63 protein-coding genes and 1 other annotated feature (2 of these 64 only partly in view) are annotated in these 56,761 nt (G+C 46.1%); of the genes, 40 read left to right on the forward strand and 23 right to left on the reverse strand.

The features are described from left to right. Window positions 1-73 carry the start of a ferrous iron transport protein B gene (gene feoB, locus LP667_RS06040; RefSeq protein WP_021731770.1) on the reverse strand. The gene continues 1,916 nt to the left of window position 1, outside the view, so the window shows 73 of its 1,989 coding nt (coding positions 1-73); it begins with the start codon at window positions 71-73; its stop codon lies off the left edge, out of view. Window position 74: 1 nt separating this feature from the next. After that, window positions 75-299: a FeoA family protein gene (locus LP667_RS06045; protein WP_056988314.1), complete on the reverse strand. Its 225-nt coding sequence runs from the start codon at window positions 297-299 to the stop codon at window positions 75-77. Between the two features lie 255 nt (window positions 300-554). On the opposite strand from LP667_RS06045, the gene sufC reads away from it, so the two are divergent. Genes sufC through LP667_RS06075 form a run of 6 tightly spaced genes read left to right on the forward strand, consistent with a single transcriptional unit; the run spans window position 555 to window position 6,831 of the window. Continuing rightward, on the forward strand, window positions 555-1,352 hold the full coding sequence (gene sufC, locus LP667_RS06050; protein WP_021731768.1) for a Fe-S cluster assembly ATPase SufC: 798 nt from the start codon (window positions 555-557) through the stop codon (window positions 1,350-1,352). Window positions 1,353-1,363: 11 nt separating this feature from the next. Next, entirely contained in the window at window positions 1,364-2,665 is a 1,302-nt protein-coding gene (gene sufD / locus LP667_RS06055) for a Fe-S cluster assembly protein SufD (RefSeq protein WP_021731767.1), read from the forward strand. Beyond that, window positions 2,649-3,887 (forward strand): cysteine desulfurase, encoded by a 1,239-nt coding sequence (locus LP667_RS06060; protein ID WP_021731766.1) that lies wholly within the window; start codon window positions 2,649-2,651, stop codon window positions 3,885-3,887. Before sufD ends, LP667_RS06060 begins: the two co-directional genes overlap by 17 nt. Further along, a complete protein-coding gene (gene sufU / locus LP667_RS06065) occupies window positions 3,874-4,341 on the forward strand; it encodes a Fe-S cluster assembly sulfur transfer protein SufU (protein WP_021731765.1) in 468 nt (155 codons plus the stop codon). Before LP667_RS06060 ends, sufU begins: the two co-directional genes overlap by 14 nt. After that, entirely contained in the window at window positions 4,338-5,744 is a 1,407-nt protein-coding gene (gene sufB, locus LP667_RS06070) for a Fe-S cluster assembly protein SufB (RefSeq protein ID WP_021731764.1), read from the forward strand. The genes sufU and sufB overlap by 4 nt, the downstream gene beginning before the upstream one ends. 16 nt (window positions 5,745-5,760) lie before the next feature. Beyond that, a complete protein-coding gene (locus LP667_RS06075; protein ID WP_021731763.1) occupies window positions 5,761-6,831 on the forward strand; it encodes an ABC transporter substrate-binding protein in 1,071 nt (356 codons plus the stop codon). Window positions 6,832-6,946: 115 nt separating this feature from the next. Here LP667_RS06075 and LP667_RS06080 read toward each other — a convergent pair whose 3' ends face one another. From LP667_RS06080 to LP667_RS06090, 3 genes are read right to left on the reverse strand one after another with little or no spacing between them, the layout of a single operon-like run. Next, window positions 6,947-7,717 (reverse strand): ABC transporter ATP-binding protein, encoded by a 771-nt coding sequence (locus LP667_RS06080; protein WP_021731762.1) that lies wholly within the window; start codon window positions 7,715-7,717, stop codon window positions 6,947-6,949. After that, window positions 7,714-8,715 carry a FecCD family ABC transporter permease gene (locus LP667_RS06085; RefSeq protein WP_021731761.1) on the reverse strand — a complete coding sequence of 334 codons (1,002 nt, stop codon included), beginning with the start codon at window positions 8,713-8,715 and terminating at the stop codon, window positions 7,714-7,716. The genes LP667_RS06080 and LP667_RS06085 overlap by 4 nt, the downstream gene beginning before the upstream one ends. A 3-nt stretch (window positions 8,716-8,718) precedes the next feature. Continuing rightward, window positions 8,719-9,174: a flavodoxin gene (locus LP667_RS06090; RefSeq protein WP_021731760.1), complete on the reverse strand. Its 456-nt coding sequence runs from the start codon at window positions 9,172-9,174 to the stop codon at window positions 8,719-8,721. A 402-nt stretch (window positions 9,175-9,576) separates the two neighbouring features. Between LP667_RS06090 and LP667_RS06095 the strand changes: the two genes are divergently transcribed. The 6 genes from LP667_RS06095 to LP667_RS06120 all read left to right on the forward strand — a co-directional run bounded on the left by LP667_RS06095 (window position 9,577) and on the right by LP667_RS06120 (window position 13,813). Then, a complete protein-coding gene (locus LP667_RS06095) occupies window positions 9,577-9,978 on the forward strand; it encodes a molybdenum cofactor biosynthesis protein MoaE (protein WP_021731759.1) in 402 nt (133 codons plus the stop codon). Window positions 9,979-9,980: 2 nt separating this feature from the next. Beyond that, window positions 9,981-10,226 (forward strand): MoaD/ThiS family protein, encoded by a 246-nt coding sequence (locus LP667_RS06100; RefSeq protein ID WP_021731758.1) that lies wholly within the window; start codon window positions 9,981-9,983, stop codon window positions 10,224-10,226. Window positions 10,227-10,268: 42 nt separating this feature from the next. Then, window positions 10,269-11,267: a GTP 3',8-cyclase MoaA gene (gene moaA / locus LP667_RS06105; RefSeq protein WP_056988313.1), complete on the forward strand. Its 999-nt coding sequence runs from the start codon at window positions 10,269-10,271 to the stop codon at window positions 11,265-11,267. A 4-nt stretch (window positions 11,268-11,271) separates the two neighbouring features. Continuing rightward, window positions 11,272-12,462: a nitrate/nitrite transporter gene (locus tag LP667_RS06110; RefSeq protein ID WP_021355909.1), complete on the forward strand. Its 1,191-nt coding sequence runs from the start codon at window positions 11,272-11,274 to the stop codon at window positions 12,460-12,462. A gap of 104 nt (window positions 12,463-12,566) precedes the next feature. Beyond that, window positions 12,567-12,905 (forward strand): metal-sulfur cluster assembly factor, encoded by a 339-nt coding sequence (locus LP667_RS06115; RefSeq protein WP_011101428.1) that lies wholly within the window; start codon window positions 12,567-12,569, stop codon window positions 12,903-12,905. A gap of 29 nt (window positions 12,906-12,934) precedes the next feature. Continuing rightward, a complete protein-coding gene (locus LP667_RS06120) occupies window positions 12,935-13,813 on the forward strand; it encodes a helix-turn-helix domain-containing protein (protein ID WP_021731756.1) in 879 nt (292 codons plus the stop codon). A gap of 201 nt (window positions 13,814-14,014) precedes the next feature. Here the strand turns inward: LP667_RS06120 and LP667_RS06125 are convergent, their stop codons facing one another. The 13 genes from LP667_RS06125 to LP667_RS06185 all read right to left on the reverse strand — a co-directional run bounded on the left by LP667_RS06125 (window position 14,015) and on the right by LP667_RS06185 (window position 23,346). Further along, on the reverse strand, window positions 14,015-14,914 hold the full coding sequence (locus LP667_RS06125; RefSeq protein ID WP_021731755.1) for a hypothetical protein: 900 nt from the start codon (window positions 14,912-14,914) through the stop codon (window positions 14,015-14,017). Between the two features lie 14 nt (window positions 14,915-14,928). Beyond that, window positions 14,929-15,909: a hypothetical protein gene (locus LP667_RS06130; protein WP_021731754.1), complete on the reverse strand. Its 981-nt coding sequence runs from the start codon at window positions 15,907-15,909 to the stop codon at window positions 14,929-14,931. A gap of 9 nt (window positions 15,910-15,918) precedes the next feature. Next, window positions 15,919-16,227, reverse strand: coding sequence for a hypothetical protein (locus LP667_RS06135; RefSeq protein WP_021731753.1), 309 nt, complete (start codon window positions 16,225-16,227; stop codon window positions 15,919-15,921). 317 nt (window positions 16,228-16,544) lie between these two features. After that, window positions 16,545-17,198 carry a response regulator gene (locus LP667_RS06140; RefSeq protein WP_056988312.1) on the reverse strand — a complete coding sequence of 218 codons (654 nt, stop codon included), beginning with the start codon at window positions 17,196-17,198 and terminating at the stop codon, window positions 16,545-16,547. Window positions 17,199-17,231: 33 nt separating this feature from the next. Then, the gene (locus LP667_RS06145) at window positions 17,232-18,263 is read right to left on the reverse strand and encodes a sensor histidine kinase (RefSeq protein WP_021731751.1); all 1,032 of its coding nucleotides are present in this window, start codon (window positions 18,261-18,263) and stop codon (window positions 17,232-17,234) included. 23 nt (window positions 18,264-18,286) lie between these two features. Beyond that, window positions 18,287-18,724, reverse strand: a complete 438-nt coding sequence (locus tag LP667_RS06150) for a GAF domain-containing protein (RefSeq protein WP_021731750.1) — start codon at window positions 18,722-18,724, stop codon at window positions 18,287-18,289. 92 nt (window positions 18,725-18,816) lie between these two features. Further along, the gene (locus tag LP667_RS06155; protein ID WP_011101436.1) at window positions 18,817-19,077 is read right to left on the reverse strand and encodes a hypothetical protein; all 261 of its coding nucleotides are present in this window, start codon (window positions 19,075-19,077) and stop codon (window positions 18,817-18,819) included. Further along, on the reverse strand, window positions 19,067-19,636 hold the full coding sequence (locus LP667_RS06160; protein WP_021731749.1) for a molybdenum cofactor guanylyltransferase: 570 nt from the start codon (window positions 19,634-19,636) through the stop codon (window positions 19,067-19,069). The genes LP667_RS06155 and LP667_RS06160 overlap by 11 nt, the downstream gene beginning before the upstream one ends. A gap of 16 nt (window positions 19,637-19,652) precedes the next feature. Next, window positions 19,653-20,144 (reverse strand): cyclic pyranopterin monophosphate synthase MoaC, encoded by a 492-nt coding sequence (gene moaC, locus LP667_RS06165; protein WP_021731748.1) that lies wholly within the window; start codon window positions 20,142-20,144, stop codon window positions 19,653-19,655. Continuing rightward, the gene (gene mobB, locus LP667_RS06170; RefSeq protein WP_021731747.1) at window positions 20,137-20,634 is read right to left on the reverse strand and encodes a molybdopterin-guanine dinucleotide biosynthesis protein B; all 498 of its coding nucleotides are present in this window, start codon (window positions 20,632-20,634) and stop codon (window positions 20,137-20,139) included. The genes moaC and mobB overlap by 8 nt, the downstream gene beginning before the upstream one ends. Further along, on the reverse strand, window positions 20,613-21,827 hold the full coding sequence (locus LP667_RS06175) for a molybdopterin molybdotransferase MoeA (RefSeq protein WP_021731746.1): 1,215 nt from the start codon (window positions 21,825-21,827) through the stop codon (window positions 20,613-20,615). The genes mobB and LP667_RS06175 overlap by 22 nt, the downstream gene beginning before the upstream one ends. Window positions 21,828-21,847: 20 nt before the next feature. Continuing rightward, window positions 21,848-22,315 carry a MogA/MoaB family molybdenum cofactor biosynthesis protein gene (locus tag LP667_RS06180; RefSeq protein ID WP_021731745.1) on the reverse strand — a complete coding sequence of 156 codons (468 nt, stop codon included), beginning with the start codon at window positions 22,313-22,315 and terminating at the stop codon, window positions 21,848-21,850. Next, window positions 22,312-23,346, reverse strand: coding sequence for a HesA/MoeB/ThiF family protein (locus LP667_RS06185; RefSeq protein ID WP_033609481.1), 1,035 nt, complete (start codon window positions 23,344-23,346; stop codon window positions 22,312-22,314). Before LP667_RS06185 ends, LP667_RS06180 begins: the two co-directional genes overlap by 4 nt. 237 nt (window positions 23,347-23,583) lie before the next feature. On the opposite strand from LP667_RS06185, the gene LP667_RS06190 reads away from it, so the two are divergent. The 19 genes from LP667_RS06190 (at window position 23,584) to LP667_RS06280 (ending at window position 44,515) form a co-directional block, all read left to right on the forward strand. Then, window positions 23,584-27,255: a nitrate reductase subunit alpha gene (locus LP667_RS06190; protein ID WP_021731743.1), complete on the forward strand. Its 3,672-nt coding sequence runs from the start codon at window positions 23,584-23,586 to the stop codon at window positions 27,253-27,255. Beyond that, a complete protein-coding gene (narH, locus tag LP667_RS06195) occupies window positions 27,245-28,804 on the forward strand; it encodes a nitrate reductase subunit beta (RefSeq protein ID WP_011101444.1) in 1,560 nt (519 codons plus the stop codon). The genes LP667_RS06190 and narH overlap by 11 nt, the downstream gene beginning before the upstream one ends. After that, the gene (gene narJ / locus LP667_RS06200; protein ID WP_021731741.1) at window positions 28,797-29,369 is read left to right on the forward strand and encodes a nitrate reductase molybdenum cofactor assembly chaperone; all 573 of its coding nucleotides are present in this window, start codon (window positions 28,797-28,799) and stop codon (window positions 29,367-29,369) included. Before narH ends, narJ begins: the two co-directional genes overlap by 8 nt. Then, window positions 29,366-30,055: a respiratory nitrate reductase subunit gamma gene (narI, locus tag LP667_RS06205; RefSeq protein WP_021731740.1), complete on the forward strand. Its 690-nt coding sequence runs from the start codon at window positions 29,366-29,368 to the stop codon at window positions 30,053-30,055. Before narJ ends, narI begins: the two co-directional genes overlap by 4 nt. A 269-nt stretch (window positions 30,056-30,324) precedes the next feature. Next, the gene (locus tag LP667_RS06210) at window positions 30,325-31,290 is read left to right on the forward strand and encodes a hypothetical protein (RefSeq protein WP_021731739.1); all 966 of its coding nucleotides are present in this window, start codon (window positions 30,325-30,327) and stop codon (window positions 31,288-31,290) included. Between the two features lie 14 nt (window positions 31,291-31,304). Beyond that, window positions 31,305-31,715, forward strand: a complete 411-nt coding sequence (locus LP667_RS06215) for a hypothetical protein (RefSeq protein ID WP_021731738.1) — start codon at window positions 31,305-31,307, stop codon at window positions 31,713-31,715. 286 nt (window positions 31,716-32,001) lie between these two features. Further along, entirely contained in the window at window positions 32,002-32,073 is a 72-nt protein-coding gene (locus tag LP667_RS17010; RefSeq protein WP_225351109.1) for a hypothetical protein, read from the forward strand. A gap of 238 nt (window positions 32,074-32,311) precedes the next feature. Continuing rightward, window positions 32,312-33,028 carry a Bax inhibitor-1/YccA family protein gene (locus LP667_RS06225; RefSeq protein WP_021731736.1) on the forward strand — a complete coding sequence of 239 codons (717 nt, stop codon included), beginning with the start codon at window positions 32,312-32,314 and terminating at the stop codon, window positions 33,026-33,028. 262 nt (window positions 33,029-33,290) lie between these two features. After that, entirely contained in the window at window positions 33,291-35,939 is a 2,649-nt protein-coding gene (gene polA, locus LP667_RS06230) for a DNA polymerase I (protein ID WP_056988311.1), read from the forward strand. Between the two features lie 11 nt (window positions 35,940-35,950). Next, on the forward strand, window positions 35,951-36,775 hold the full coding sequence (mutM, locus tag LP667_RS06235) for a bifunctional DNA-formamidopyrimidine glycosylase/DNA-(apurinic or apyrimidinic site) lyase (RefSeq protein WP_021731734.1): 825 nt from the start codon (window positions 35,951-35,953) through the stop codon (window positions 36,773-36,775). 9 nt (window positions 36,776-36,784) lie between these two features. Beyond that, window positions 36,785-37,378 carry a dephospho-CoA kinase gene (gene coaE / locus LP667_RS06240; RefSeq protein WP_021731733.1) on the forward strand — a complete coding sequence of 198 codons (594 nt, stop codon included), beginning with the start codon at window positions 36,785-36,787 and terminating at the stop codon, window positions 37,376-37,378. A gap of 41 nt (window positions 37,379-37,419) precedes the next feature. Beyond that, window positions 37,420-37,935 (forward strand): transcriptional regulator NrdR, encoded by a 516-nt coding sequence (gene nrdR / locus LP667_RS06245; RefSeq protein WP_003640274.1) that lies wholly within the window; start codon window positions 37,420-37,422, stop codon window positions 37,933-37,935. A 21-nt stretch (window positions 37,936-37,956) separates the two neighbouring features. Continuing rightward, the gene (locus LP667_RS06250) at window positions 37,957-39,360 is read left to right on the forward strand and encodes a replication initiation and membrane attachment family protein (protein ID WP_021731732.1); all 1,404 of its coding nucleotides are present in this window, start codon (window positions 37,957-37,959) and stop codon (window positions 39,358-39,360) included. Window positions 39,361-39,363: 3 nt separating this feature from the next. Further along, the gene (dnaI, locus tag LP667_RS06255) at window positions 39,364-40,299 is read left to right on the forward strand and encodes a primosomal protein DnaI (protein ID WP_021731731.1); all 936 of its coding nucleotides are present in this window, start codon (window positions 39,364-39,366) and stop codon (window positions 40,297-40,299) included. Window positions 40,300-40,630: 331 nt separating this feature from the next. Then, window positions 40,631-42,595, forward strand: a complete 1,965-nt coding sequence (gene thrS / locus LP667_RS06260) for a threonine--tRNA ligase (RefSeq protein WP_056988310.1) — start codon at window positions 40,631-40,633, stop codon at window positions 42,593-42,595. A gap of 75 nt (window positions 42,596-42,670) precedes the next feature. Further along, window positions 42,671-42,794, forward strand: a sequence feature (ribosomal protein L20 leader region). Window positions 42,795-42,838: 44 nt separating this feature from the next. Further along, window positions 42,839-43,339: a translation initiation factor IF-3 gene (gene infC, locus LP667_RS06265; protein ID WP_003640278.1), complete on the forward strand. Its 501-nt coding sequence runs from the start codon at window positions 42,839-42,841 to the stop codon at window positions 43,337-43,339. A 21-nt stretch (window positions 43,340-43,360) separates the two neighbouring features. Then, entirely contained in the window at window positions 43,361-43,555 is a 195-nt protein-coding gene (gene rpmI, locus LP667_RS06270; RefSeq protein WP_003638526.1) for a 50S ribosomal protein L35, read from the forward strand. Window positions 43,556-43,591: 36 nt separating this feature from the next. Further along, entirely contained in the window at window positions 43,592-43,948 is a 357-nt protein-coding gene (gene rplT, locus LP667_RS06275; RefSeq protein ID WP_021731729.1) for a 50S ribosomal protein L20, read from the forward strand. Window positions 43,949-44,203: 255 nt separating this feature from the next. Next, window positions 44,204-44,515 carry a hypothetical protein gene (locus tag LP667_RS06280; protein WP_021731728.1) on the forward strand — a complete coding sequence of 104 codons (312 nt, stop codon included), beginning with the start codon at window positions 44,204-44,206 and terminating at the stop codon, window positions 44,513-44,515. A 170-nt stretch (window positions 44,516-44,685) separates the two neighbouring features. Here LP667_RS06280 and LP667_RS06285 read toward each other — a convergent pair whose 3' ends face one another. Continuing rightward, entirely contained in the window at window positions 44,686-45,948 is a 1,263-nt protein-coding gene (locus tag LP667_RS06285) for a replication-associated recombination protein A (RefSeq protein WP_021731727.1), read from the reverse strand. A 540-nt stretch (window positions 45,949-46,488) separates the two neighbouring features. Then, complete coding sequence (locus LP667_RS06290; protein ID WP_021731726.1) at window positions 46,489-47,556, reverse strand: zinc-binding alcohol dehydrogenase family protein; 1,068 nt, start codon at window positions 47,554-47,556, stop codon at window positions 46,489-46,491. Between the two features lie 161 nt (window positions 47,557-47,717). Between LP667_RS06290 and LP667_RS06295 the strand changes: the two genes are divergently transcribed. Further along, the gene (locus LP667_RS06295) at window positions 47,718-48,065 is read left to right on the forward strand and encodes a winged helix-turn-helix transcriptional regulator (protein ID WP_033609480.1); all 348 of its coding nucleotides are present in this window, start codon (window positions 47,718-47,720) and stop codon (window positions 48,063-48,065) included. Window positions 48,066-48,460: 395 nt separating this feature from the next. Beyond that, the gene (gene cuyB / locus LP667_RS06300; protein ID WP_021731724.1) at window positions 48,461-49,210 is read left to right on the forward strand and encodes a cysteate racemase; all 750 of its coding nucleotides are present in this window, start codon (window positions 48,461-48,463) and stop codon (window positions 49,208-49,210) included. 286 nt (window positions 49,211-49,496) lie between these two features. Here the strand turns inward: cuyB and LP667_RS06305 are convergent, their stop codons facing one another. The 3 genes from LP667_RS06305 to LP667_RS06320 form a co-directional block, all read right to left on the reverse strand. Then, on the reverse strand, window positions 49,497-49,820 hold the full coding sequence (locus LP667_RS06305; protein ID WP_033609479.1) for a hypothetical protein: 324 nt from the start codon (window positions 49,818-49,820) through the stop codon (window positions 49,497-49,499). Between the two features lie 273 nt (window positions 49,821-50,093). Further along, window positions 50,094-51,407 carry a glycosyltransferase family 2 protein gene (locus LP667_RS06315; RefSeq protein WP_021731723.1) on the reverse strand — a complete coding sequence of 438 codons (1,314 nt, stop codon included), beginning with the start codon at window positions 51,405-51,407 and terminating at the stop codon, window positions 50,094-50,096. A 3-nt stretch (window positions 51,408-51,410) separates the two neighbouring features. Continuing rightward, window positions 51,411-51,902 (reverse strand): hypothetical protein, encoded by a 492-nt coding sequence (locus LP667_RS06320; protein WP_021731722.1) that lies wholly within the window; start codon window positions 51,900-51,902, stop codon window positions 51,411-51,413. A gap of 570 nt (window positions 51,903-52,472) precedes the next feature. Between LP667_RS06320 and LP667_RS06325 the strand changes: the two genes are divergently transcribed. The 7 genes from LP667_RS06325 to LP667_RS06355 form a co-directional block, all read left to right on the forward strand. Then, the gene (locus LP667_RS06325) at window positions 52,473-53,003 is read left to right on the forward strand and encodes a YqeG family HAD IIIA-type phosphatase (protein ID WP_021731721.1); all 531 of its coding nucleotides are present in this window, start codon (window positions 52,473-52,475) and stop codon (window positions 53,001-53,003) included. Then, entirely contained in the window at window positions 53,000-54,136 is a 1,137-nt protein-coding gene (yqeH, locus tag LP667_RS06330) for a ribosome biogenesis GTPase YqeH (RefSeq protein WP_021731720.1), read from the forward strand. The genes LP667_RS06325 and yqeH overlap by 4 nt, the downstream gene beginning before the upstream one ends. Before the next feature lie 79 nt (window positions 54,137-54,215). Next, on the forward strand, window positions 54,216-54,530 hold the full coding sequence (gene yhbY / locus LP667_RS06335) for a ribosome assembly RNA-binding protein YhbY (protein ID WP_021731719.1): 315 nt from the start codon (window positions 54,216-54,218) through the stop codon (window positions 54,528-54,530). Window positions 54,531-54,542: 12 nt separating this feature from the next. Continuing rightward, window positions 54,543-55,178, forward strand: coding sequence for a nicotinate-nucleotide adenylyltransferase (locus LP667_RS06340; RefSeq protein WP_021731718.1), 636 nt, complete (start codon window positions 54,543-54,545; stop codon window positions 55,176-55,178). Continuing rightward, window positions 55,162-55,779, forward strand: a complete 618-nt coding sequence (gene yqeK, locus LP667_RS06345) for a bis(5'-nucleosyl)-tetraphosphatase (symmetrical) YqeK (protein ID WP_021731717.1) — start codon at window positions 55,162-55,164, stop codon at window positions 55,777-55,779. Before LP667_RS06340 ends, yqeK begins: the two co-directional genes overlap by 17 nt. 17 nt (window positions 55,780-55,796) lie before the next feature. Beyond that, window positions 55,797-56,153, forward strand: coding sequence for a ribosome silencing factor (gene rsfS, locus LP667_RS06350; protein WP_021731716.1), 357 nt, complete (start codon window positions 55,797-55,799; stop codon window positions 56,151-56,153). Beyond that, window positions 56,150-56,761, forward strand: partial view of a class I SAM-dependent DNA methyltransferase gene (locus LP667_RS06355; RefSeq protein WP_021731715.1) — the 5' portion only. 123 nt of this gene lie beyond the right edge of the window; only the first 612 of its 735 coding nucleotides appear in the window; the start codon lies at window positions 56,150-56,152; the stop codon falls past the right edge of the window. Before rsfS ends, LP667_RS06355 begins: the two co-directional genes overlap by 4 nt.

Raw genomic sequence — 56,761 nt, forward strand, 5'->3', positions numbered from 1 at the left:
ATTTATCCGTCAGTTCATTGAATAGCGTGGTCTTACCAGTATTGGGATTTCCGAGCAATGCAACCGTCGTCATCTTAATGGCCTCCAATCAGTGTTTGGAATACGGTGTATCGAATCCCAATTCGCTGTTGATCAATCTGAACAATTACGGGTCCGTGAAACGGATAATAGCGAATAACGGCCAGCGGGCTGCCCACGTGTAACCCTAAGCTGTGCAATCGTTGAACGGTCTGAGTATCTAAACCTGTGAATTGTTGAATATGTAATTGTGATGTATTAGTAACGGATTGACTTAGCATAAGGCTCAGTCCTTTCTGAATATTCCAATAGTGAATAATTCATCGAAAATATTATACCTACATCATAGCATGAAAGGGCTTTTATTAATATGGGGAAAAGCCTTATTTTCTTTTGAAATGAAAACGGTTATACTCTAAGTATAGAATACAAAAAGGCTGATGTTACGCTATTTTTGTTGAAGCCGTTGACTAATCATTATATACGGAAGGAATAACGGCTTGGGTAATAAATTTAATTGTTGGAGGATGATTCAAATGGCAACCTTGGAAGTTAAAGATTTACACGTTGAAGTGACGGATGATGAGCAACAAAAGTCTCGCGAGATTTTAAAAGGCGTCAATTTATCTATGAAAACTGGTGAAATTCACGCCATTATGGGACCAAATGGGACTGGTAAGTCCACTTTATCACAAACTATTATGGGTCAACCGGCGTACCACATCACTCAAGGCGATATCTTATTGAATGGCGAAAGCATCGTCAACATGCCAGTTGATGAACGTGCACGTAAGGGACTCTTCCTCGGCATGCAGTATCCAGCTGAAATTCAAGGGGTCACTAATGCTGAATTTTTACGGGCAGCAATGAACGCACGCCGACCTGCCGATGATCAGATCTCAGTGATGGCCTTTCTTAAAGAGCTCGACAAGAACTTGGCACTACTTAATATGAGCGAATCCATGACGGAACGTTACTTAAACGAAGGTTTCTCCGGTGGTGAAAAGAAGCGTAACGAGATTTTGCAATTATTGATGATCAAGCCATCATTCGCTTTACTGGACGAAATTGATTCGGGATTGGATATCGATGCATTACAAGTGGTTTCCAAGGGTGTTAATTCAATGCGCGGCGATAACTTTGGTTCATTAATCATCACGCATTATCAACGGCTGTTGAACTACATTGTGCCCGATGTCGTTCATGTGATGATGGGTGGCCGGATCGTCAAGACTGGCAATGCCGACTTAGCAAAGACCCTTGAAAAAGAAGGTTATGCTGGGTTGCGTGATGATTTGAATATCGACGTCAAACTTGTTGACGACGAAGACTAGGGGGTGCAGTGATGGAAGCAACTGCTGATTATGAAACTATCAAGACAACGCTAGCCGCGGCTGCTAACGAACATGGTGAACCGCACTGGCTCGTTGAACGCCGTTTAGCGGCTTTAGATGCGATGCAAGGTCTGACGGTTCCCAAAGCTGATCGCTTTAGTATTCGCGACTGGCCGCTGACGCCCACTGACCAACCACTAAAGTTCAGTCGTTCGGATCGGACTTTAGCAACTGATGTAACGGCTGAAACTGGTCATATTCAAATCGTACAAGTTGGGCAGACGACGGTGACCGTCAACTTGTCTGATGAATTGGATGAACAAGGCGTCATTTTGACCGACATGTTCACGGCTTTTCGCGAACATCCGCAACTAACTGAAAAACATTTTATGGGCAAAGTCGTCAAAACTGACGAGGACCGGTTGACTAGCTATCACACCGCGTTTTTGAACGCCGGGGTCTTCCTCTATGTTCCTAAAGGGGTTACTGTCAAAGAACCAATCGAGATCACCACGATCCAGGATAGTACCCGAGCGCAACCGTTAATTAGTCACGTTTTGATTGTGGCTGAACAAGACAGTCATTTCGCAGTAACTCAGCACCTGACAACGAAGGGTGACGTCGATAATATCGCCAACTGTGTTGTGGAAATTTTGGCACGGGCTGACAGTGAAGTGCATTTTTCAGCGTTCGATGAACTCGGAGCCAACACGACTGCTTATTTGAATCGGCGGGCCGCGATCAGTCGGGGAGCCAAAGTCGATTGGGCGATTGGCATGATGAATAACGGTAACACTTTCGGGGACTTTGACTCGGAACTGATCGGTGAAGGCGCCAAATCCGATGCCAAGGTCATCACAGTGACGACCAAGGCCCAGGATGTCTGTGTTAATACGCGGGTCACCAACCGTGGTAAGAAGACTGACGGCAATATCGTACAACGTGGGGTCATTATGGAAAAGTCTAACCTGATCTTTAACGGAATCGGTCACATTATTCATGGAGCCTCCGGTGCACATGCTGAACAGGAAAATCGGGTTTTGATGATGTCTGATGATGCCCATGGCGACGCGAATCCGATCCTATTGATCGATGAAAATGACGTGTTAGCTGGACATGCAGCAAGTGTTGGTCAAATTGATCAAAATCAAATGTACTATTTGATGAGTCGTGGGATTGATAAACCACAGGCCCAACGGTTGGTTATTCGGGGCTTCTTAAGTACCGTGATTGGTGCGATCCCATCGAAGACTGTCCGGACTCGCTTAACGAACACGATTGAAAGGAAGCTTGAAGATGGCATCCAATTTTGAGACGTTACGGTCAGATTTTCCCATTCTAGACCAACAAGTGAATGATGAACGACTTGTCTACCTGGATAATGCGGCGACTGCTCAGCGCCCCAACCAAGTCGTGGATGCGCTCGTTCACTTTTATCAACACGATAATGCCAATGTTCATCGCGGTGTGCACACCTTAGCAGAGCGGGCCACTAGTCAATACGAAGCTGCGCGCGCTAAGGTGCAACGGTTCATCAATGCTGCAAAAACGGATGAAATTGTCTTCACGAAAGGAACGACGGACAGTCTCAACCTGATTGCCAGTACTTATGGTGAAGCTAATATTCAAGCGGGTGATGAGATCGTCATTTCGATTATGGAACATCATAGTAATTTAATTCCGTGGCAACAGTTAGCGTTGCGTAAGCACGCCACCTTGAAATATATTGAGTTAACGGCGACTGGTGAATTGGACATGGCCGATGCGGCCAACAAGATTTCGGATCGAACAAAAATCGTTTCAGTGACCCATGCTAGTAATGTATTGGGAACGGTCAATCCAATCAAGGCGTTAGCACGATTGGCGCATCAACACGGTGCCGTGATGATCGCGGATGGGGCGCAAGCAGCCCCTCATATGCCGGTCGATGTTCAGGCACTCGATGTTGACTTTTACGCATTTTCGGGGCATAAGATGCTGGGACCAACCGGTATTGGCGTTCTATATGGTCGCGAGAACTTATTAGCTACGATGCCACCGTATCAATTTGGTGGTGAGATGATTGGCTTTGTTCACCGCGATGACAGTACCTGGGCGGAACTACCGTGGAAGTTTGAAGCGGGCACTCAGAATATTGCCGGTGCGATCGGCTTGGGCGCAGCGGTTGATTATTTGACACAACTCGGTATGGATCAGGTTCAGCAACACGAACAGCAATTAGTCAATTACTTATTGCCTAAGTTGATTGCAATGCCTGGTGTCACGGTCTACGGTCCCCAAGATCCACAACATCATACGGGTGTCATCGCCTTTAATATCGACGGTTTGCACCCGCACGACGCGGCTACCGCGTTGGATATGGAAGGTGTCGCCGTTCGCGCGGGTCATCACTGTGCCCAGCCTCTAATGGCAGCGCTCGGCTTAGTGGCGACTGCACGGGCTAGCTTTTACATTTACAATACGCAAGCGGACGCTGATCAATTATTAACGTCACTCCAAGCAACAAAGGAGTTTTTCGAACATGGGACTGTCTAAGTTAAGTGGCTTGTATCGCGAAGTAATTTTAGATCACGGTGATCATCCGCATCACAAAAATACGTTGCCAAACGCGACACATGCCATTACGTTGAAAAATCCAACTTGTGGCGACGTCATCAATTTGGCGATTCAATTGGATGCGCATGATCAAATCGAAGATATTGGATTTACGGGTGAGGGCTGTACCATCAGTCAAGCTTCAGCCAGCATGATGACGGATGCGGTGATGGGTAAGTCGAAAGAACAGGCGTTAGCGATGGCCAAGACGTTTTCAGATATGGCAATCGGTAAGCAACACTCGCAGGCCGATATGGATGCCTTAGAAGATGCTGCAATTTTATCGAATATTATGCAATTTCCGGCACGAATCAAATGTGCCACGCTAGCTTGGTGGGCTTTGCAACGGGCATTGCTTGCTGAAAATGGCAATGAGGAGGAATCAGAAGTATGAGTGAAGTACCTGACGTGGTCAAAAATGACCGTGATTATGAATATGGATTTCATGATGATGTCAAACCAGCGTATTCAACTGGGCGGGGATTAACGGAAGCCACGGTGCGCGAAATTTCCGCGGCCAAACATGAGCCACAATGGATGCTGGATTACCGGTTAAACGCCTATCATGAATATTTAAAGATGCCGCTGCCAAAATTTGGCCCGGATCTTACGAAACTCGATTTGAAGAATATGTTGTATTATCAAAAGATGACCGATAAGAAGTTCCGGGACTGGAAAGAAGTCCCAGCTGACTTGAAGCGGACGTTTGACCGGTTAGGTGTGCCTGAAGCTGAACGGAAATACTTGGCTGGTTCATCGGCGCAGTATGAATCTGAAGTCGTTTATCACAATATGCGTAAAGATTTTGAAAAGTTAGGGATTATTTTTACCGATACCGATACGGCACTCCACGATTATCCGGAATTGTTCAAGAAGTGGTTTGGTAAACTCGTCAAGCCAACCGACAATAAGTTTGCGGCTTTAAACGCAGCCGTCTGGTCGGGTGGCTCCTTCATCTACGTGCCGAAAGGTGTTCAGACGAAGACACCGATTCAGTCGTATTTCCGGTTAAACGCTGAAAATTCGGGTCAGTTTGAGCGGACCTTGATTATCGTGGAAGATGGGGCCAGTGTCGACTATGTTGAGGGTTGTACGGCCCCTAATTATTCTTCGGATAGTTTGCACGCGGCCGTCGTTGAGGTTAATGTTGAACCGAACGCTTACTGCCGTTATACGACGATCCAAAACTGGTCCGATAACGTTTATAGTCTAGAAACTAAGCGGGCTGCGGCGGCCGAAAACGCCACGATGGAATGGGTCGATGGGAATTTAGGGTCCAAGGTCACGATGAAGTACCCGAGTGTTTACTTAAATGGTGAGGGCGCCCGTGGGACCATGTTATCAATCGCGGTTGCCAGCAATGGCATTCACCAAGATTCTGGTGCCCGGATGATTCATAATGCCAAGAATACCTCCAGTTCGATTGTTTCGAAGTCGATTGCTAAGACTGGTGGTGCGACTGATTACCGTGGGACCGTGCGTTTTGCCAAGCATTCGGACGGTTCCAAAGCGCATGTTGAGTGCGACACAATCATCATGGATGATCAGTCGTCTTCCAATACGATTCCGTATAACGAAATTGACAGTGCTAACGTGGCGATGGAACATGAAGCCAAAGTTTCTAAAATTTCAGAGGAACAACTTTACTACTTGATGAGCCGGGGAATTTCAGAAGCTAAGGCCACTGAAATGATTATTATGGGCTTTGTGGAACCATTTACAAAGCAATTGCCGATGGAATATGCGGTTGAACTGAACCGGTTGATTAGTTTTGAGATGGAAGGATCAATCGGGTAGCAAGGGGTTAAGTGAGATGAAAAAGACACGACGCATCTTATTAGGATTAGCGCTCATCATCGGGTTGAGCGTTGGGGCTGGCTGCCGTTCGACTGCAAGTCAGTCGAAGACGACTAATGCGTCTCAGTCGGCGACGACTAGGACGGTAACAGACATGGCTGGCACCAAGGTCAAAGTACCAACAAAAGTGACGCGGGTCGCTGATTTGTGGCACGCCAATAATCAGGTCGTCTTGTTGTTAGGCGGTCAGAAAAAGTTGGTGGCCACGACCCAGATGATCAAGCAGTCACCGTGGTTCAAGACGATTGATCCCGGAATCAGCAAAGTCACCGCGCCATTTGCGGGTGATGATCTTCAGACAGAAGAATTGTTGAAAGTTAAGCCGGACGTTGTGATTACAGCGGATGCAGCCCAGGTCAAGCAGGCACGGAAAGCGAAGATTCCAACCATTAATGCGATGTATCAGACGTTTGCAGGCTTACGGCAATCTGTGAATCTAACCGCACAAGTCTTGGGTGGTACAGCGCCAAAGATTGCAAAAGCGTATCAAAAAACACTGACGACCAATCTTAATGACGTTAAGACCCAGCTCAAAGGTGTGACGTCCAAGCCTAAAGTTCTGCATTTCGTGAACGCTACGAATTTAAATCAAGTGGACGGTACTGGGACAATCGTGAACGAGTGGATCAAAGCAGCAGGTGGTCAAAACGCCTTAACACAAAAGGGTAACATGATTTCAGTTACGACTGAAACGTTGGCTAAGTCTAATCCTGACGTCATTATCGTTGGGAGTGCAACGACAGCTGAAGCCAGGGCAGCGTTGAAGAAAAACGCCGTCTTGAGCAAACTGACCGCTGTCAAAAAGAATCGGGTGTACGGTAACCCTCAGGGAACGTTCCCCTGGGATCGCTACAGTGCTGAGGAAGCTTTACAAGTGTTGTGGGCAGCTAAAAAATTACACCCGGATCAGTTCCAAGATTTGGATATGGTCGTGAAAACCAAAGCTTTCTATCAGCAGTTTTATCATTATCAGTTAAGTACGGCGCAAGCTAACCGGTTATTGAATGGTGCCTCGACGCCCAAATAACCGCTGGTTAAACTGGCCGTCGTGCACGTTTAAAAAGCTAGTCGAGAAAGTATTATAATTTCTCGGCTAGCTTTTTTGGTGTGGACGCTGATGCTGTCATGGCTTGTGCTGACGGTTAAAACTCGCAAATCGTGCGGCCCAGTTCTGGGACGTATAGTAGTCGGAGCTTCGTTTGGTAAGTGGCTTGTAGGCGTGGTTCGGTTAGTAGCTCGATGCCACCGTAATCGAAGTGTCCGCTAGCACCGAATAATCCGACTCGCTGTTTTAAAATTAGCGCGTGGTTCGGGTTATGCGTGGTTAAAATGACTGCAATGTTCTGATCAGCTAGTTGCTGGACGAGGTTCAAAAGCTGCTGTTGACGGCCGAAATCAAGAGCTGCAGTCGGTTCATCTAAGATAATCAACTGAGGTTCTTGCATCAAGGCGCGCGCAATTGTAACCAGTTGGGCCTGGCCGCCACTTAACGTGTTGATGGTGCGCGCCGTTAATTCACTGAGCTGCAACGTTTTTAGGACGCGGTCTGCCAGGGCAATATCGGTCGTACCTGGGGACTGAGCGAAGTTTAAGTAGGGGGTGCGTCCGGTCAATAAGTAGTCACGGACGCTCAAACTAGTCGTTGTTGGAATCGTCTGGGGCACGTAAGCGATAATCCGTGCCCGCTGTTTGGGCGTTAGTGTAGCTAATGGTTGGCCGTTCAAAGTGAGTGTTCCGGCTGTTGGTGTGAGTAATCCTAACAGACATTTTAACAGTGTCGATTTGCCGATACCGTTGGGGCCAAGCAAAGTCAATATTTCACCATGGTCCAGTTGTAACTGTAAATCGGTAAAGAGGTCGGCCTGTTGTGGATAGTGAAAAGCCAAATGTTCAGCTGATAAAAGTGCGGTCATAGTGCCACCTTCTTTGATAACAGAATTGCAATAAAAATCGGTGTACCGATGAAGCCTGTCAGAATGCTTAATGGAATTTCACCAGCTGATAAGGTACGCGCGAGAGTGTCCACAACTAGTAGAAAGATTGCGCCGATTAGACCGGACAGGGGTAACGACCACTTGGTATTTTCGCCAATAATAATCCGCGCCATGTGGGGGACAATCAAACCAATCCAACCGATAGTGCCACTCAAGCACACAGCACTAGCAGTCAACATCGTGGCGCTAAGAATTACTAGACCGCGTTCCAAGCGGACGTTAATTCCTTGGGCAAAAGCCACTTGGTTGCCCAGGGCTAAGACGGTTAAGCGCCAGCGCATAATTAGTAAGATTACCATGCCAACGATGAGTAACGGCAAAACGGCTCCGAGACTATTGAGGTTTACTTTTGCTAAGCTACCAAGCTGCCAGTAAACGATGTCTTGTAATTGTGACTCCGGGTCAGCTAAGTATTTCAGTAGGCCTAGAATTGCCTGCATCAACCCACTAATGACGATCCCGGCTAAGACTAAGGCTAGTGTGCTCGATTGATGGATCAGACGGGGAATCCCCACACTAAATAAGACGGCGATTAGTCCGAGAGCGAACGCTAAAATCTGTGTGCCAACGGTGTGCCAACCTAACAGAATTGCTAAGGCTGCGCCGACCGCCGCACCATTTGAAACACCCAGCAGATCAGGCGAAACTAAGGGATTTTGAAAAATACTCTGATAGGCAGTCCCCGAGATGGCGAGAGCGGCACCAATTGCGGCCGCGGCCAAGATTCGTGGTAAACGCAGACTGAAAACGATATTATGAATGACCGGACTAACGGATGTCTGACCGGTGAGCGTGGCGATAAGCTCACTGAGGCTTAATTGGTAACGGCCTAGAGAAAGTGCCACTAGCATTAACCCAATCAACACAAGGGTCGTCAGTAATAAAATGCCATAACCGCGCCGACGTGTTTTGACCATTGGCTAGACCTCCAGTTGCGTAGCCGTTTTAATCAGGCTAGTCGTGAAGTCGTTGAGCCGTTGTTCGTCGGCGTCCTCGGGATGGAGATCGATAAACAGGGGTTGGACGCCCCGCGTAGCACCAGTCGTTTCAAGCTGGTGGTCAAATTCGACCACGGCCTTGCAATAATCCTCAGCGTACCAACGATCGCCTGATCCCGTGACACCAAAAACAGTTCCACTGAGGTCGACATCTTGGAGATCATCAAAGAAGTCGAGGCCTTCTTCCGGTAAGTCGCCCTCGCCATATGTATAAGGCACGATCACGATTAAATCGGCTACGGGCAGGTCAAAGGCGTCGGCCTGACCAATCTCAGTGAAATTAGTATCAACGTGCTGCTCACGAAGCTGATTTTGAGTAATTTCTGCAATCTCTTCATTATTACCAGTTAACGAAGCATAAATAATTTCAGCTTTCATGTAAATAACACTCCTTTATTTTTATGATGTTATGAGTGACTGGTGGGCCGCAGTGGACACAGACTTAAGCCGAAACCCACGCCTTAATGCCATATTGGTAAAATATGTCTGGGTCAGACTGAGAACTTCCGGTTAGTTACACTACGACGTTAAACTAATCCTCAGTCTCGACCCGCCTAAACCTCACACGCTTGCCACGCAACACAGAATTCTTCTCATCACGACAAAACTAACGAATGTTCAGACCAACTTAGCGCGTATAATCGACAATCCAATATCTGTTAACTATATGATAACATTCTCACGAACTGACCATTATTAGGGATTTGACTAATTAAATTTAAAAGCAGGCTCTGACATAATAGAAGGGTAGGACGAATAGGTCAAAAGGAGGGGTGTGCCATGGCGATGATCAAATTGTCGGCGACGCCATTGGATGTGAATGCGTTGTATCAAGCATTGAAGGCACCAGAATATGGCGGCATTGTCACGTTTGTTGGCACCGTTCGTCAGTGGACGGGCTCAATTGAGACACAGTCGATCGATTATTCGGCGTATGCGGAGATGGCCATCAGTCAACTTAACAAATTAGCAGCGCCCATTGAAGCTAAAGGCGCCCGCGTGGTGATCGTGCATCGGGTCGGACATCTGGATTTGATGGATGAAGCGGTTTTTGTTGGCGTCGCGGCCGCGCACCGTGCTGAGGCCTTCGAGTGGTGCCAATACTTAATTGATACACTGAAAAAGGAAGTCCCAATTTGGAAGAAAGAATTTGATGCCGACAAGGTTCGTTGGGGGGATTAAAGATGGAACTAACGATTAAGTTGTTTGCGATGCTAGCGGAACAAGTCGGGCCAACGGTCACGGTGACCGTATCAACGCCGGCGACCGCGGCCATGGTCAAGCCAGCTTTGAGCCAACGAACGCCGGCGCTTAAAGCTGTAATCAATAATGCGCGGATCGCGGTTAATCAAGAATTCATCGCTGATGACCAGCAAGTTTTACAATCGACTGATGAGATTGCACTAATTCCGCCGGTCAGCGGGGGTTAATAGCGGCGTTAGATCTAATGATGAAGGAGGAGCGTGAATGGTATGGAAAAATTATATGACAGTTATGATCGTTTGCATGATTACGTGCGGTTATCGATTACGGACCGTTGTAATTTGCGGTGTGTATATTGTATGCCGAAAGAGGGGCTACCGTTTTTCCCAACGGATCGAGTCTTGTCGCAGGATGAAATTGTCCAATTGATCGAGAATTTTGCGGCCATGGGAGTGTCTAAGGTCCGAATCACTGGTGGCGAACCACTGTTACGGACGGATGTGGTCGAAATTGTTCGGCGTATCAAGGCGGTCGACGGGATTAACGATATTTCAATCACAACTAATGGGCTATTTTTAGCGAAATTAGCTAAGCCACTGAAAGAAGCCGGATTGGATCGATTGAATATTAGTCTGGATACGTTTAAAGCGGATCGGTACAAAAAAATTACGCGGGGCGGTAATATTCAACAGGTTTTAGATGGAATCGCCGTGGCTAGTAAGTTACATTTCAAAAAGATCAAGTTGAACATTGTTTTGATCAAGGGGCAAAATGATGACGAAGTCCTAGATTTCTTACATTACACCAAGGACCACGATGTTAATGCGCGGTTCATTGAGTTCATGCCGATTGGGAATTCATTGAAGACCTGGCAAAAGGAATACGTGGGTTTAAAAAACGTCTTTGATACTTGTAAAGACAACGGCTTAGCTTATCATCCAATCGTTTTGCGTGGTAACGGACCGTCTGATAATTATCAAATTGAAGGTTATGAGGGAAGTTTCGGTCTTATTCATCCAATCAGTTCTAAGTTTTGTGAAAACTGTAATCGATTACGAATTACTGCTGACGGGTACGTCAAAGCATGCTTGTATTGGAACGAAGAAATCGATATCCGGTCAGCCATTGGTGATCCGGTGGTGTTTCGCAAACTTATTCAAAAGGCGTTAGATAATAAGCCGCTCAATCATGAAATGGCCATGTCCGAAACTGACCGCATCATTGATAAAGCCCCAACGTGGCGGCATATGAGTCAGATTGGAGGATAAGAAAATGACAGTTGAAGATGCTCAGACAAGTACGCGTTGGCGGGCCTATTTAGCGTTAGGCCTGGCAACGGTGGCGATGATTGTTTGCTTTATGTCATGGTCAAACTTTGCACCATTAGCGGGAGAGCTCGCAATCAAGTTTCATTTGAGTGTGTCGCAACGGACGCTGCTACTAGCAACGCCAGTACTACTCGGGTCAATCATGCGAATTCCAGTCGGGATTTTGAGTGATCGGTATGGTGGTAAAAAGGTTTATCTGATCTTGATGGCCTTCATCTTGATCCCGCTGTTGATGATCACGAAGGTACACACGTACGGCATGTTGTTGGTCGCGGCGTTACTCGTTGGGATGGCCGGAACGTCTTTTGCCGTCGGAGTTTCGTATGCCTCAGTCTGGTTTCCGCCCGAAAAACAAGGATTAGCATTAGGAATCGTTAGCATGGGGAATATGGGGAATGCGGTCGCCGCATTGACGCTGCCATCAATTTCGACCTCGTATGGATTTAACATGGTTTACTATTTCTTGATGGTATTAACGGTCATCTTGGCTGTTCTGTTCGCCATCTTTTGCCGCGAAATGCCGGTCGATAAGACGAAGACTGTGACGGGCGCATTGGCTGTCGCAAAGGAAAGTAGTACTTGGTACTTGTCATTATTTTATTTTCTAACGTTTGGTCTGTTTGTCTCATTCACTAATTTGACACCACTGTTCTTGGAAGATATTTTCCGTGTACCACAAGTAACAGCAGGCTTATACGCTGCATTATTCGCCGGTCTTTGTACCGTTGTTCGACCAATTGGTGGGGCGGCGGCCGATAAGTGGCGACCGATGCAGATGTTACAGTGGATTTTTATCGGCATCACCGTCTTTGCCGTGATTATTACGTTGACTTTTAGCAACCAGTCATTGTTTATCTTTGGTATTGTTGGCGCCGGATTGATTGCCGGCTTCGGTAACGGGGTCATTTTTAAGATGGTGCCGTATGTATCACAGGGGAATACTGGTGCTGTCACCGGTTTTGTCGGCGCTTTAGGTGGTCTGGGCGGTTTCTTTCCACCACTATTAGTGGGGTGGATTCATACTTGGACGGGTAGTTATCGGCTCGGTATCGTGCTCTTAGCCCTCACTGGCTTAGTTTGTTGGTATGCCCTTTGGCGCCGATTTATTCATGGTGACGTCCACATTGTTAAATAATTGTAATCGATTACAATTTAACGTTAATTATTAGTGATTGGCATAAAACGCCTTATAAAAATGGTATAATTAAACGAGTAATAGTTTAGAAGGAGTGTGGCAGAATGGCAGATGGAATTGGTGAAGGCGCCGAATTTTCACCCATTGAAGATGCAGTGATGAAGTCGTTGGAGGATGTCATTGACCCCGAGTTGGGCATTGATATGGTTAATCTTGGGTTAATCTATGATATCCATGTTGATGACGATGGCAACTGTGTTGTCACCATGACGTTGACAACCATGGGCTGCCCACTGGGTAACTTGTTAGCTGATCAGATTAATCGGGCAGTGACTAGCGTCGACGGGGTCACTGGATGCGAGATTGATTTAGTTTGGGAGCCAGCTTGGGACATGAGTAAAATGAGCCGCTTTGCTAAGGTGGCGCTCGGCATTCATGGTTAACCAGTAATTCAGTAAGGGGTTGCGCGCGAATGGATATTAAAAAGTTTGTGGCTCGTCGTAAAGCCCTACAAATTTCACAAATTAAATTATCGGCCGGTATTTGTACCCAGGCCACGCTCAGCAAGTTCGAACGGCGCGGTCGCGTGCCATCGCTGGCCATCTTAGAACAGCTATGCGCGCGCCTGGGGTTGACTGTTGATGAGCTAAACGAGGACCAAGCGAGTTCGGTGACCCAAATACGGCAACAATTGGACCATATTGAACGTCAGCTGATGATGGAGGATTATCAAGTGGTGCTGCAAGCTTTGGATCAGATTGCAGTTAGCGAAATTGCGGCGGTTCCGCTACGGATGCAATATTATTATTTGAGCGGGTTGCTGAAATCATTGATCAATGGTGCCGTGAGTGATGTTTGTTTTGACTTCGATCAAATCTTAGATGATTTGGACCAGACGCATGAAACGGTATTTACCCCGCTGGCATATGTCGGCTTGGGGGTCATGTATAGTCGGTTGTCAGAATTGACGAAGGCCCAATTTTACTTTGAAAAGGTCCATCAAGCAGTCAGGCAGGCTTTGGTCAATGGTGATAACCAGGACTATTTACGGCTACTGACGATGATTTTTTATACGGCTGAATACGAAGCGACTCGCGAAGATTTTGCCACTAGCGATGGGCTAATCAATGATGGTGTGTCCCTTTGTTCGGAGCAACATGTCACCTACTATTTACCACGACTGAAATATTTGGCGACGGCTAATGCTATTCAACAGTGCCAACCTGACGAGCAGATTCAACAACTTTTAAGTGAAACAGTTGCCTTTGCACGGATCAACCACAATCAAGTTGTAGAGGTCAAGGCCGCGGCCCTGCGGCGACGTTATCTGCACGCACGCAAGCATGCCTAGGGCCGATGCAGTTGAACCACCATTATTTCGTTAATATGAATTTGAATATTTTTAAACGACCATTTCTCGGTAGACTGAGGAATGGTCGTTTTGGTGTCATAATTAACCTATGCGCGGCAGCCATAATGACAGTGGCGTCAAAAAAGTGTCGCTGCACTGAGCGACACTTTGGAATAGCACAATCCAATTGTGATGACGGAATTACTGCGGTTGTGTCGTAGCGGCGGCCAGACGGGTAAGGGCTTGTTCGACGCGCTTTTGTAAGTCAGTTGGTAGCTGTTGACTATCTAAGCGCGCTTGGTCGACTAATTCACTAGCCATCGTTAATGCGGGCGCAATTCCAATCGTTAGGACCCGTTGCTGAGTCGCGACAAATTGGTCGGCCGTTGGTTTATGGGCTTGGTGGAAGAAATCATAAAAATAGCCCGGGTCGTTTTCGAAGCCAAACAGGAGTGGCAATGGATAGTTTCCCATCAAGAGGCGCTCACGAAAATCCGCAATCTGTTGGGTCACCTGGACGTCAGTCAGAATAGTGAGTACGACGCCGACTGATTCCCCAATTGCGCGTGCAAGGCCACAGATAGCCGGGTCAAGGCCAGCCAAGCTAGTAGCTAAGTAGCCACTCAGACTGGTCAATTTGGCTGGCCGATCCTTCGTATCCTTCAGAAAATCCGCAATCCGCTCTCGTTGATTAAAGTTCAACCGGAGTCGATTGAGGTTCGCTAACGGTAATGATAGTGCCGCCGTTAAGAGTTCGTGCCGATTGGCAGACGGTAGCATGGTCGTGTGACTGACCGCCCAAATAAATTGTTGGAGTAAGTACTGACTAGCGTATGCGTGCGCCTTACTCAGAGCCAAATCATTAATCGTGGGTGTGGGCGCAAAACTCGGCGTATCTAAAGTTGAGACCATTGCTAGTGCTTCGACAAGCGGTGTCATCGTTGCGGGCTGCCCCGGAATTTCAAATAGTGTATACACAGCCTGCCGCTGGTGACGTGCGACCGGGTCTGCCGAATCGAGTAGTGTGCGGACGGGCGCCGGAATCTGTTTAATGAATTGTTGAAAGTCGTCTTCTAGGGCGACGTCGTAATCAAGTAACATCCTTATCGCTCCCGTTAGTTTTGAAATTGGTCAACTTCACGTGCCAGTTGTTCAGCAATCGGCACAAAAATGTCGCTGAAGTATTTGTCCATATCAAGTTTAGTAGTTGCATCTTCGACAGCTACTTGTGCACGTTGGTAGGCATCATTACGCATGTTGATAATTAATAACTTCTTTTGATGGTGGAGATGCTTGGTGAGTTTTTCACCGTTTGCAATATCGCGATATTTCTCAATAAAATAGTAAAGCGTCTCGTAAAATGTATTGTCGAGCACCCAAAATAACGTGTTGCGGGAGACCTTATCGTTCATGACCTGAGCGAATAAATCGTCACCTAACAATTCATTTTTGACGAATGCGGCTGACGACAGAACGATTGCTTGAATTTCGTGCATATCGGCCATAAAGGTGCTGAAGTGGGTGAGTTCAGTATCCTTTAAGGCGAAGCCGAGTTTGGCTTTGCGTGTCGGCGCATCCATCAGTTTGAAGTTGTCTTGATACTCGCGTTGAATATCAGTGCTGTCACTAATCAGATCGCGTTCGATCCCAACCAGTAGTGCTTGATTGGCCTGAAGATCAGCTTTAACGACGGTCCAAATAGCCGCAAAATGAGTGTTGAAGTTATCAAACAAGTCTTGGGTGGTGCCGACGATTTGTTTGTGAATCTGCCCTTTTTCGGTGTGGGCCGCAAATTGAACGACCAGTGGAATGGTATCATCATCAGTGGTGAGTCCGGTCTGTTCGCGGCGTTTCGTTTCGTATGCTTTTAATTCATCGAGGCTTAATAGTCCGAGCGGCATGACGTTGATTTCTCCGTTGGTCGTCATGATTTGTAGTGAGAAGGGTGTATCAGCATGTTGATTCATTGTGAATGATTTCAACGTTTCGCTGAGTTTACTCCGAGTGCCGAGTTCGTCTTCCGGATCCGCATAGAAGCCCGACGTGTAAATTGCGATGTTATCATACTTCGCGTTTAGCTTTTCTTGAATATCCATGGGAGCCTCCTATGCTTGTGGTCTGGTAGGTGCGCTGGCATCATCAGTGGCTGAAGCATCATCGACAGTCGTAAGGGCTTGCAATTTGTCAGTGCCGGCGTCCGTCAAGGTTGCTTTCGTGAGGTCGATGCTTGCGAGCGTATGGCTATAATTATCATCGAGCTGTGCGTCATTTAGATAACCGCGTTTAACTGCCACTGATACCGTTTGATACAACATGGAGTTCGGATTGACCTGTCTTCCTTGGTGAAACCGATGGGTCGCAACATCGCGTAAAATTCCTAATAATTCTTCATCTTGACTAACATTATGTGCCATTGTGTCAAACTCCTTCCAAGTGCTTTTATCATTAGTTTACCGGAAGAGTAGGAAACTGGGTATTGGGGAAATGACTATATTACGAGATGTTGATAAATACTCCGGCTAGCCGAATCGGTGGTGGCAAAAGGTTGGTGTGGTGAACACAAAAAAACGAATCGGGCGGCCGCCACGATTCGTTAATAGGCCTTGGTAGTTTAAATCGCTACCAGCTGGGAGATGTGATGTTGCGCTAAGGTTACGTTCAATTGGCGTATTACAGTCTTCAGTGCTGAGTTTCGATAGCTCCAATTGAGGAAAACTATCAGTACGGCATACTAGAAGTCAATCAGGTGGTGGTGGATGGCGTACCGGATTAAATCAGCGCGATTATTTAATGATAGCTTATGCATAATGTTGGCCTTGTGGGCTTCGACTGTTTTAGTCGAAATGAATAGCTTAGCCGCGATTTCTTTGTTGGAGTAGCCAAGTGCCACTAGGGGGAAGACTTCCCGTTCGCGTTTCGAAAGGCCATTATATCCCGTGAGGTTAGTGTCAACGCCGTCTGAATTGATTTGTTGAACGTCAGACTTGGTTATCACGATGTTGGCATCGACGTACTCTTCGCCGTTTGCGACTGTTTTTAAGGCTTTCAATAATTCATCGTCAGAAGAACTCTTCATAATGTATGACATGGCACCATTATGTAGCGCTTTGTTGATATATTCTTGTTCTTCGTGCATTGAGAGAATCAGAATGCGAACATCTGGAAAGTGGTCGTGAATTCGTTGAGTCGTAATGAGACCGCTTTCACCCGGCGACATGCTTAAATCCATCACGAGAATATCAATGTCGCCTTGTTCAACGCGTAGATACGTTGATGTTCCGTCTGCAGCTTCATCAATGACTTCAAAATTGGGTTGTTGGTTAATTAAGTATGCTAACCCTGAGCGAACAACCGCGTGATCATCCGCAATTAAGACGTGATACATCGTAAACAACTCCTCTAAATTATAATATTTAAGTTAAGGTGTTAACGTCATCGGGAATTTGGCAGTAACACTAGTGCCGGATCCAGGCCGTGAATGGAGCGTGAAAGTACCATTAAGCGCTTTGACCCGCTCATTCATATTTAACAAGCCTAACGAGTGACCATTGAAAGTGGCTTGATCTGGAACGTTAAAACCTTGACCGTCATCAATGATTTCCAAAGTAATGTAATGGTCATGTGCAACTAGTAGGAGATTGATCTCGTTGGCGTGGGCGTGTTTGAGCGCGTTATTGATTGATTCTTGACCGATGCGATAGAGGACGTTTTGTACATCCGTGGCAAGTTGCGTCGGTTCGTCGTTGCCGGTTACCGTAATTGTCACACCAGAATTAGCTTGTAAACGTTTAGCCAAAGCTCGTAACGCAGCTAGCAAACCAAAGTTATCGAGTACTGAGGGGCGAATGTCGAGTGCCATGCCCTTAACTTCGGTCAACGTGTCCTCCAATTGGGCTTCGATCACGTGGGTCAACGCCCTGACTTCATCAGTGTTAGCTTGCTCAGCATTGATCCGACGAATTCCCATGATTGCAGAATAAATACCTTGAGCAATACTGTCATGAAGATCAGCAGAAATCTTTTTACGTTCTTCTTCATGGGCCCGGTTAACATAGGCGTTTAACTGGCGCTGCTGAGCGAGCTGATCCATTCGTTTGATTGTCCCGCGATTTTTTAACGTTAACGAGAAGACGCGTTCGTCAGTATTGATGACGTGATAAATCAAAAAATAAGCGAGCGGATGTGGTTTATCCGTAGCCAGGGTAATTGGAATTGAAATTTCTGGCATTAAATTGCGAATGACACAATCAAAGCAATCATCAGTTGTATTGAATTTTTGTTGGACCGCATTATTAGCGATTTGGATCAAATAATTAGGGTCAAAGTTCAGTTCGGCTTGCAGATCGCGCGCTAATTGATTACTAATAACTAACTGATCGTCTTTAAAAATCAATACCGCATCGGTTGCTTCTGAAAAATATTGTTGAATCCAGTGATTTGATTCTAGCAAAAAGTCGGCCTCCCTTCGCCGAATTAAAAAGTGGCCAAATAGTGGGAAAGCCGACTGATTGTTTGGTCGGACACAGACTGCGTTGAACGATAACCAGCGAGCAAAACGCCGGTAACTAACCGAAACTCGGTTGTGACAATCGGAATTGCTGCTGCACTAGTTAGATCTTCTGCTTGAGCAATGGGCGTATAGAATGCATCGTTATAGGACTCGTTTTGCAGCGCGTTTTTCCAAAAAGGTTTGCCAGTTCGTACCACTAGCCCGGCAATGCCGATGCCGCTACGCAAAATGATCTTTCGAAATTGTTCCCCCTGATTACCGGCAACATATTGCCAAGTGATTTGATGGGGCGCTTGGGTGGCTTGTAACGCCACACCGACAAAGTCAAAATCGCTAGTTTGGTAGAGCTGATCAACTAAGTATTGGTAATTATGTTGATTGGCATTTTCAGCTAAGGTCACTTTTTATTCCTCCTTTATCATACCATGATTGTAACGGTCTGAGGCCAATTTACACATTTTAATTTTACGGTTTCATACATAATTAGAATATTCTATGATTCACGATATTGGTCTGCCACGTCAAGTTTGAAGTTGGAATTTACGAATTGATGGTAATGTTCATAGTCTTGACGGACTGCCCGAATCTGCATATCAAGTTTATCTAGTTTATCATCTTTTTCAAGTGAGCGCATTTCTTCATTGACTGAACTAACCTCGTTTTCCAGCATTGTTTGCCGGAGTCCGAGGTCGGTCAGTGCAATTTGCAATAATTTCTGGAAATCACGTTCGTTCATTTCTGCTTTACTTAGCATTGGTAAGTGCCTCCATATTGTTTAGATTAGTAAATGCTTGACTATCTGGAAAAGTCATCGGCAGTCCCTGACACGTCGTCTTGACAAAGTGGCTAACTCGTAAATCACCTAGCAATAAATGAGCGCGTACCATGGCCTGACTGGTTCGCACATGACTTACCAAGTAATGATCCTGTGTTGGTGTCGTTGCGTAACAATCTGTTTGGGTGACTAAGGTCGTTAAAATGGTGGTAGTAATTAATGGATAATCAACTGCCAATAACAAGTAATCAGTCAGTTCTGGTGAATAATTAGTGGCTGCGAAAATACCGCTGAGGGGACCTTGGCGCTCGAAAGGAACTTGATCGGTCACGACGATAACGTTTGAACTGGTGCGAAACTGTTCGGTCAAGTTAGCCACGTTTTGCTGATTAGCACTGACAATGACTTGTTCACATAGCAGTTGTAACTTGGTGACGGCGAGGCCAACGTTATTGAGCGGTTGGCCGGGTAACTGGACTTGGGCTTTGTCGCGGCCAAAACGCTTCGACTGCCCGCCAGCGAGGACGATTCCCAACATGTTCAGGACTTCTTTCTCAAGATTTCGGGGTACTAGGATAGACAAAGTGACCACTTTTGCCGCCGTCTTTTTCTACGAGGTGAATGTTGTTGATCAGCATGCCGCGGTCGATAGCTTTGCACATATCATAAATCGTGAGCAAGGTAACTTGAACAGCTAGTAAGGCTTCGATTTCAACACCGGTGACATGTTTTGTCTTGACGAGTGCGTCGACGGTGATCGTATCTTGGTCGTTGTCAGTAAAGTGAATATCAACACCGGTCAGTGGGATCAGGTGACACATTGGAATTAAACTGCTCGTTTGTTTAGCCGCCATGATACCGGCGACCTGAGCGACGGCCAAGACGTCGCCTTTTTTGATTTGACCATCGTGAATGCGTTGCAGGGTGGCCGGGTGCATGGTGATCTGACCAGTGGCCGTGGCCACACGGTGGGTGACGGCTTTGTCGGTTACGTCGACCATTTTGGCTCGGTTTTGATCGTTAAAGTGAGTAAGTTGATCAGTCATTAGTTGTCGCAGCTCCTTTAAAGTAAGTTTGTATAAACCAGTTGCAAATCGCCGTCTTCCCGACCAACGTTGCGTCAGGATGGCATGTCAGACTGGCAAAGACTTGGATATTTGTAAATTGTTGAAAGTCGATCGCGTGATCATCGGATCGTAACAGCGCTATTTTTGGATAGGACGCGTGTTTAAACCCTTCCAAAAAGATCACGTCGGTACTCGTCGGTAACTGTGCAATCAGCTTGCTGACAGGGACAGGCTGTACGGTCGTTTGATGGCAAAAAGTCCCATTGGCGGACTGCAAGATGACATTCTGAGCACCAGCGTGGCTGAATTGTGCCGTGTCGGTACCGGGCGTATCCATCGCACTTGCATGGGCGTCATGTTTGAGGACGCTCACCTGTAATTGGCGGCTAGTCAGCAATTTAACCAGTTCAGTTGTAATAAGTGTCTTGCCACTCTTTTTATAGCCGATTATTTGAAAGGTAAGAGCCATGTTTCCACCTCGGCATTGAGTTCAATCGGACGATTACTGTGCGGAATTTTAATCAAACACGTGGTTGTTTGTAAATTACTTAAGGCACCTGAGCGGTCGGGACCATTCGGGTACGTCGCGTACTGACTGTGATCTTCTGTAAATGTGGCTCGGAGGATCCGGTCGAAGCCGTTCGTCTTATGGTAAGGGGCGGCCAAACGTGACGAGACCTTTTTGATGCGACTCGGCTGATGGACAAATCGGCGTAGGAGGGGCTCAACGTATAGGTAGAAAGCCGTAAAGCAGGCGCCAGGATTACCTGACAAGGCCATGACAAGTGTGTCATCCTGAACAAACGCCGTGGTGACACTACCCGGACGTTGCTTGATTTTGTTGAATAAGAGTTCATCGGCTTGCCGCGCAGTATCGCCAATGAAATCGTAGTCACCAACTGAGACACCGCCGTCAGTAATGACGATATCATTTTCTGCAATCGCTTTAGTTAGGGACGCTTGCAATAGCTCGTTATCGTCAATTAATTGTTCAACGTTGGTGACCACGCCACCATTTTCGCGGACGAGATACGGGATCTGCACGCCATTACTATTATAAATTTTGCCTTCTTGGACAGGTTCACCCGGGGCCATCAGTTCGCTACCCGTCGTGATGACGGCGACGCGGGGCTGCCGGTAGACGGTGACTGTCTGGACGCCTAGTGCGGTCAAACCGGCTAGGCCGCCTGGATTAAGTTCGGTGTCCTTTTCAATCAAAACATCGGCAGTTTGATATTCTTCACCAATTTCAGTGATGTTAGAATGCTTTTCGGGAACCACGATGTTGATGCAGTTGTCAGCCAGTTCGCGGGTCTTTTCGAGCATCACGGCGACGCCAGCATCGCTTGGAACGTCCGCACCCGTCATGATCCGTACGGCTTCATCTTTGCCAAGGGGTTGATGAAAAGTTGATCCAGCTGGGATATTACCGACGACCTTGAATTCGTGAGGGTAGTCATGGTCGTCTTCGTGACGAATAGCGAACCCATCAACTCCTGAGCGTCGAAAGTGGGGGTACGCGAATGGTGCGGTGACCGTTTCGGCTAGAACCCGGTGATTCGCGTCGGTGACGGGGATTGTTTCCGTTTTCGTTGGTAGCGCAACTTGGTTGATTTTAGCCTGGGCTTCAGTAATTGAGATGGGATATCTTCTAGTTAACATAGGCAAATTACTCCTTTGGGTTATTTATGACGTTCAAATAGTAAGTGTTCAAATTCTGGTAAGATCAGACGGTCAAGGGCCGTTTGGCAGGCGTTGGTTGAGCCTGGTAAGCAGTAACAGAGCTGGTTACGGTTATTAAAGCCCGCTTCAGCCTTGGATGCTAGGGCCCGGGTGCCGATTTCCGCAAAGGATAGTTCACGGAAGGCTTCCCCAAAACCAGGAATCATGGTTGACAATAAGGGCGTCAGCGCTGCAATGGTCACATCGCGTTGTGCAATGCCGGTGCCGCCGTTGATGATAATTAGGTCTGGGCCCAGTTGTTCGAAGACCAGAAATTGTTGCTGAATATCAACAATATCATCGATAACGACGTGTCGCGCCATTACGGTGACCCCGTGATGTTGTAGCCGTTCGGCAATTAGTTTTCCGGATTTGTCAGTGTTTAGATTACGCGTATCACTGACTGTTAAAATACAAGCACGACTCATTTGATAGGGACCTCCAATACGGATTTTAAATGTAATTGTAAGCGGTTAAACATCGCGGTGGCCGCGTCCAGATCGGGGATGTTGTATAACATGACTTTGCCATTCTTGAAGATACTGATTGGTCGCTCTTCCCACTTGAAACTAATAAAGCTGGCGTAACTTTTAATACCGAACTGGCGGTCAAGTAGCCAGTCAGTAATAGCTGCTAAGTCCGGTTTTTGAGGTAACCGGGCCTGATAAGTCGCGGTGCCACAGAGTACTTGAACGGGATTAGTTATTGGTGCGGTGGTCAAGTCCCAGTCGGTGCGTTGGCACGTTGGACAGTTGGAATTCTTATGCACGTGAAACGTTTGCTGTGATAGCTGCCAGTTATCGATCGTGGTCAGTTGCTCAAAATTAACGCTAGTGGGTGCGACCAAGTAATGGAGGGCTAGTGAGACTTGTAAGCCAGCTATGATCGAGATGAGGGCGGTGTTGACGCCAATTAAGTCGCAGTCCGTTTGTTGTAGCGCTTCAAGGTTCGGGTAGACACAGTTCAAGCAGGCGTGCTGCCAGGCGCGGATGGGCATTACTGTCCCAAATGTTCCGGCACAACTGGCAAAGATATAGTCGAAGCGTTCAACGAGCGCCGCACGGTTGATCAGGATCCGAGTGCCGTAGTTATCCAAGCAATCCAAGACTAGGTCAAACGTTAAGCTTTGCAACAGATCGCCATCTAAGGCGGCGGGGTAGGTCGTAATCTCGACATGATGATTGATGGCCTGTAAGTGGCTTTTAGCGGCATCGACCTTCAGGGCCTGGTTGTGAACGTCTGCTTCAGTGAACAAAGCCTGGCGTTGTAAGTTGGTTAGCGACACCGTATCTGGATCGACGAGAATCAAGTGGCCCACGCCGGCACGAACGAGCTGTTCGGCAGCATAACTGCCAAGCGCGCCGACACCGACAATCAAAATCGTGGCAGCGTTGATCCGGCGTTGACCGTCGCGACCAATCACCGTGACGCGTTCTTGACGGTCGTAACGATTAAGCATGTGCTCATCTTCTTTCATATTAAATTGGTGTGTTGTGCCTCGCTATTTCGCCTAGTCACTATCGGGTATGGTAGTGAAACGTGGGCCAAATGATGCGTGACAAATTAGTCACGTCAACTTAAAAAATATAGGTGTTTCCCTAGTCGAAGTATAACAAAACGCCTGCTACCATAGATATTAGGGAAATGGCTTACTTTTAATTGGAGCCGTTTAATTGTGATAAAGGAGGTCTTATCGGTGAAAAAATCCCGTTTCTTTAAAAATGTCGAAAAGTTCAACGGTACGTTCACTCAGCTGGAAGAAAATAGCCGGCGATGGGAACGCTTGTATCGTGAGCGCTGGTCCCATGACAAAGTTGTTCGTACGACACACGGGGTCAATTGTACGGGTTCGTGTAGCTGGAACGTGTACGTTAAGCAAGGCATTATCACTTGGGAACATCAAGCAACTGATTATCCAGAATGTGGCGCAAACATGCCGGGCTATGAGCCCCGGGGGTGCCCACGGGGGGCGAGCTTTTCGTGGTATGAATACAGCCCAGTGCGGATCAAATATCCATATATTCGCGGAAAACTCTGGCAACTGTGGACCGAGGCCAAGCAGACGCATGATAATCCGTTAGCAGCCTGGGCCAGCATTGTCGAGGACCCAGCTAAAACTAAAATTTATAAATCGGCGCGGGGGCATGGTGGCATGGTTCGGGTTCACCGACCAGAGGCACTTGAATTAATTTCGGCCATGTTACTCTATACGATCAAAACATATGGTCCAGACCGGCTGGCCGGCTTTACGCCGATTCCGGCTATGTCGATGATTAGTTATGCTTCGGGGGCCCGCTTTATGTCGCTACTCGGTGGTGAGATGTTGAGCTTCTACGACTGGTATGCGGACTTGCCACCGGCTTCACCACAAGTTTGGGGTGAGCAGACTGATGTTCCTGAATCAGCGGACTGGTACAACAGTCAGTATATTATGATGTGGGGCTCCAACGTGCCATTGACGCGGACACCGGATGCGCACTTTATGACTGAAGCGCGGTATCATGGCGCTAAGATTGTCGCGGTCAGTCCGGACTACGCTGAAAATGTCAAGTTTGCGGATAACTGGTTAGCCCCACATCCGGGTTCAGATGCCGCCTTGGCACAAGGAATGACCCACGTTATTTTGCAAGAGTTTTATCAGAATAAACAAACGCCTGAATTTTTGAACTATGCCAAACAATATACGGATTTACCATTCATGGTCATCTTAAAGCCGAGTGCGGCTAATTCAAATGATTATACGTCCGGGCGTTTCATGCGGATCTCTGATTTACAAGGCACTGACACGGTCGCCAATGCCGAATGGAAACCGGTCGTCTATGATCGCAATCAAGCTAAGGTCGTGGTTCCCAATGGGACGATCGGTCAGCGTTGGGAAGCCGGTCAGCAGTGGAATTTGACACTCAAAGACGCTGATGGTCAGGCAATTGATCCGCAGTTGAATATTACGGCGGAACAACAAGTCACGATTGACTTTCCAACCTTCGACGCCGACGGAAACGGGGTTCTCAAACGACACGTGCCAGTGCAAACGGTTACTTTTGCGGATGGTAGTCAACGGTTGGTGACGACCGTTTACGAGCTGATGTTGGCCCAGTATGGGATTGATCAAGGCAACCATGATCAATTGGCTGCCAGTGGTTATGATGATGCTAATAGTCGTTATACACCAGCTTGGCAAGAGACGGTGACGGGTGTTAAAGCTAGTCTAGTCGTTCAAATTGCCCGTGAATTCGCCCAAAATGCGTTGGATACTGGTGGCAAGACAATGGTCATCATGGGTGCCGGTATCAATCACTGGTTCAATTCCGACATGACCTATCGTTCAATTATCAATAACTTGATGTTATGTGGCTGTGAAGGGGTATCCGGTGGTGGCTGGGCCCACTATGTTGGTCAAGAAAAGTTGCGGCCACAAGAAGGCTGGGGCGCCATTGCATTTGCCAATGACTGGCAAGCTGGCGGTGCCCGCCAACAAAACGGGACCTCGTTTTTCTACTTCGCATCCGATCAGTGGAAATATGATGAATTGGATAATGAAGCGCAGAAGTCACCCGTTAGTGCGTCCAAGCATGCTTATGAACACGCGGCTGATTATAACCAGTTGGCAATTCGACTGGGTTGGCTGCCGTCCTATCCACAATTTGATCGCAGTTCGTTAGCCTTTGCTAAGGAATATCAATCGACAGATATCAATGAAATTTCACAGCACGTCGTCGATGAACTCAAGAGCGGTCAGTTACACTTTGCTGCTGAGAATCCAGACGCCAACCAGAATCAACCCAAGGGTCTCTTTATTTGGCGTTCGAACCTCTTCACATCGTCTGGTAAGGGTCAAGAATACTTTATGAAACATTTGCTGGGTGCTGAAAATGGCCTGTTAGCGAAGTCTAATAGCCGTTGTCAACCTGAAGAAATGGTTTGGAATGATGATACGGTCACTGGTAAATTAGATTTGGTCATCGATATGGATTTCCGGATGGTGGCGACGCCGATGTATTCAGACGTGGTCTTACCAGCTGCAACGTGGTATGAAAAGGCTGACTTATCCTCAACTGATATGCATCCGTTTATCCACCCGTTCAACGCGGCAATTAATCCGATGTGGGAATCCAAGAGTGATTGGCAACAATTTAAGACCCTGGCGAAGACTTTCTCAACGATGGCTAAAAAGTATTATCCAGAACCGCAGTATGATTTAAAGACGCAACCACTCGGCCACGATTCAAAGGGCGAAATTAGCCAGCCACTGGGTGAAATTCGTGATTGGAAGAAGGGGGAAATCGACGCGATTCCTGGACAGACCATGCCCGCTTTGTCATTAATCAAACGGGATTACACTCAGGTTTATGACAAGTACATTGCGTTAGGACCGAACGCGCGTGGTAAGGAAGGCGGCCTGGGCTTCAGTTATGATGTCACGACTGAATACGATGAGCTTAAGGATATTTTAGGGGTGTATGATCGCGGTGTGAATGCCGGTTGTCCAAAGTTAGATCAAGATAAACGCGTTGTCGATGCCATCTTGCACATCTCGAGCACGTCCAACGGGCACGTTGCCAAAAAGGCTTGGGCCAACGCGGAAACTGTCACTGGCCGGTCTTTGAGTGATATCAGTGCTGGTCGGACTGAAGAACAAATGTCCTTCAAGAGTATTACGGTTCAACCGGCGGAGGCGATTCCAACGCCCATCTTCACCTCGGCAAAGCATGATGGTGATCGTTACTCACCATTTACCGTCAATATTGAACGGCTAGTGCCATTTCGGACTTTGACTGGCCGGCAACAGTTCTACCTGGATCATGAAATCTTCCAGGAATACGGGGAAAGTTTGGCTAATTATAAGCCAACACTGCCACCACAAGTTATGGCACCTGGTGATACGGAAATCGCACCGGCCGATAATGAACTGACATTGCGGTATATGACGCCACATGGTAAATGGAATATCCACACGATGTATTATGATAATCTTGAAATGTTGACGTTATTCCGGGGCGGGCCGAATGTTTGGCTCAGTCCAGTGGACGCTGATAAAGCCGGCATCAAAGATAACGATTGGTTGGAAATCTACAATCGTAACGGGGTCGTGACTGCCCGGGCGGTCGTTTCCCACCGGATGCCAGCGGGGGCCATGTACATGTATCATGCGCAAGACATGGAAATCCAAGAACCGTTGTCAACGATTACGGGTAATCGGGGTGGCTCGCATAATGCGCCAACCCAAATTCATGTGAAACCAACCCAAATGGTCGGTGGTTATGGTCAGTTGAGTTATGGTTTCAATTATTATGGCCCAATCGGTAATCAACGGGACCTGTACGTGAACGTACGGAAGTTAAAGAAGGTGAACTGGAATGAAGATTAAAGCACAAATTGGGATGGTCTTAAACCTTGATAAGTGTATTGGTTGCCATACCTGTTCGGTCACTTGTAAAAATACTTGGACCAATCGTCCTGGGGCAGAATACATGTGGTTTAACAATGTCGAGACCAAACCCGGTGTCGGCTACCCGAAACGCTGGGAAGATGAAGATCACTATAAAGGTGGTTGGGAGTTGAACAGTAAAGGTAAACTTCAACTCCGAGCAGGTAATAAGGTCAATAAGATCGCACTCGGAAAGATTTTTTATCAACCTGATATGCCAGAATTGGACGACTATTATGAACCATGGACGTATGATTACCAAACCTTATTCGGACCTGAAAAGGCCCATCAACCAGTTGCACGCGCGACGTCGCAGATTACTGGATTAAAGATGGATCTTAAGACGGGCCCCAACTGGGATGATGATTTAGCAGGATCACCTGAATATTTCAAAGCGGACCCGAACATGGAAAAGATAGAGACCGATATCAAAGCGAACTTTGAACAGGCCTTCATGATGTACCTCCCACGTCTATGTGAACATTGCTTGAACGCACCATGCGTGGCGTCATGTCCTTCTGGGGCGATGTATAAGCGTGATGAAGACGGTATCGTCTTGGTTGATCAAGAACGGTGCCGCGGCTGGCGTTTTTGTATGACGGGTTGCCCTTATAAGAAGGTCTACTTCAACTGGAAGACCCATAAGGCTGAAAAATGCACGTTCTGTTATCCACGGATCGAAGAAGGTGAACCGACCGTCTGTGCCGAGACTTGTGTCGGTCGGATCCGGTATATCGGCGCCATGTTGTATGACGCTGATCGGGTCGAAGAAGCGGCCGAAACGCCTGAGGAAGACCAATTATACCAAGCACAGTTAGATTTGTTCTTGGACCCCAATGATCCAGACATCATTGAACAAGCGTTGGCGGATGGCATCTCTGAAGAAATGTTGGAAGCTGCTCAGAATTCGCCGATTTACCGGATGGCTGTCGAAGAAAAGATCGCTTTTCCACTTCATCCTGAATATCGGACGATGCCTATGGTTTGGTACATCCCACCATTGTCACCAGTCATGAATTATTTTGAGGGCCGCGATTCGATCAAAGATCCTGAGATGATTTTCCCAGGAATTGATGAGATGCGCATTCCAGTTGATTATTTGGCTAGTTTACTTACGGGTGGCAACGTCCCGGCAATCAAGGGTGCCCTCTACAAGTTAGCCATGATGCGGCTGTACATGCGGGCTAAGACCGGTGGCAAGGACTTCGACGCGGCTAAATTACAACGCGTTGGCTTGACTGAGAACACGGCGACATCACTTTATCGCTTGCTGGCGATTGCCAAGTACGAAGACCGTTTTGTGATTCCGCAAAATCACAAGGAACAAGTGGAAGATGCTCAGAGTGAACAGGGTGGCTTAGGTTATGACGAATGTGCTGGCTGCGCGTTAGCACCACAGCATGGCAGTATGTTCAAGAAGGCCGAAGCTGGTGAATCGACCAATCAAATTTACGCAGAAAGTTTCTACGGGGGGATTTGGCGTGATTAATTTTAAACAGTTAACAACGATGCAACCCGCGCTAGTCACTTTGTCGCGGTTGATCGACTATCCTGATGAGACGACGTTCACTACGGCTACCCGTCAGAATATCGTCATGGGCTATCCGGCGACTGCTCAAAGAGCCAAATTGTTGGCGACATTCGATGAATTAGCCGCCCAACCGTTATTAGCGCAACAGGCCCACTATGCTGGCTTATTTGAGATGAACAAGCGCTACACCCTCTATATGAGTTTTTACAAGATGACGGATTCCCGGGAACGGGGGACCATCTTGGCGAAGCTCAAGATGATGTATGAAATGTTTGGGCTGACGACGGTTAGTAGTGAGTTAGCGGACTTCCTGCCGCTGCTGCTGGAATTTCTAGCGTACGGTCACTTTGCAGACGATCCGCGACAACAGGATATCAAGCTGGCTTTTCAAGTCATTGAAGATGGCACCTATACGATGTTACAAAATGCAGCGGCCGAATTGGATGATCCATACTTTCGGTTGTTACAAGTCGTACGGGCGGAATTACGGACGTGTGTGGAAACGGGGGTCGCGGCATCATGAAAGATTTCTTTTCCGTAGTACTGTGGGTGATCTACCCGTATGCCATGTTATTATCGTTCTTCGTGGGGACGTTTGTGCGGCTGAAATTTTATCCGGCTAGCGTCACGGCAGTTTCCAGTGAAATGCTGGAGAAGAAAAAACTGATGATTGGGGCCATCACTTTCCACGTGGGGATCATCTTAGCCTTTTTTGGGCACATCTTAGGGATTCTGATTCCGAAAGCCTTTACGGACTTTTTGGGAGTTTCAGATGAGATGTATCATATGTTCGGTTCTTTAATGATGGGGACTGGGGCCGGGGTTTTAGCCCTTGCCGGGATGATTATTCTGACGTACCGGCGATTTACCAATGTCCGGGTGTTTGTCACCAGTTCTTGGAGCGATTTAATGGTCAACGTGGCGTTGTTGATTACGATCATCTTAGGATTGGCTTCAACGCTATCCGGTCCTTTACATCCGGCGTTTGATTACCGGACAACGCTCTCAGTGTGGGCGCGCTCATTGTTCTATCTTCAACCGAAATGGTGGTTGATGGCAACGGTGCCGTGGATTTACAAGACGCACGTTATTTGCGGCTTAGCAATTTTCGGCTTCTTCCCATACACGCGGTTGATTCACGCGATTGCAATTCCTTACCAGTACTTCTATCGGCGTTACATCGTTTATCGGCGGCGGCCACGAGTTTAGTGCGCCATTGCGAACTTTAAGCAAAAATGGTTTTTACGGCACGGATGGTGTGGTGAAAACCATTTTTTAGTTACAGCGATTTGCCCTGGTGGTTCAAGTTGTGGGCTGACTGCCGAAATCGCGGGCATAATCAGTGGTAATTTGGAACGCACAGATACAACTCCAAGGGGATATGTGCCAATTCGTTTTGGGGTGTTTCCCTAATAGGATTTGCAGTGGTGGGGTGCTATGCTGAATTTAATGAAGTGAATGGTGAAAGGAGTTTCGTCATGGCTAAGTTTAACTTTACGCTGAACGCTGCGCGGATGGACGCGAGTGGGCACTATGATTTTCAAAATGTGTTTGAATTTCCAGATTTTATTGAAATGCGGCCAACTTTGCGAGCAGCGGTACGGACGGTGGCTCGGGAGGCTTTTGAGCAGCCCGTATTGCCGGTGAAGGTGGAACGGATGACGACATCGCTGGAAGAACAATTAGAGCGTGAGACGCGCAAGTATGAGCGGCAAATCGGTGTTTATGATAATCAAAAGAATGAACGCAATCAGCTTGTACGGTTATTCACGCAGATTTTACAGGCCATCAGCCGAAGTGACGAAATTACTGAGGAACTGGAAGACATTATTTATGCCGTCAATCAAACTCGTCTGAGTCTGATTGGGCTGCCAGCACTTGAAGGTACTGGCGAGCTATACGATGCCGACCGCGATCGTGAACTGATTGCGGGGACGTACTATCATTTTGTGACCCGTCTGTTAGTACGGCCGTATTTACGCGATATACAGGGTGACTTGGTTCCAGAGAACGTCACGGCGGCTGGCCGCCACTTAGTTGTCCGGATGACCACGTATGCTTACCGCGATTGGGACGCGTACCTGGTCCATGAATACGATGAACAACATCTGATCAAAAATGAGAAGGGGCTGACGAATGCAGCGTATTATGACAAGCTGGAAGCGGTCGAATTAAAGTATGCTGATCATATTTATGCCGAGGTGTTGGCCGATACTTATCAGGAGTTTGTGAAGGTGTTAGTCCCTGATCAGCTGGAACGTTTTGAAATCATGTCGAGTGACTTATGGCCGTTATTGGCTAAGAATCCGGGGATACGCATTCGATTGGCCGCCATTGTCAATCGTCATTTTAAGTTGGACCAGGATGGCTATGAGCACGTGATGGACGCGCCCCTGCAAGAAATCAAACAAAAATACCAATTTTATCGTGAAAACTTTAGTTGAGGAGGCAGTTGCTGATGACTGTAGATGCACAGTTAGGTACCGAGGCGTTTGAAAAAGTGATCTTTATGCTCGACGTCGTCCCGACCAAGGACAATATCCAGGAATTTGCCATGCAAGGTAACTTGTACCCGGAACCAATCGATGAGACCGCGTGGGCGTTGCCGGGCTACCTGTCAGATGACTACAATATCTTCTTAGTCTTCGCCCCGAACGTCTTAAATCATTGGACCGTGACGTGCGCGCAAGTGACTATTGAAAACGGGCACGACATCACTGAAATGAGCAACGTTGTCCCGACCGGCACTGGTATGAATGCGGTGGCCCATGCCAGTAAGGCGGGGGCCATCGAACTATTGGCCTATTTTAAGACCTTGGAAGCCAATGGACTAGGACACTTTGATGATGAAGTCTGGCAGTATGTGTAGCGCGAAGGTTGGCAAAAATCTGTAAATTGTGATAACAAATATCGTAGTTGTTCGGTAGTCGTAATGGGCTGATTATTGAACAACTATTTTTATGTAATAAATGAAAATGTGGTTCGCATCAATATTAATTCTAGCTTGTATTTTTGTTTCAATTAAATACTTAATTAATTGCTTTTCAGTTGCGGCGGTCACCGTAATATCAAGATTACCTTGAACGTCGTCATGGCATAACATAATATCAAAGCTGCCAAGGCTAAGGCGATTCGATTCAGTACATTTAGAAAAGATTTGTGCGGTCCTGGATTGTCAGCCAGGTGACATAGTTACGTTGCTGATAAGTAGTGGTTGTCAAACATAAGAAATTCTTATTAAATTCACAGGCACAAACTATTTTACCTTCTTTGACTAATTTGATAGACTTAGGTTAAGAAAGTTGAGGTGACTGATTGAGATGGCTAGTCATAGGCAAATGATTGACAAACTAGTGTGGCGTTGTTACTAGCGCAGTCTGCGTTAGTAACGATTCACTAACTCAATTTTAATCTTAGCTCGGAAAAAGTAACGAGTAGTCAATTTTTAGGTGAAAGAGGGATTTTATGAACAATTTTCAAAATGACCCACAACCACGGACCATTAATACCCAAGTTGGCCTCCGTAGTTTCTTAACTAAAATGTATGGGTTTATGACAATCGCCGTGTTAGTTTCGGCCTTTACCGTTTACTTAGCGATGACCACGTTCCAAGCACAAATTAATGCCGCCTTTTCACAACACCCATTCATTTTCTTGATGATCTTCATTGTTAGCATGTTTGCGATGATTGGGGGCATTCAAGTCAATGCGACGCGCAACCCCGCGATGAGCTTCACCTTACTGATGCTCTTTGCCATCATCTTTGGGGTTGAAATGTCAGTGACCTTGTCCTTATACACGGGTGCCGTTATCACCGGTGCGTTCGTTGCGGCTGGGGCCGTATTTGCGACCATGGCGGTGATTGGGACGACGACTAAGCGTGATATTTCACGTATTGGGACGCATTTGATTGCAGCCTTAATCGGGTTGTTCGTCGCTTCACTGGTCAACATGTTCTTACAAAGTGCCATGATTAGCTACATCTTTTCATACATTGGTGTACTGATCTTCGCCGGTTTATCCATGTGGGACGCTAACCGGATGCGCGATATGTATTTACAATACGGTGACCGAGTCTCATCGACTGGGTTAGCTGTTACCGGGGCCTTACAATTATACTTGGACTTCGTTAACTTGTTCCTCTACTTTGTCCAAATCTTCGGTGGCTCAAGCCGTGACTAATCATTAAGATAATTATTAAGGATTATGACCAAGACGTCATAATCCTTTTTATTTACCAAAAATCTGTCATTTCACGGGTTTTCGGTGGACCGAACTCCCGTTTTACTTAATTGTTTGGTACAATTATAAGGGTAATTAACTAGTCGTTCGGCCTGCACTGGTTGGCGCTGAGAATCAGGCGACCGACCCGATGGTGTTCATGGCCTGACCAACGGATTTTTCATAAAAGCGATGATTTGAATTAAGAGATGGGAGCAAACTAATGGCAAAAAAATTATTATTGATTGACGGTAACAGTGTGGCATTTCGAGCGTTCTTTGCGTTGCATAGCCAACTGGAACGGTTCGTAAATCCAGACGGCCTGCATACCAACGCCATTTATGGCTTCAACACAATGCTTGACCACATGATCAAAGCAGTCGAACCCACGGATATGTTAGTGGCTTTTGATGCGGGCAAGACCACGTTTCGAACAGCCATGTATGATAATTACAAGGGCGGCCGGGCCAAGACCCCCAGTGAGTTTTCTGAACAAATGCCGTACATCAAGCAACTTTTGGATGCGTACGGTATCAAACATTACGAATTAAAAGATTACGAAGCCGATGACATTATCGGCACACTGGCTGGTCAAGCGGATCAAGCCGGTTACACGACGACCGTCGTCACTGGTGATCGGGATTTGACCCAGTTGACGACCGAGCATACCACGGTGGCCGTGACCGTTAAGGGTGTTTCTGAAGTGGAGCGCTATACGCCGGCCCATGTTGAAGAAAAGTTGGGGATTACACCGGCACAAATCATTGACATGAAGGGGTTGACTGGTGATACCTCGGATAACTATCCGGGCGTTACTAAGGTTGGTGAAAAGACCGCTCTAAAATTACTCAAGCAATATGGCACGATGGAAGGTATTTATGAAAATATCGACGCCATGAAGCAGAGTAAGATGAAGGAACACTTGATTGAAGATCGCGAACAAGCAGCCCAAGCCAAAGTTTTGGCAACTATCAAACGAGATGCGCCCATTGACGTTCAGTTGACGGATTTAACGTATGCTGGCCCAGACCTTGATCAGTTGGCAGCATTTTATCAGACGATGGACTTTCAATCGTTTTTAAAGAAATTACACCTACAGTCTGATGAACCGGCAACGCCAATCGATTACACTGTCTTGACTAAAGATAATCTGGCGGAATTGCAACAATTGACTGACCACGTGGACTTTTACTTGGAAATGCCAACGCCGAATTACCACACGTCAGCTTTCGCTGGTTTTGCCATCGGTGCGGATGGTCATTGGTACATCAGTCGTAATGTAGAATTATTAATGCAACCGACTGTGGCTGACCTCTTGAGTAGCACAACGATTGCCAAGGACGTTTTTGATATGAAACGCACGACGGTCGGGCTTAATCGTTTGGGTATTCAGCTAGGCAAAGTCGATTTTGATCTCTTACTCGTTTCATACTTATTAGATACGAATGATAATAGCAACGACCTTGGTAGTTTAGCCGAACAACATGGTTATACTGATTTGCCGAGTGACGAAACCGTCTATGGTAAGGGCGTTAAGCGCGCTATTCCTGAAGATGACGATGTCTTCTTTAGCCATCTCGCTCGGAAATTGGCTGCGATTGCCGATTTGAAACCACAATTATTAAAGGAATTGGCAGCTAATGAGCAGGACCAACTGTACGATGATATTGAAAAACCGATGGCCAATGTCTTAGCTCAGATGGAAATCGCCGGCATTACGGTCGACAGCAGTCGACTTAAAGCGATGGGTAGTCAGTTTACAGAACGCTTGAGTGAAATTGAACAGACGATTTATCAAGAAGCCGGTGAAGAGTTTAATATTAATTCACCTAAGCAACTGGGTCACATCTTGTTTGAAGAGATGAAACTGCCTGTGATCAAGAAAACCAAGACAGGGTATTCTACGGCCGTGGACGTTCTGGAAAAGTTAGCACCAGAAGCCCCAATCGTGGCTAATATTTTACAGTATCGTCAGATTTCGAAGATTCAATCAACCTACGTTGTTGGCTTGCTAGATGCCATTCATTCTACGGATCAAAAGGTTCATACGCGTTACTTGCAAACGTTGACCCAAACGGGCCGGTTATCGTCCGTTGATCCAAACTTACAAAACATTCCGGTGCGCTTGGAAGAAGGCCGTAAGATTCGGCAAGCCTTTGTCCCTAGTCATGAAGGCTGGCAAATCTTCTCGTCTGACTACTCGCAAATCGAATTACGGGTGCTCGCGCATATTACTAATGACGAAAATATGCAGGCCGCCTTTAAAGCGGGCGATGATATTCACGCCGCAACGGCCATGCGAATCTTTCACTTGAATTCAGCTGAAGAGGTGACGCCAAATATTCGGCGGCAAGCCAAAGCGGTTAACTTTGGAATCGTCTATGGGATTAGTGATTATGGCTTGTCACAAAATATCGGCATTACTCGTAAACAAGCTCGCAGCTTCATTGACGCTTACTTCAAAGAATATCCGGGTGTCAAAAAGTATATGGATGAAATCGTGCAAACGGCGAAGGAACAAGGTTATGTGGAAACTATCTCACATCGGCGCCGGTACTTGCCAGATATTAACTCCAAGAGCTTCAATCAGCGTTCATTTGCTGAACGGACGGCCATGAACACGCCTATCCAAGGGAGTGCGGCTGACATCATCAAGATTGCGATGATTAAGATGCAAGATAAGTTACAAGCAGCGGGTTTGAAAGCAACCATGTTGCTACAAGTGCACGATGAATTGATTTTTGAAGCACCAAAAGAAGAAATTCCAGTTTTAGAAAAATTAGTGCCAAGCGTGATGGATTCTGCCGTACAGTTAGCCGTGCCGTTGAAGGTTGAGAGCCACTACGGTGATACTTGGTACGATACAAAATAGGGGGAACCACCATGCCTGAATTACCTGAAGTTGAAACTGTTCGTCGCGGTTTGAATCGCCTAGTTAAAGGGGCGACGATTGCTAACATTGATGTGTTTTGGCCAAAAATCATTAATAATGATGTCGACAGTTTCAAACAGCGTTTAGCCAACCAAACGATTCAAACTATTGATCGACGTGGTAAGTATTTATTGTTCCGTTTTAGCAATGGTCTGACGATGGTGTCGCATTTGCGGATGGAAGGCAAGTACAACGTTGTGCCACGTGGTGAAGATCAAGGTAAACATACGCACGTGGTCTTTCATCTGACCGATGATCGCGATTTACTATATAACGATACGCGTAAGTTCGGGCGAATGACGCTCGTGCCGACCGGTGAAGAAAACACGGTGGCGGGATTAAAGACAATTGGCCCGGAACCGGTTGCTGAGCAGTTAACGATGGCCTATATGACAGCTACTTTTGGTAAGTCGAAAAAGATGATCAAGCCATTATTATTGGATCAAAGTAAGCTTGCGGGCATCGGAAATATTTATGCGGATGAAACACTATGGATGAGCAAAATTCACCCAATGCGGCCCGCAAATTCGCTAACCGCCGATGAGATTGCAACGTTGCGCCAAAACATTATTGATGAAATGGCGATGGCAATCAAAGGCCATGGGACCACCGTTCATTCATTTTCAACGGCGTTTGGTGAAGCCGGTCAGTTCCAAAATCACTTACACGTCTATGGCCGTGAGGGTGAGCCTTGTGAGCGGTGTGGCACGATTATTGAGAAGATTAAAGTGGCTCAGCGGGGAACGCATTTTTGTCCGCTGGAACAGCAGTTATAGGTGGTCAGGATGACAAAATTGATTGGATTGACTGGTGGCATTGCGACTGGCAAGTCGACCGTTTCAAAATTATTAGCGGCCAAGTTGCCAATCGTTGATGCTGATAAAATCGCGTGGCAAGTTGAAGGGCCCGGCCAACCGACGACCCAAAAGATTGCGGCGTATTTTGGACAACAAGCAGTACTAGCAGACGGTCAGCTGAATCGACCATGGCTCGGGCAGTTGGTGTTCAATGATCCACAAGCTTTACAAGCGTTAACCGCAATAACACGGTTGCCGATTCAATACGCGATGTTCGAAGCAATCGTGGCAGCAAATCAGCACCAACCGGCCGCAATTATTTTGGATATTCCATTGTTGTTTGAAAGTGGCTGGCAGCACATTTGTGATCAGGTGCTGGTCGTAACAGCACCACCGACCGTGGTATTGCAGCGGTTAATGGCCCGTAACCACTTATCACAACAGGCGGCCCAAGCGCGAATTGACAGCCAGATGCCACTGGCACAGAAGGTCGCCCAAGCCGACGTGGTCATTGATAACGGGGCTAACATTGATAAAACTGAAGCTGCCGTGTTAAAATGGCTGAAAACTATTACTAATTAAATAAAAACTGATTATTAGTTGTTACAAGGGGTGAGAAGTCTATGCAATGTCCACATTGTCATCATAATGGCTCCCGCGTGGTTGACAGTCGACCAACTGATGATGGTCGCGTAATTCGACGACGGCGGGAATGCGAAAACTGCGGGTTCCGGTTCACAACATTTGAACGGGTCGAAGCCACGCCGTTATTAGTCATTAAGAAAAATGGTGCCCGCGAAGAATTCAATCGTGAAAAAGTCTTGCGCGGAATTATTCGCTCGGCCGAGAAACGGCCCGTTAGCATGGAAACCATGACTGGAGTCGTTGATGATGTTGAAAATAAGGTCCGGTCACTGGGTGAAAATGAAATTTCGAGCCAAGTTATCGGCGAGTACGTCATGGAGCAGCTGGCGGATATTGACGAAATTTCGTACATTCGTTTTGCTAGTGTCTATCGGCAATTCAAGGATATGCACGTCTTCTTGAATGAACTCCAAGATATGATGGAGCGTGATAAGGTCAAACTGGCAAAACCGTCAGCGAAGACGACCCACGCACCTAAACGAAAAAAAGATTAGTGAAAAAGAATGGTGAACAACATGCCAAATGATAAACCCTTAACGCCCAAGACTGGATTAGTGGTCCCGCAAGCACCAGCGCTCAGTGCGGCACAACAAGCTGTATTGGCGGAATTATACTTGCCGTTGATGGGACCGTTGGCATATAGCTTGTACGCGGCGTTACGCAGCTTGCAGAGTAGTGAGAATGAACTAAGTAATCGGCGCAGCCACGCGGAACTTCTCGGTATTTTAAATGTTGATTTGCCGGCGGTGTTAGCGGCTCGGCGCAAGCTAGAAGCAACTGGCTTGTTGCGCAGCTATTATCAGCAAGACGAATTGGGTGTTGTGTACATTTATCAGTTACAAGCACCATTACTGGCGTTGCAGTTTTTTGCGGATGATTTATTGAGCGTCCTATTGTTAGACACGGTTGGTGAATTACGCTATCAGCAACTTGCCAGTGACTTTTCAGCGCAGCCGATTGATTTGACGGCTGCTAAAGATGTGACGGCAAATATCTTAGATGTCTTTCATGTTGATAGTCAAAAAGTCACGACACCACCGCTTTCAGTGCAAAAAGTTCGTGCCCAACTGGCGGCTAATGAACCGGCCGAAGACCATTCGCCCGTGCTCAGTGACGATGACTTTGACTGGCAACTGTTAGGGCAAATCTTGAAGCAGAACTATGTTGATCTCAAACAGGTTGCGAGTTCACGGCAACTGATCATTACGGAAAGTCGGGTCTACGGCATCAGTGAGATTGAGATGGCCAAGTTAATCAGCGAAGTGGCTAGTTTGACAACGGGTCAGTTTGATGAAAATCAATTGAAACTATTAATTGCGCGGCGCTATGAACGGCCGGCAGTTCCGAGTCAACAAGTCGCAACGGAAGTATCGGTTGCAACCTCGGCCATTAAGGATACCAAGACTTCAGCGCAACTCTCAACGGCTGAGCAGCAACTCGTGACGTATGCCAAACAAGTGGCACCGTATGAGTTCTTGACAGCCTTGAAGCAAGAAAAGCATGGTTTTGTAACGAGTGGTGAGAATCGATTGGTCCATGATTTGATTGGTCGGGGCGTATTGCCTAATGCTGTCATCAACATGGTGATCTACTATTTGTTACAAAATCGGGAGTTAGCTGCCCTTAATCGTAATCTGCTAGAAACCGTTGCTAATGATTGGCAACAGCACGGCATTACGACGCCGGAAGCAGCTTTGATATACTTGAGGCAACGTAAACAGCCGAAATCAACACCGACACGGCGCAAGAACAATCGACCGACGCGTAAGGAGATTATGCCAAGGTGGGCCCAACAACAGCAACAGACTGAGCGTGGTAAGCAACCAGCTCAGACCGGCAAACAAATCACTGCTGCCCAACGCAAACAGCTTGCTGATCGACTAGCAAAGCTTGAGACAAATTCGGAAAAGGAGGACTAAAACATGGAGAATATCTCAGAAACACTCCGGACGTTAATGAATCGGAAAAACTTGAATCATCGGTATGAGGCGTTAATGACAGCTGTGTACCAAGATCCAGATGTTCGTCAGTTTTTAGCCGCTCATCAAAACGAATTATCTTCGGATGCGCTAGAACGTTCAGCGGCTAAATTATATGAATTTTGTGAAGAGAAACGTAAAATTGCGCGGCATGAACCGACACAAGCACCGGGGTATCAGCCTGCATTAGTGATGAGTAATCATTTGATTGACATTGCTTATCAGCCAACACCACAACTTCAAAAGCAACAAGCTGCTCATGAATTACAGCAACGAGTTCGCTCGATTAGTATGCCGAAAAACATTCAGACGGCAGACTTGAAGACGTACGATCAAGATGGTGACCGGGCGACAGCATTAATGGCAGCACTTGATTTTATTGATGCCTATACCCAAGCGCCCAAGCGTTTTCACCGGGGCTTATATCTCTACGGATCATTTGGTGTCGGTAAGACTTATTTACTTGGTGGGATGGCGAACGCGTTGGCTGCTAAGGGTTTCAATACGACCTTGATTCATTTTCCGAGTTTTGCGGTCGAGATGAAGCGCTCGATTAGCAATAATACGTCGGCAGATAAGGTCGATGCGATTAAACGGGCCCCAATTCTCATGATTGATGATATCGGGGCCGATTCCTCGTCGACCTGGATTCGTGACGATGTGCTCGGAGTTATTCTGGAGTATCGAATGCAAGAGGAATTGCCAACTTGTTTCTCGTCCAATTTTTCGATGCAAGAATTGCAAGATGGTTACTTAACACTCTCACAAAAGGGTGACGAAGAACCAGTCAAAGCGCAGCGAATCATGCAACGGGTACGTTACCTTGCGAGTGAGATTGAGATGGTCGGTCGTAATCGACGACTCAATCCCGATGCTTAAAATCAATAGTTGACTTTTAGTTTAAAAGTGGTTTAATGAAAACAGATGCAAAAGACACGCTTTGTTTACCATGGATTACAGAGACCAAGACCTTGTTCTGGAAGTCTTGGACCGGATATACGAAGATACCACTTTTGTGAATATGCTCAATTGAGCCGGAACGCTTCCGTTATTAGCGCTAATGAGTCAGTGTCTTTGATGACGCTGAAAAATCGGGTGGAACCACGTCAATGACGTCCCTAATGCTAGTTCAGTCTGGCATTAGGGACTTTTTGTCGTCCCGGCGCGGTGTTTTGGTGAGTGGGTAAATTTTAAGGAGAGTGTCAAGTATATGGCAAGTATTAATGTTAAGTTCCCAGATGGTGCTGAAAAGCAATTTGATGCCGGCGTAACGACGGAAGCAATTGCAAAGTCAATTAGTCCTTCATTGGCTAAACGGTCGGTTGCTGGTAAGTTCAACGATCAGATCGTGGACTACCGCCAACCACTGACAACCGATGGTAGTATCGAAATTATCGCTGCTGATAGCGAAGACGGCCTCAACGTTTTACGGCAAACGGCTGCCCAAGTATTAGCTAACGCCGTTAAGCAACTATTCCCTAACATTCATTTTGGGAGTGGTGAAGGGAATGCCAACGGTTTCTTCTTTGATACCGACAATCCTGACGAAGATGGTAAACAAGTCAGTGAAGATGATTTGGAAGCCATCAGTGATAAGATGGCTGCAATTATCAAGCAAGATTTACCAATCGAACGCGAAGTCTTATCAAAGGCCGATGCTTTAGCTTTAGTTGGTGACAACCCTTACCAACAAGACTTAGTTAACGAACGGGCCGCTGCCAACAACGATCAAGTCGTTGTTTACAAGCAAGGGGACTTCGTTGATTTATCTGACGGTGCCCAGTTAGCCTCTACTGGGAAAGTCAAAGTCTTCAAGTTATTGTCCGTTGCTGGGGCATACTGGCAAGGTAAGTCCAGCAATCCAATGTTACAACGGATTTATGGGACGGCCTTCTTAAAGCAAAAAGATTTAGATGCTGACCTCAAGCGGCGTCAAGAAGCCCGCGAACGTGATCACCGGGTCATTGGTAACGAATTAGACTTATTCTTCGTTGATCCTAAGGTCGGCAATGGCTTGCCTTATTGGATGCCAAATGGTGCAACGATTCGTCGTCAAATCGAACGTTACATTATCGATAAGGAAGTCGCAAATGGTTACCAACATGTGTACACGCCAGTCTTAGCTAACTTGGACGTTTACAAGCAATCTGGTCACTGGGAACACTACCGTGAGGACATGTTCCCACCAATGGACATGGGTGACGGCGAACAATTGGAATTACGGCCAATGAACTGCCCATCACATATCCAGATTTACAATCATCACATTCGCTCATACCGTGAATTACCATTGCGGATCGCTGAACTTGGGATGATGCACCGTTACGAAAAGTCTGGCGCCTTAACTGGATTATCACGGGTTCGTGAAATGACTTTGAATGATGGTCATACTTTCGTTGCGATGGATCAAATCGAAGAAGAATTCAAGAAGATTCTGAGCTTGATGGTTGAAGTATACGAAGACTTTGATATTTCTGATTACCGGTTCCGTTTGAGTTACCGTGATCCTGAAAACAAGGAAAAGTACTTCGATGATGATGCCATGTGGGAACGCAGTCAAAAGATGTTGAAGTCCGCTATGGATGATATGGGCTTGGATTACTTCGAAGCTGAAGGTGAAGCTGCTTTCTACGGTCCTAAGTTAGATGTTCAAACTAAGACGGCCCTTGGTGGTGAAGAAACCTTATCAACTATCCAATTGGATTTCTTGTTACCAGAACGCTTTGACCTGAAGTACGTTGGTGCTGATGGTGAAGAACATCGTCCAGTGATGATTCACCGTGGCCTGGTTTCAACTATGGAACGGTTCGTCGCTTACTTGACTGAAATTTACAAGGGTGCCTTCCCAACTTGGTTAGCGCCTAAACAAGTAACGATCATCCCAGTTAACAATGGTGCACACGGTGCCTATGCTGAAACCGTTCGTCGTCGTTTGGCGGCTGAAGGTGTGCGGGTAAGTATCGATGATCGTAACGAAAAGATGGGTTACAAGATTCGCGAATCACAAACGAAGAAGGTCCCATACTTGTTAGTTGTCGGTGACCAAGAAGTTGCTAACGGGAGTGTTTCAGTTCGGAAGTACGGTGAAGAACGGACTGAATCCGAAGCCGTTGACATGTTCATTGGTGCCATTACGCAGGAAATCAAGCATTACAGTCGTGGTGCTAGCAAATAAATTAACGACCAATCCGATCAATTAAGATTGATGGGTTGACAAGGGCCGTTGTTCTTGTTAATATATTGGAGTTGAGAAAAAAAGCAGAAGCACCCGCTTCTCGCCTTGGTGACTAACGTTATCGGGCAGATGAACGATGAATTGATTCCCATTAACGGGGTTGAGCGGGCGTATTATGTGCCCGCTCTTTTTGTGAATTTCTCTAAAATTTTTCGGAGGTGAATTACCATAGCTAAGGATTCAATGGTTAATGACGGCATCCGTGCTCGCGAAGTACGTTTGATCGCCAGCGATGGTGAACAATTAGGTGTCAAGTCACGACAAGAAGCAATGCAGATTGCTGAAGACGCTAGTTTAGATCTAGTATTGGTTGCGCCGAAAGCGAAACCACCCGTTGCCAGAATTATGGATTATGGGAAGTACCGTTTCGAGCAACAGAAGAAGGATCGGGAAGCCCGTAAGAAGCAAAAAGTGGTCAGCATTAAAGAGGTCCGCTTGAGCCCAGCTATCGACACCAATGACTTTAACACGAAGCTGAAACACGCTGAAAAGTTCTTGTCAAAAGGTGACAAGGTTCGCGTCTCCATCCGGTTTAAGGGCCGCGCTATTACCCATAAGGATATTGGTCGCCAAGTCTTAAATCGAATGATCGAAGCTACTAAGGAATTTTCAACGGTCGAAGCCTATCCTAAGATGGACGGCCGTAGCATGTTCCTAGTGCTAGCACCAAAAACAGACAAGTAATTTCTAGGAGGATTATTGATTATGCCAAAACAAAAGACAAACCGCGCTGCTGCAAAGCGTTTCAAGGTAACTGCTAAGGGTAAGATTAAGAGCGCCAACGCTTTTACTAGTCATCGTTTCCATGGTAAGACTAAGAAACAACGTCGCCAATTACGTGGTACGGCTATTATTGAAAAGCCAATGGTCAAGACATACCACAAGTTATTACAAAAATAATTCACAACGTTTTAGTTAAATCTAGGAGGAAATAACATGGCTCGAGTAAAAGGTGGAACTGTAACACGTAAACGTCGCAAACGGATTTTAAAATTAGCTAAAGGTTACCGTGGTGCTAAGCATATCCAATTTAAGGTTGCTAAGGACCAAGTAATGAAGTCATACGAATACGCCTTCCGCGATCGTCGCCGGCGTAAGAGTGACTTCCGTCGTCTTTGGATTGCCCGGATCAACGCGGCAGCCCGGATCAACGATATCAGCTACAGCCAATTAATGCACGGTTTGAAGTTAGCTAACGTTGACGTTAACCGTAAGATGTTAGCTGATTTAGCTGTTAACGATGCGGATGCTTTCAAGGCATTGGTTGACACTGCTAAAAAGGCGCTTGCTTAATTTAAAACTTAATTAGGGCGTTGGCTCTAATGTTTGAAAGATCGTCATCCTGAATGGGTGGCGATCTTTTTTTATCTTGCCGATTTACTGATGAATACACGATATCCGGGTTAAGTTGGTTCGGCATGTTACTGACCTTACTGAATGGTGAAATTGATTTAGCACTCCGTTGTGATATAGTAATAATGTAAGCGGATACTTATACGCTGATTAATTGTTTGGCTGGCTAGGAAGCTTTGGAGAAGGGGTGTCATCATGGCAACGGTTTTACCTAAAGCAGTTAAAGTCTGGATGGGTGCCAATATCTTGCAGATTGAATTTGATAATGGGGAGTTTCGATATCTACGCACGCATTTCATTGACGACTACATTTCTGCGTGGTCACCCAAAAAAGGTAAGGGGAAGCGGCGCAACTTGTGGCTAATGCCATCTTGGGAATGGTTGGGAGCCAATGCTCGGATTGAACCGGATGGCACCGTCGTGTTGTTTGAAAAAGATGTTTATACGGCCCAAGAACTTTGGCATAATAGTGTGATGCGAATTGACTTGGTCTCCGGTGTGCACTGATTCATAAAAGATGATATTAAACAAAAGAATGGACTTGGTCATTTGACTGAGTCCATTTTTGGTGCTGTTTGGAGATTACGTGGATAACGGAGTGAGTGGGGGTCATTTGGTGCACGATCCTGATTTGCGGAAAGCGAGCGTGATTTCTGATCGGTCAAGCCAGCTATTGGCTATTCATGATAATCTTCGTCATAAATAAAACGATGTAGTTTTAAGTACTGTGCACCGAGTTTACGTTCGTTTTCATTATCTTTAGGGAAGTAATAGCGCCGGCCAGCTAATCCTTTAGGCATATAGTTTTGTTGGGCAATCTGATGTGGCATCTGGAATGGATTGTTGATCAAACCACCACCTGTAATTTCCTCGGAGTGTTTGTAGTGCATATCGCGCAATCCACGGGGCATGGGGTGCTGGCTCGGATTTTGGGTATCCTGATCTAGCTTTTCCCATGATTGGTCAAACGAACCGGACTTGGGTGAGATGCACATCAGCATGGTGGCAAACATTAGTGGGTATTTTGCTTTGGGCATGCCGATTTTTTCAGCTTGGTTAGCAGCAACAACGATCTGTGTGACCTGTTCCGGGTTAGCCAAGCCGATATAAGTGTATGGAATTTCACGTAGTCGGCGAACTACTGAGGGTAAATCATCATTTTTTAACAAGATCGTTAAGTAGTAGAGTGCCGCGTCGGTATCTGAGCCGGCCATTGAATCCGAGTAAGCTGACAAATAATCATAATGCTTAGTTGCCTTACGGTCGTAGCTAAAATGTTGTTGTTTTGCAAAGTTTTGGACCGCTGCGACGGTGATTTGATGCTGATCAGTTGCGTGGAGTGTTTCCAAGATGTTTAAAGCAATTCGTAGATCACCATCAGCCGAAATAGCGATCAGATTAAGGGCTTGGGTGTCAACCTGATCGTCAGTTAGCTCGTAAATATCGGTTACTGCGCGGCGTAAAGCAATTTCGATGTCTGTATCGCTCAATGGTTGAAATTCAAAGATTTGGCAGCGCGAGCGAATGGCCGGAACAATTGACATAATTGGATTTTCGGTTGTTGACCCAATTAGCATGACGTGACCGTTTTCTAAATAAGGCAATAAAAAATCCTGCAATGTTTTAGTCATGCGATGAATTTCGTCAATCAGTAGCACAAACGATTGATTGGGGTATTGTGCGATGGCTTTAGTGAGCTGTGCTTTGTTCTCAGTCGAAGCATTAAAAGCTACGAAGGGATAGTCGTCTTGGCTGGCAATGATTTGTGCCAAACTGGTTTTGCCGGTTCCCGGCGGCCCCCACAGAATGAGGGGGATATTAACGTGTTGATCAATAATCTGGCGCAGTGGCTGGCCCGACTTCAACAAGTCCTGTTGTCCGACCATCTGATCCAATGATTGTGGCCGCATTTGATCAGCCAACGGTGTTTTAAATGCCAATTTCAAAGTCCTTTCCGATTAAAAAAATTTAGTCAAAATTATGCTATTATCATAGCACTAATATTTTGGAAACTTAAAAAGAAAGTTTGGCAGTTTTAACGACAATCGGTGCTGGAGTAAGCGAATTTGATACCATAGGTTTGTCTTCTTGGTGGTAGGTGGCGGTTCGATGGATTATTGCTTTCAGTTTTGATGCTTGTCGATGAATGAGAAAGGCCGCTATTATTTTAGGGACAGCGTAGCTTCAGCGTGGGAAGTTTAACAACTTAGAATCACCCCCGCATACACGGGAAACAGGGAAATTGATGTGCGCTAAGGGCTGGTATGACGGGATCACCCCCGCATACACGGGGAACAGACTAAACAAACCCCATTAAATCAACAATCCAAAATAACCAAACAGCGAATTTTAGTTAACTTGCAACTTCATCGCTACTTTGACTATAAGGTATGATGCCAAGAATATCAATAATCTCTCCATTGGAGTGAAACATCATGTGTAAGCACCACGAAGCAGAAAATGGCAACGTATTTGGCTATTTAAAGTAGATTACCTGAGCCGCAATATGGCGTCAAATCATTCCATCCTTCAATAACTACCTTACCAATCATATGACGCTGCTCGATAAGTTGATGGGCCTGCCGCAAGTTGAGCGCGTTAATCGGCTGTAGTGTCTGCGATAGCGTACTTTTAAGTAAGTCGTGGTCAAGCAAATTCGCGATTGTGTCTAGGATGTAGTGCTGACTAATCATGTCGGCCGTGTGGTAGTAGGACTTTGAGTACATCCATTCCCATGCAAACGTCCTGCGTTTTTTAGTTAGTTTTTTAAGGTCAATTGGGCGCCGATTTTCAGTAATTGACGCGATGTGGCCACCGGGTTTAATGAGCGCGCACATCTCATCCCAGTGGCTGTTAAGATCGCTTAATCCGAGTATATAGTCGACATCTTTAATACCCAAAGCATGTACCTCACGAACCAAATCATGACGATGATTGACGACTAAATCGGCGCCGTGTTGCTGCGTCCAGGTGATACTTTCAGGTCGTGAAGCACTACTAATAACCGTGAGTCCCGTCAATTTGGCTAGCTGAGTGGCAATTGAACCGACGCCACCAGCACCATTGATAATGAGGATCGTCTGATTGTGTTTTTGGGAATTGGGTTTAGCTGGGTCAAACGAAATATGAAGTTGCTCAAATAATGCTTCGTATGCGGTCAGCGAGGTAAGTGGCATGGCGGCACAGGCGGCGGGAGTTAAAGTTTTTGGTGCATGTCCGACAAGTCGTTCGTCAACAAGGTGATAAGCGCTGTCACAGCCAGGACGGTTGAATGAGCCAGCATAAAAGACCCAATCACCAGGTTGAAAGAGTGTCACGGCCTTTCCAACGGCGGTCACGATACCAGTTGCATCCCAACCGAGAATCTTGGGTCGCGTGAGGTGTTCATGCCCTGCTTTGCGAACGCCGACGTCGACTGGGTTGACAGCGACGGCTTGAATTTGAACAAGTATGTCATGGCCGTGGGGAGTGGGTTTGGTGATTGTCACGTCTTGTAAACTAGCAGGATTTTCAATAGGTAAGTGATCGGTAAAACCAATTGCATGCATAATAATCGAACTCCTTTCATGACATTACTATAGGTTGTCGACTAATGATGTACAAGACGTGAATTAATTGTCACATAGGGACGGTTTTGTAACGTGCAAGTCCGATTTAGTCGGAGAAATTGTGCTACAATCAAAGCGCTTAATTGGAGTGGGGCGAGATAATGCAACGACAAATATACGATTGTGCGGCAGGCTGTCCAGTTGAAAGTACCTTGCAAGTCATTGCGGGTAAGTGGAAAAGTGTTATTTTATACCATTTATTAACAACTGGCACGTGTCGTTTTAGCACCTTGCAAAAGCGACTACCAGGATGTTCACGACGAATGTTGGCACGCCAACTACAGGAAATGCTCCAAGATGGCGTGATTGCGAAGCGCGTTTACCCGGTCGTGCCACCGAAAACGGAGTACTGGGTCACGCCATTTGGTCAGACCTTGAAACCAGTAATTATGGCCATGGAAGCATGGGGGCGGCAGTATAATTCAGTTAACGGGAATATCATTAGTTAATAGTAATTTGAGGGTGGTCCACATTGCATGCAGAAAATTTTGATAATGATTATTGAACTGGGCTTACTAAGAATCGATGTGATTCTTAGTAAGCCCAGTTATTTGTTTACATTTACCTTTTTGGTGAGGTGGCAAACTGGTAACATTAGATCAATGTGTGAATTGCCCCTTATTTAGCCTGAAAAGTGTTTGCTGAGTAATAATGAAATAAAAAATAATCGTAGTGGTAAGCAATGATACCGTATTAAGTTGGGGACAGATTGCAAATTAGTTGCTTGTAGTTGAACTCTTGTTAGATAATAAGCAACAACCTAACTAAACACGATTCGTTATATCAGTTATTGCTGGGGGTGTAAGTCTCAATTAGTTTTTGTCTGCTAAATGGGGGTGCTGTTATGGAAAATTGTTTTGGAATCATTGGTGGGATGGGAACGATGGCAACCGAGGATTTTGTGCATACCGTTAATCGGCTGACTGTCACGCATCGTGATCAAGATTATTTGAATTATGTGGTTTTAAATGATGCGCAGATCCCTGACCGTACTGCCTATATTTTGGATCATAATTGTACGAACCCACTACCATCATTGAAAGCGGACGTGCGGTTACTTAATCGGTTAGGGGCTAAGTTTATCGTGATGACGTGTAACACGGCGCATTATTTTATACCGGCGTTAACAGCGATTACCAACGTGCCGATTTTAAATATGCCAGCACTTGCAGTCGAAGCGGCTTGTCAATTGCAGCAACCGCGACCGTTACGAATCGGTATCTTGGCGACGACGGGAACACTGAAGTCACAACTTTATCAGCAACTCATTCGATCTAATGGTCATATGCCGGTTGTGCCAACTGAGCAGCAGCAAGCTCAAGTAATGGCTTTAATTTATGAAGATATCAAGCAGCATGACTATGTGGATCGGGTCAAATTCCATGGATTAATTGACCAACTATTGAACGCCGCCGATTGTGATGCTGTCATTCTTGGCTGCACAGAATTGTCAGTGGCTCAAGATGCTGTGCCGTATGGGTCTGAACGGGTTATTGATGCACAGTATGAATTGGCCAGAGTAACAGTCCAATGTGCACAGGCCGCTAAGCCAACAATGATACTTCAGCGGCAACAGTCAATGAATGGTTACTAGAGGTGTACAGGTAGTCGGCAGTGATGTTATCAGCAAGTTTATAGCAGCCTAAATAGCCATCCTCGTTAATTAATCTTTAATTAGCGAAGGTGGCTATTTAGGCTGCTAGATTGTGATCATGAATCGGTAGTCCAATTTGATTGACTGATGACGTAAAAATTGAAGGAAATGTTGCGATAATCAAGCTGAATTAAAATATAAAACGAAATAGGTAGGCTAGAAAACAAATTCAAGCAAGTTGGTTTGATACTGAAAATTTCATTTTATGTTATGGAAAGTAGTGGATCTAATTCATCGTAAATACGCCGATCATTATATAAATTAGAGCATACGCTAAAAATCCGAATACAATTGCCATTCCAAGATATTTGATGATGTTAATAATGGCCTCGAGTAGTTCAAACATTTTTTCACCTTTTTCAATATAAATTTTATAGCTGGTAACGTCTTCAATATATGTTGCAAATGGTTCAACAGGCCCAGCCAGATTTGCGTCCAACAGTGCGATTAAAGGCTGACCAGATTCTTTATTGAAATATGGATCGCCCGTATGTGCAGGGAATGGAGCGTTTCGGCCGTGAATGTGTCTAACAATTGTAGGGCACTTCATGTCCACCACGTTCCAACAATTGGCAGAAATGCTTGGAAGTCAGCGTAGGGCGAACTAACCAAGCAAGTTTACGCTAAATCGAACCTTTTCCAGCGAGTCTAAGCTGGCTGTTCTTGATTTTAGCGAACGGCATGTTTTAATCATGATTCATACCCAATAATAACTAGCACAATTAAATTTATCTTCGGATTCTATAATATTTGTTGCTACTTTTACCCAAATACAAAGCGAGTCCTCAACTGAAGGCTCGCTTTGTATTTGGGGTATTGTAAATCATTCCATATGATGTTTCCGAACCGGGCTGACCCACGTTCCGCTACCATAACCAAGAATGGTTTTAACGGCTGGAATCAGTGTCATGACTAGGGCAAGGGCATTCACTTGCCAGTAGACCAGCATGTAAAGTGGCATGAAAATTAAGTATTTAAATTTCTTACCACGGTCATCCACAATCAACGCCGAGAGCAGTTGTAGTAGTCCAGCAAACATTTCGAAGGTGACAAAGATAAAGGCCATACAAAACATATGGTAGACCCGCTCGTAGTTACCGGTAAAGAAGAAACTAATCAATGAGAACAAAAAGATTAGAGTAGAAACGAAGAAGAACAAGGACCAAATAATACTTAACGTCTGGTCCGTAATGAACGCCCATTGCTTTAAATATTTGCCTGGGTGACTCATGACTCGTCTGAAGTTGGTCAATAAGACTTCGGTACCACCCTTAGCCCAACGCTTACGTTGGTGGTAGAGGGCTTTTAAAGTTTCAGGAACGTTCATGTAGAACAGAATATCAGGTGAGAAAACGGTCGTCCAACCGTTTAACTGGTGGTCCCAAGCGATACTAATGTCTTCAGTAGCACGGTCTTGACGGAACAAACCAACATCGATCAAGGCATCGCGTCGATACATGGTGTTGGCGCCACTGTAGGCGTACATGTTACCGAGGGCGCTGACCTGACTACGCTTGATCACCCCAACGATACTAGAAAATTCTACCGTCTGGGATTTGGCGATAATCGTGCTACGGTTTTGAACATCCATATTAGCAGTAACGGCCGCCGTATTCGCATGTTCCTCACCCATGAAGTAACTCATGTATTTCCAAAGTGCATCGGGTTCGGGAATTGAATCGGCATCGTTGCTTAAAATGAATTCACCCCGGGCAAAGCCGACGCCAACGTTAAAAGCGTGGGCTTTGCCTTGGTTTTTACGAATAGTGACGACCCGTAACTTGGCATATTTATCTTGCAAACGTGCTAAAATTTCAGGGGTTTTATCCGTTGATCCGTCATCGGTAACCAATACCTCGTAATTCGTGTAATTCAAACTTGTCATTAAGTAATCAATCGTGTGTTCGATCATGACTTCTTCATTGTGGGCAGGAATCATGATGGTGATCAAAGGTTGTTCTGCGGGTGCTAGTTCCTTGAATTCGACATCGTCGGTATGCCGGTGCCGATAGATTAATTGGTAACATAAGACCCCGACAAACCAGGCAAATGCCCCTAAAATCGGGTAGGAAACTAGTAGTAGCAGGACAAAGTTCCAGATGCTTTCAAAAGGTTTTAATGTTTGCATTATTTCCATAGCTTAGTCCTCGTACAATTTGTGAATTTCGTGAACGTCAAGATTTTGTTCAGGATCAACCGTGTAATGTTTAACATGTTGGCGGAAAGTTTCTTGACCAAAGCGCGTCGTATAAAAATTATTTAAACGCCGCTTGCGAATGGCGAGTTGTTCTTCGTCATATTGGCGTTCCTTACTAATGTGTTGCTTGACCCGGTGATTATTGTGAATTGTTGAGATAATCACGATAATAGCAATTAAAATAAACGCGAAAATGAAAAAACGGTCAAAAAAGTAAAATAGAGTCTTGCCTTCCTCGTACTTCCAAGCGTGAATAAAGCGCGGATTGTTCGCGAGTAATGTTGAAGAAATCGTCCAGTAGACTGGAATTGCAACACAGATCCAGCCAATAATGGCAACAAGGGTCTGCCAAATCTTAGTCCACCAATGTCCCTTAGTGAAATACTTGTCGGTCACATATTGTTGCATGACGTCCTTTTTTTCAGTCTTTTCCAAAATATAACCTCCATTCTGTTGATTATGATTAGGATGACACCCGTAAGTGAAATGTGCGCAAATCAGCATTGTTGCTGGCACTAACGAGTAGGAATGTGATTAACTGTCAGATACAGTTTTGGCAGTTGGCGGCTTGTCAGCATTAAGCTCAATAGCTACATAATTGAAGTGTCAACGGCCAGTTGAAGTAATCAAAACTATTTGCCGAGTGACATTAAAATAAGTGTGATTGTTCACAAAGATAGGTGCCAGGGTTAATATTTAGCCCTTGAATTCAATATACGCCCCTTAGCGAAGTTTGTGAACGTTATTCGGCAAAAATTTGTGATTTAATTAACATTGTAATAAGTCAATCTTAATGCCATTTAAGATTAGAACCTAGGGTGATTTTGATTGCTTATTTCCATAAAACAAATTATTATATAATGATGACTAAAATTAGCGTCATATTCTGTGAAATCCGGTGCGCATGGCGATTTGTACCGGTATTTCAGCAACCAGTATGATAAAATGGGCTAGTGGGGTTATGCAAATAACCTAATAATCCAGCGAGAAGCGAAGGGGATAACGATGATTAAGCAATTTAAACCAACTTGGATGATACCAGCAATCTATAATGTGACGCCGGCGCAACTACGCGCCCAAGGAATTAAGGCCGTGTTTACAGACCTTGATAACACGTTGATTGCGTGGAATAATCCAGATGGCACCCCGGAACTGAAGAAGTGGCTGCATGCTTTACAGGACGCTGGTATTCCTTTGGTAGTTGTGTCTAATAATTCAGAAGACCGAATTGCAAAAGCTTTGACGAGTTTGGAGTTGCCATTTGTGTCACGGTCGCTGAAGCCGTTACCGATTGGTATTACGAAGGCCCGGCGTGATTTGGGCTTGCAGCCAAATGAAGTTGTAATGGTTGGGGATCAGTACATCACTGATATGTGGGCGGCCCACTTAGCGGGGGTGTCAAGTATCTTAGTGAAACCAATCGTGACGACGGATGCGTGGAATACCCGTATTAATCGCTTCTTTGAACGATTTATCAAATTACGATTAGCGCATGTTTATCCAGAAATGCATTTTCAGGAGGACCTTAATAAGTGAGTGAAACATCAGAAGAAACTTTATACTGTATTGGTTGTGGGGCAGCCATTCAAACGACTGATCCCAAGGCAGCGGGTTATACCCCCAACAGTGCGTTACAAAAATCATTAGCTAGCGATGTCCAAGATTTATACTGTCAGCGTTGTTTTCGATTGCGGCATTATAACGAAATTGTCCCGGTTGGTTTGACCGATGATGATTTCCGTCATTTGTTGGCAACGATTCGTGACGCTAACGCATTAGTTGTGTACGTGGTTGATATTTTTGATTTAAATGGGAGTATCATTCCTGGTCTCCAACGGTTTGTTGGTGATAATCCAGTTCTGTTGGTCGGTAATAAAGAAGACGTGTTGCCACGTCAATTACGTCGGACTAAATTACGGGAATGGATGAATCAGCAAGTTCGTGCGCAGGGAATCAAACCGGTCGACGTTGCGCTAACGAGCGCTAAGAAGGGCCATTCGATTGATGAGCTCTTGGCGATGATTGAAAAGTATCGTCGGGGCCGCGATGTTTATGTCGTGGGGGTCACGAACGTTGGTAAGTCAACGTTGATCAATCGGATTATTGCTAACAATACCGGTTTGAAGGATTTGATTACGACATCCCGGTTCCCAGGAACCACGTTAGATAAGATTGAGATTCCGTTGGATGATGGTCATATGATGGTCGACACCCCCGGAATTATTCATCCAGAACAGATGGCCCACGTGCTATCTGGCGATGATCTCAAGTTAGTGTCACCACAACGTGAGATTCGACCTAAGGGATTCCAATTAGGTAACGGTCAGACTTTGTTCTTAGGTGGTGTCGCGCGCTTAGATATTGTTGATACGATGAAACCGACCGGAACGGTCTACGTTGACAATAATTTGACGTTGCACCGAACTCGAACTGAGAACGCCGATAATTTTTACACCAAACACGTTGGTGAATTGATCACACCGCCAACGGGTGATGCGGTGGCGGACTTTCCGGCACTAGTGCGTCATGAGTTCAAGGTGACTGAAATCAGTGACATCGTGTTTGAAGGGTTAGGTTGGGTCACTGTTGCTGCCGACACGCGGGTTGCCGCCTGGGCACCACAAGGCGTTGCCGTCTTAACACGTCCAGCGATGATCAACAAACGGTAATTTTAGCTTAGTTTAATCTGAGCACACGACTGACTATTTTGAATCAAGAAACAACTATAATAGGAGTAAATTAAACTTAATGGAAAACTTACGTGGAAAACAAAAACATTATTTACGTGGTGAAGCCCACCACATGCGACCACTCTTCGCGGTAGGGAAAAACGGCTTGACGGATGATTGGTTAATGCAATTAACGGGCGCGCTCGATAAGCGTGAATTAATCAAAGTTAATATTTTGCAAAATGCCGATGTGACAACGGCCGAAGTAAAAGCAGCTATTGAGCAGCATACTGCGATCACGGTCGTTCAAACAATTGGCCGGGTGTTAGTTTTGTACTTACCAGCGAGTCATGAAGAAGATCGGCACTATTCATTAGAAGTTGCAAAGCTATAGGAGGAATGACGGGTGCAGACGGTTAATCAAACAGCGACAAAAGTTCTGACGGAAACGGTGACGGCTATTCCGCATCGTCGGGTTGGTATTTTAGGTGGCACGTTTAACCCACCGCATTTAGGACACTTGATTATGGCTCAGCAAGTTGGTGATCAGTTAGGCTTGGATGAAGTTCGGTTTATGCCGGACGCCCAGCCGCCACATGTCGATGAAAAAAAGACAATTGCGATAGAAGATCGGGCCAACATGGTTCAAGAAGCGATTGTCGATAACCCGTTATTTCGGTTGGAAACGGCTGAGATAACGCGGGGAGGCAAAAGTTATACGTATGAGACCATGAAGCTGTTAAAGGCGCAACATCCTGATACGCAGTACTATTTCATCATTGGCGGTGACATGGTCGATTATTTGCATACCTGGTATCACATTGATGATTTAGTGAAATTAGTCACCTTTGTCGGCATTAAACGAACTGGATACCCAACGACGAGTCAGTACCCGGTTATCTGGGTCGACGCGCCATTGATCGATATTAGTTCGACGCAGATTCGTCAAAAAATCAGTCATGGCCATTCGGTTCGTTACTTAGTGCCGGAGACCGTGGCCGCTTATATTAAGGAGCATCATTTGTATGAGCAAAACGATTGAATATACTGAAGGAATTGTCCCATATCGTCACGAGGAATTAATGGCCCAAGTGGCGGGCCAATTGACCGACAAACGGTACCAGCACTGTTTGCGCGTCGAACTAACTGCGCGGAAATTAGCAGCTGCAAATGACGTGGACGTCGAGTTAGCTGGGATTGCCGGCCTCTTACACGACTATGCCAAGCAACGTGATGATCAGACCTTTATTGATCTCATTAAGAGTCGTGGTATGGATCCTAACTTGGTGGCATATGGAAATGGGGTTTGGCACGGTTACGTTGGGGCCGAATTGATCAAAGATGAGCTGCATATTTACAATGAACCCATTCTTGATGCCGTACGATTACACACGGTCGGTGCGCCATATATGACCAAACTAGCGCAGATTATTTTCATGGCTGATTTTATTGAACCGGCTCGTGATTTTCCTGGTGTCGATGAAGCGCGTCAAGCAACCGCCCACTCTTTAGCGGCGGGTGTTCGGTTCCAGATTCAACATACATTAGATTATCTTATTCAGAAGGGCGCACCAGTTTACCCACAAACGTTAGCAACTTATAACGCGTGGGTCGGTGGTGTGGCTCCTCAATTTGCCAATTAAATTTAAGGGAGAGTTTTATGGATAGCAAAGAACTTTTACAATTAACTGTTGAGGCTGCCGATGACAAACGGGCAGATGATATTGTGGCATTAGATGTCGCCGAAGTAAGCTTGATGGCGGACTACTTTGTCGTTTTATCCGCGGATTCGAAGCGTCAGGTGCAAGCAATCGCTGATAACGTTGTCGACTTTATTCGCAAGGCTGGTTCGGACGTGAAGAGCGTCGAAGGTCGGACGGCTGGTGAATGGGTCTTGATTGACGCTGGTGACGTCATCGTGCATGTTTTCCAAAAGGATGCACGAGCACACTATAATTTAGAGAAATTATGGTCAGATGCCCCTATCGTGGATGTCGCCCAATGGGTTAACGCATGATCTACCAGACGTTTGCCGAACTTTATGACGAACTTTTTGATCCAGCCATGTACCAGCAATGGCTGGATTTTGTCCGTCGAGAGTTACCCAACCAGGATGGTCAATTACTTGAATTAGCTTGTGGAACGGGTCGCTTAGGCGTCTTATTAGCGCAGGCCGGTTATCAGGTGACGGGCTTAGATCTATCAGAAAATATGCTAGCACTCGCTCAGGAGCACGCGGATGAAGCCGCCGTAACATTACCCTTGTTACAAGGCGACATGCTTGATTTGTCAGAAATCGGGACGTTTGACGCGGTGACCTGTTTTGCGGACTCGTTTTGTTATTTACCGGACATTGCGACGGTTCAGCGGGCATTTGAACAAGTCGCACAACACTTAACAGCGACTGGTGAATTCTTGTTCGACGTGATTACGCCTTACCAAACTGATGAAGTTTATCCAGGATATATGTACAATTACCGGGATGAAACGCGGGCTTTTATGTGGACGAGTTATGCTGGTGAACAGCCGCATAGTGCGGAACATGATTTAACTTTCTTTATTTATAATGATGATAAGCAAGCTTTTGATGAAGTCAGTGAGCTGCATCAAGAGCAAACCTATGTG

It is taken from the genome of Lactiplantibacillus paraplantarum (assembly GCF_003641145.1).
Taxonomy (GTDB): Bacteria; Bacillota; Bacilli; order Lactobacillales; family Lactobacillaceae; genus Lactiplantibacillus; species Lactiplantibacillus paraplantarum.

What these genes read in the sequence shown, in the direction of transcription:
- LP667_RS06045 (WP_056988314.1), bottom strand. Translation starts at nt 299, where the DNA reads ATGCTAAGTCAATCCGTTACTAATACATCACAATTACATATTCAACAA.
- sufC (WP_021731768.1), top strand. Translation starts at nt 555, where the DNA reads ATGGCAACCTTGGAAGTTAAAGATTTACACGTTGAAGTGACGGATGAT.
- sufD (WP_021731767.1), top strand. Translation starts at nt 1,364, where the DNA reads ATGGAAGCAACTGCTGATTATGAAACTATCAAGACAACGCTAGCCGCG.
- LP667_RS06060 (WP_021731766.1), top strand. Translation starts at nt 2,649, where the DNA reads ATGGCATCCAATTTTGAGACGTTACGGTCAGATTTTCCCATTCTAGAC.
- sufU (WP_021731765.1), top strand. Translation starts at nt 3,874, where the DNA reads ATGGGACTGTCTAAGTTAAGTGGCTTGTATCGCGAAGTAATTTTAGAT.
- sufB (WP_021731764.1), top strand. Translation starts at nt 4,338, where the DNA reads ATGAGTGAAGTACCTGACGTGGTCAAAAATGACCGTGATTATGAATAT.
- LP667_RS06075 (WP_021731763.1), top strand. Translation starts at nt 5,761, where the DNA reads ATGAAAAAGACACGACGCATCTTATTAGGATTAGCGCTCATCATCGGG.
- LP667_RS06080 (WP_021731762.1), bottom strand. Translation starts at nt 7,717, where the DNA reads ATGACCGCACTTTTATCAGCTGAACATTTGGCTTTTCACTATCCACAA.
- LP667_RS06085 (WP_021731761.1), bottom strand. Translation starts at nt 8,715, where the DNA reads ATGGTCAAAACACGTCGGCGCGGTTATGGCATTTTATTACTGACGACC.
- LP667_RS06090 (WP_021731760.1), bottom strand. Translation starts at nt 9,174, where the DNA reads ATGAAAGCTGAAATTATTTATGCTTCGTTAACTGGTAATAATGAAGAG.
- LP667_RS06095 (WP_021731759.1), top strand. Translation starts at nt 9,577, where the DNA reads ATGGCGATGATCAAATTGTCGGCGACGCCATTGGATGTGAATGCGTTG.
- LP667_RS06100 (WP_021731758.1), top strand. Translation starts at nt 9,981, where the DNA reads ATGGAACTAACGATTAAGTTGTTTGCGATGCTAGCGGAACAAGTCGGG.
- moaA (WP_056988313.1), top strand. Translation starts at nt 10,269, where the DNA reads ATGGAAAAATTATATGACAGTTATGATCGTTTGCATGATTACGTGCGG.
- LP667_RS06110 (WP_021355909.1), top strand. Translation starts at nt 11,272, where the DNA reads ATGACAGTTGAAGATGCTCAGACAAGTACGCGTTGGCGGGCCTATTTA.
- LP667_RS06115 (WP_011101428.1), top strand. Translation starts at nt 12,567, where the DNA reads ATGGCAGATGGAATTGGTGAAGGCGCCGAATTTTCACCCATTGAAGAT.
- LP667_RS06120 (WP_021731756.1), top strand. Translation starts at nt 12,935, where the DNA reads ATGGATATTAAAAAGTTTGTGGCTCGTCGTAAAGCCCTACAAATTTCA.
- LP667_RS06125 (WP_021731755.1), bottom strand. Translation starts at nt 14,914, where the DNA reads ATGTTACTTGATTACGACGTCGCCCTAGAAGACGACTTTCAACAATTC.
- LP667_RS06130 (WP_021731754.1), bottom strand. Translation starts at nt 15,909, where the DNA reads ATGGATATTCAAGAAAAGCTAAACGCGAAGTATGATAACATCGCAATT.
- LP667_RS06135 (WP_021731753.1), bottom strand. Translation starts at nt 16,227, where the DNA reads ATGGCACATAATGTTAGTCAAGATGAAGAATTATTAGGAATTTTACGC.
- LP667_RS06140 (WP_056988312.1), bottom strand. Translation starts at nt 17,198, where the DNA reads ATGTATCACGTCTTAATTGCGGATGATCACGCGGTTGTTCGCTCAGGG.
- LP667_RS06155 (WP_011101436.1), bottom strand. Translation starts at nt 19,077, where the DNA reads ATGCTAAGTAAAGCAGAAATGAACGAACGTGATTTCCAGAAATTATTG.
- LP667_RS06160 (WP_021731749.1), bottom strand. Translation starts at nt 19,636, where the DNA reads ATGTTGGGAATCGTCCTCGCTGGCGGGCAGTCGAAGCGTTTTGGCCGC.
- moaC (WP_021731748.1), bottom strand. Translation starts at nt 20,144, where the DNA reads ATGACTGATCAACTTACTCACTTTAACGATCAAAACCGAGCCAAAATG.
- mobB (WP_021731747.1), bottom strand. Translation starts at nt 20,634, where the DNA reads ATGGCTCTTACCTTTCAAATAATCGGCTATAAAAAGAGTGGCAAGACA.
- LP667_RS06175 (WP_021731746.1), bottom strand. Translation starts at nt 21,827, where the DNA reads ATGTTAACTAGAAGATATCCCATCTCAATTACTGAAGCCCAGGCTAAA.
- LP667_RS06180 (WP_021731745.1), bottom strand. Translation starts at nt 22,315, where the DNA reads ATGAGTCGTGCTTGTATTTTAACAGTCAGTGATACGCGTAATCTAAAC.
- LP667_RS06185 (WP_033609481.1), bottom strand. Translation starts at nt 23,346, where the DNA reads ATGCTTAATCGTTACGACCGTCAAGAACGCGTCACGGTGATTGGTCGC.
- narH (WP_011101444.1), top strand. Translation starts at nt 27,245, where the DNA reads ATGAAGATTAAAGCACAAATTGGGATGGTCTTAAACCTTGATAAGTGT.
- narI (WP_021731740.1), top strand. Translation starts at nt 29,366, where the DNA reads ATGAAAGATTTCTTTTCCGTAGTACTGTGGGTGATCTACCCGTATGCC.
- LP667_RS06210 (WP_021731739.1), top strand. Translation starts at nt 30,325, where the DNA reads ATGGCTAAGTTTAACTTTACGCTGAACGCTGCGCGGATGGACGCGAGT.
- LP667_RS06215 (WP_021731738.1), top strand. Translation starts at nt 31,305, where the DNA reads ATGACTGTAGATGCACAGTTAGGTACCGAGGCGTTTGAAAAAGTGATC.
- LP667_RS06225 (WP_021731736.1), top strand. Translation starts at nt 32,312, where the DNA reads ATGAACAATTTTCAAAATGACCCACAACCACGGACCATTAATACCCAA.
- polA (WP_056988311.1), top strand. Translation starts at nt 33,291, where the DNA reads ATGGCAAAAAAATTATTATTGATTGACGGTAACAGTGTGGCATTTCGA.
- mutM (WP_021731734.1), top strand. Translation starts at nt 35,951, where the DNA reads ATGCCTGAATTACCTGAAGTTGAAACTGTTCGTCGCGGTTTGAATCGC.
- coaE (WP_021731733.1), top strand. Translation starts at nt 36,785, where the DNA reads ATGACAAAATTGATTGGATTGACTGGTGGCATTGCGACTGGCAAGTCG.
- nrdR (WP_003640274.1), top strand. Translation starts at nt 37,420, where the DNA reads ATGCAATGTCCACATTGTCATCATAATGGCTCCCGCGTGGTTGACAGT.
- LP667_RS06250 (WP_021731732.1), top strand. Translation starts at nt 37,957, where the DNA reads ATGCCAAATGATAAACCCTTAACGCCCAAGACTGGATTAGTGGTCCCG.
- dnaI (WP_021731731.1), top strand. Translation starts at nt 39,364, where the DNA reads ATGGAGAATATCTCAGAAACACTCCGGACGTTAATGAATCGGAAAAAC.
- thrS (WP_056988310.1), top strand. Translation starts at nt 40,631, where the DNA reads ATGGCAAGTATTAATGTTAAGTTCCCAGATGGTGCTGAAAAGCAATTT.
- infC (WP_003640278.1), top strand. Translation starts at nt 42,839, where the DNA reads ATGGTTAATGACGGCATCCGTGCTCGCGAAGTACGTTTGATCGCCAGC.
- rpmI (WP_003638526.1), top strand. Translation starts at nt 43,361, where the DNA reads ATGCCAAAACAAAAGACAAACCGCGCTGCTGCAAAGCGTTTCAAGGTA.
- rplT (WP_021731729.1), top strand. Translation starts at nt 43,592, where the DNA reads ATGGCTCGAGTAAAAGGTGGAACTGTAACACGTAAACGTCGCAAACGG.
- LP667_RS06280 (WP_021731728.1), top strand. Translation starts at nt 44,204, where the DNA reads ATGGCAACGGTTTTACCTAAAGCAGTTAAAGTCTGGATGGGTGCCAAT.
- LP667_RS06290 (WP_021731726.1), bottom strand. Translation starts at nt 47,556, where the DNA reads ATGCATGCAATTGGTTTTACCGATCACTTACCTATTGAAAATCCTGCT.
- LP667_RS06295 (WP_033609480.1), top strand. Translation starts at nt 47,718, where the DNA reads ATGCAACGACAAATATACGATTGTGCGGCAGGCTGTCCAGTTGAAAGT.
- cuyB (WP_021731724.1), top strand. Translation starts at nt 48,461, where the DNA reads ATGGAAAATTGTTTTGGAATCATTGGTGGGATGGGAACGATGGCAACC.
- LP667_RS06305 (WP_033609479.1), bottom strand. Translation starts at nt 49,820, where the DNA reads ATGAAGTGCCCTACAATTGTTAGACACATTCACGGCCGAAACGCTCCA.
- LP667_RS06315 (WP_021731723.1), bottom strand. Translation starts at nt 51,407, where the DNA reads ATGGAAATAATGCAAACATTAAAACCTTTTGAAAGCATCTGGAACTTT.
- LP667_RS06325 (WP_021731721.1), top strand. Translation starts at nt 52,473, where the DNA reads ATGATTAAGCAATTTAAACCAACTTGGATGATACCAGCAATCTATAAT.
- yhbY (WP_021731719.1), top strand. Translation starts at nt 54,216, where the DNA reads ATGGAAAACTTACGTGGAAAACAAAAACATTATTTACGTGGTGAAGCC.
- yqeK (WP_021731717.1), top strand. Translation starts at nt 55,162, where the DNA reads ATGAGCAAAACGATTGAATATACTGAAGGAATTGTCCCATATCGTCAC.
- rsfS (WP_021731716.1), top strand. Translation starts at nt 55,797, where the DNA reads ATGGATAGCAAAGAACTTTTACAATTAACTGTTGAGGCTGCCGATGAC.